Below are 55933 nucleotides of genomic sequence, written 5' to 3' on the forward strand. Positions count from 1 at the left end.
AGCCGACGGGACGATGCTCGACCTGCTGCGCTGGCACGGCGCGGAGGAGGTCGAGCACCGCGCCGTGGCGTTCGACCTGTACGAACACTGCGGCGGCCCGGGCCCGTTGCGCTACGCCCGCCGGATCGGGACGATGTGTGTCACCGTGCCCGTCCTGCTGTGGATGTGGGCGTGGGGCGCCGCGTATCTGATCCGGCACGATCCACGGCTCGCGGGCCGATTGCGCTACTCCCTGCGTGCGCACAACAGGGCCGTCGCGAGAGGCCTGTTGCCGCGATGGGGTGAGCTGGGCGCGGCGATACCCCGCTACTTCCGCCGCTCGTACCACCCCTCACGGGAGGGTTCGTCGGCCATGGCCGACGCATATCTCGCGTCCTCACCGGCGGCGCGTGGAAGCCGGTGCGGTGAACAGGGGCTTCAGGAAAGGCCCTTGGATGCCATCACATCAACCCACAGACAAGGAAGGCATTTTGGGCAAATGACCTGAAAGCACTCAGCACTTGTCCACAGATTCGCCAATTAGCCTGTGGATAAGTCAAGTTGACTGTGGATCAAACCTATGAACCATGACGAGTTGAAAATCCGGTGGCGTCCCTCTGCCACCACCCGGCACGCTGACCGGATGCACAACGCCCCGGACCGACCCGGCCCGCCCCGCGCCCCCGATGAGCGACGCACCGTGAAGGTGTCGAAGTACCTCTCCAAGCACCTGCGCCACCAGCCCGAACGGATCGGACTCACCCTCGACCCCAACGGCTGGGTGACGGTCGACGAGCTGCTCCGCGCGGCCGGCGCCCACGGCTTCCGGATCAGCCGCGCCGAACTCGACCATGTGGTCGCCGTCAACGACAAACGCCGTTTCACCATCGACAGCGGAAGCGGTGGGGACAGCGCCGACCGGATACGGGCCAACCAGGGCCACACGGTCACCGTCGACCTGGAGCTGGCGCCGGCGGAGCCGCCGCCGTACCTCTACCACGGCACCACGCCCCGCGCCCTGGACGCGATACGGGCCGAGGGCCTGCGTCCCATGGCCCGGCACCATGTGCATCTCTCGCCGGACCGCGCGACCGCGACCCGGGTCGGGGCCCGCCGCGGCCGGCCCGTCGTGCTGTCGGTGGACGCGGGGGCGATGCACCGTGCCGGGCTGGTCTTCCACGTCAGCGCGAACGGCGTCTGGCTCACCGACTCCGTACCCCCGCGCTACCTGCGGTTCCCCGGCTGACGCGTCAGGGACGGAGCTGAGCCAACGCCTCCGTGCCGATCCGCTCGAACACCCGCTGGTCGGCGGCGAAGTCCGAGTCGGGGATGGGCGCGTGCACCGCGATCTCGGTGATCCCCAGCTCGAAGTGGCGGCCCGCGAAGTCCACGAACGCGTCCAGCGACTCCATCGGCCCGTTCCCGTCCGGCGTGAAACCGGTCAGCAGGACCTTCTCCACCTCCGACGCCTTCCGCCCGATCTCCTCGCACGCCGCGCCGAGCCGGTCGATCTGCCCGCGGATCGCAGCCCGCGACTCCTCGGGCGTACCCGTCTCGAACAGCTTCGGATCCCCCGTCGTCACCCACGCCTGGCCGTGCCGGGCGGCGAGCTTCAGCCCCCGCGGCCCGGTCGCCGCCACCGCGAACGGCAGCCGGGGCCGCTGCACGCACCCCGGGATGCCCCGGGCCTCGACCGCCGAGTAGAACGTCCCCTCGTACGTCACGGAGTCCTCGGTCAGCAGCCGGTCGAGCAGCGGTACGAACTCGGCGAACCGGTCGGCGCGCTCCCGCGGCGACCACGGCTCCTGGCCCAGCGCCGTGGCGTCGAACCCCGTACCGCCCGCGCCGATCCCCAGCGTGATCCGGCCGTCCGACACGTCGTCGAGCGTGAGCAGTTCCTTGGCGAGCGTCACCGGATGACGGAAGTTCGGCGAGGTCACGAGCGTGCCGAGACGGATCCGCCCGGTCGCGGCGGCAGCGGCCGTCAGGGTCGGGACCGCCCCGAACCACGGGCCGTCCCGGAAGGTCCGCCAGGACAGATGATCGTAGGTGTACGCGGTGTGGAAGCCCAGCTGCTCGGCGCGCAGCCACTCGTCACGGCCACCGTCGTGCCAGCGACGGACGGGAAGAATCACAGTACTCAGACGCATGACCGCGACGATACGGGCCGGGTCCGCCCCGCAGACACCGGGCGGACTCCGGGCGGACTCCCGGGCGGACAACGGCGGACACCGGCGCACGGCTCAAACGTGCGCCCCTCCGCCCGCCCGTGCGCGGCCGTACGTGAGAATGGCCCGGTGACCTCGACCCGTGGATCCGTTCCCGCCCCCGACACCTCGCCGCTCCCCGCCCGGCCCCGGCTGATCGCCACGGATCTGGACGGCACGCTGCTGCACGACGACAAGTCCGTCTCGGACCGTACGATCGCCGCGCTCGAACGCGCCGAGGAGGCCGGCATCGAGGTCTTCTTCGTCACCGGACGGCCGGCCCGCTGGATGGATGTCGTCAGCGCCCATGTGCACGGCCACGGCATGGCGATCTGCGCCAACGGCGCCGCGGTGGTCGATCTGCACTCCGGCGGCAAGCTGCTCACGGCCCGCCCGCTGGACCGGGCGGTCGCCCTGGACGTCGTGGGAGCCCTGCGCGACGCCGCCCCCGGGACGACCTTCGCGGTCGAGCAGACCACCGGCATCAACTACGAGCCGACGTATCCGGCCTTCGTCCAGGACCCGGGCGCGACCATCGCCACCGCCGAGAAGCTCCTGCGCTCCGACGGGACGGACGACGGCGCCCCCGTACTGAAGCTGCTCGCCCACCACCCCGAGCTGACCCCGGACGGCTTCCTCGCTCTCGCCCGTACGGTGGCGGGCGACCGCGCCACCCTCACCCGCTCCAGCCCGACCGCGCTCCTGGAGATCAGCGGCCTGGGCGTGAGCAAGGCGAGCACACTCGCCCTCTGCTGCGCCGAGCGCTCCATCTCCTCCGACGAGGTCGTCGCCTTCGGGGACATGCCCAACGACCTGGAGATGCTGACGTGGGCGGGCACGTCGTACGCGATGGGCAACGCGCACCCGGACGTCCTGGCCGCCGCGTCCGGCCGTACCGTCACCAACAACGAGGACGGCGTCGCGGTCGTCATCGAACAGATCCTGGCCCGCCTGTAGAACCCCACCAACCACACCAACCACACCAACCACACCGGGCGGTCCGCGCTCACAGCGGCACCTCCCAGATCACCGCCGCCCCTCGGGTACCTTCCGCCTCTCCCACCCCTCCTTCCCCGGCGCCGAGTCCCGCCTCGGACCAGCTGGACCCGCCCAGCGCCTCGGCCCGCCTCCGGAGGTTGCGCAGCCCGCTGCGCCGACCCCCGGCCGGGATGCCGATCCCGTCGTCCGCCACGGTCAGCCGCACCGCCCTCCTCCCGTCGGCGAGCCGTACGGTCGCGTCCACCACCACCTCGATACGGGTCGCGCGCGCATGGCGGAAGGCGTTGGACAGGGCCTCCCGGAGCGCGGCGATCAGGTTCTTCCCGTTCGGCTCGCCCACAGCCGCGTCGACCGGGCCGACGAAGCGGTGCGCGGGGGTGAACCCCAGCGGCACCGCCGCCATGTTGATCTCCCGCAGGACCCGCGTCCGTACCCCCGACGGGGCCTCCGCCGGCCCCTGCTGGAGCGCGAAGACGGCCGCCCGGATCTCCTGGATCGTCACGTCCAGCGCCTCGACGGCCTGGTCGATGCCCTGGTGGACCTCGGGCGCGACCGTGCCGCGCTGGGCGCTCTCCAGCATCATCCCGGTGGCGTGCAGGCGCTGGATCACCAGGTCGTGGAGGTCGCGGGCGATCCGGTCGCGGTCCTCCAGGACGGCCAGCCGCTCCCGGTCGTGCTGCGCGCCCGCCATCATCAGCGCCAGCGCGGCCTGCGAGGCGAACTGGCCCGCCAGCGTGCGCTCCCGGTCGCCGAAGGTGCGTGCGCCCCGCTCGCGCGGCATGACGAGCGCCCCGAGCACCCGGCCGTCGGTCCGCAGGGGCAGCAGCATGATCGGGCCGTACAGCGAGGCCATCTCGGTGATCACGCGCGGGTCGGTGCGGGCGTCCTCCACGAGGACGTCCTCGCCCGCGAGCAGAGCCGCGGCGGCGGGGCTCTCGGCCGGGATGAGATAGCCGGTGGTGACGCGGGGGCGGTCGGCGGAGACCGCGACGATCTCCAGTTCGCCGTTGGGCGTACGGAGCATCACCGAGGCCATCGCCGAGCCCGAGAGGCGGCGGGCCTGTTCCGCGACGACGGTGAGCGCGTCCTCGGTGGAGCCCCCGGAGAGGAGCGCGGTGGTGACGGCGACCGAGCCGTCGATCCACCGTTCGCGCTGCCGGGCCGCCTCGTACAGCCGGGCGTTGCCGATGGCGATGCCCGCCTCGGTGGCCAGGACGCGCACCATCTGCAGGTCGTGCTCGCTGAACTCCGCGTCCCCCGCTCCGTCGGGCTCCGCCCCTCCCGAGTGCGTCCCGCCGGTCTTCCGGCCGGTCTTCCCGGCAATCTTCCCGCCGGTCCTCCCGGCGGTCTTTCCTGCGAGATAGAGGTTGCCGAAGATCTCGCCCTGGCCCGGGACCGGGACGCCGAGGAACGTACGCATCGGGGGGTGACCCGGCGGGAATCCGGCCGCGCGCGGGTCGGTCGTCAGATCGGCGAGCCGGATCGGTTCGGGGTGCCGGATCAGCGCGCCGAGGAGTCCGGTGTGCCCGTCGGGCCGGTGGCCGATCCGCCGGGCCGTGTCCTCGTCGACTCCGTACGTGACGAAGTCGGAGAGGCCCTCGCCCTGTTCGTCGACGACACCGATCGCCGCGTACCGGGCACCGACGAGCTCGGCGGCGGTCGCGCAGATCCGGTCGAGCGTGGCGTGCAGCCCGCGCCCCGCGCCGACGGAGCACATCGCCTCCAGGAGCTGGGGGACCCGCGCGGTGGTCTCGGCGGAGAGCCCTTCCAGGCTGCCGGCCGCGAGGGTGGCCGCTTCCAGGGGATCGAGGGGATCCAGCGGGTCCAGGGGTTCGGGCTCGTCCATGAATCCGAGAGTAGTAAGGGCCATTTCACACCGAAAGTCGGATTCAGCGCGTCGCGAGGGCGGCGGCGGGTGCCGTCGCTGCCGCGCCGAGCAGATCGCCGGCCCGTTCCCGCTCCAGCATCCGCCGCAGCGGCCCCTCGGCGGCGGCGAGTTCACCGTAGGGACCGCGCTGTACGGTGCGGCCCTCGTCCAGCACGATCACCTCGTCGACCGTGTCCAGTCCCCGCAGCCGATGGGTGATGAGCAGCGTCGTCCGCCCCTCGGTCGCCGCCAGCAGATCGGCGGTCAGCGCGTCGGCGGTCGCCAGGTCGAGGTGTTCCGCGGGCTCGTCCAGGATCAGCACGGGGAAATCCGCGAGGAGCGCGCGGGCCAGGGCGAGGCGCTGGCGCTGGCCGCCGGAGAGCCGGGCGCCGTGCTCCCCGACCAGGGTGTCGAGCCCGTCGGGCAGCGCGTCGACCCAGTCGAGCAGCCGGGCCCGGCGCAGCGCGTCCCGCAGTTCGTCCTCGTCGGCGTCCGTACGGGCGAGCCGCAGGTTCTCGCGTACGGAGCTGTCGAAGAGGTGGGCGTCCTGGGCGCAGAGCCCGACGAGACGCCGTACGGTGTCGCCGTCGAGCGCGGCCATGTCCGTACCGCTGTCCGTACCGCTGTCCGTACCGTCCTGCGCGCCCCCGTCCGTACCGCCCATGCGGCAGCTTCCCTCGCGGGCGTCCAGGAAGCGCAGCAGCACCTGGGCGAGCGTGGTCTTGCCCGAGCCCGAGGGACCGACGACGGCGACGCGCTTTCCCGCGGTCAGCGTCAGATCGAAGCCCGCGAGCGCGTCCCGGCGCTGCCCCGCGTAGCGCGCGGACAGCCCGCGCACCTCCAGCGGGAACGGCGACGCGGGCGCGGGCGCGGGCCGTTCCGGCTCCTGTACGGGGACGGGCGCGTCCAGCACCTCGCACACCCGCTCGGCGCTGCGGCGGGCCCGCTGCCGGTGGAGCACGGCGAGCGGCAGCCCGGTGACCGCCTCGAACGCGGCGAGCGGGGTCAGCACGATCACGGCCAGTTCGACGCCCGCGAGCCGTCCCGCGTGCACGGCCTGGACACCCAGGAACGCGGCGACGGCCACGGTCGCGCCGCAGATCAGGGCGGTGAGCCCGGCGCCCAGCGCCTGGGCGCCCGCACTGCGCGAGGCGATCGACGTCAGTGTCGCGTCGGCCGCCCGCACCCGGCTCAGCCGGCCGCGCAGCGCGCCCGCGACGGTCAGCTCCGCGGTGCCCCTGAACAGATCGACGATCCGGGTGGCCAGCAGCCCGCGCGCCGGGGCCAGTTGCCGCTCGGCGTGGCGGGCGCACACACCGCTCAGCAGCGGTACGCCCACTCCGGCGGCAAGCAGTCCGACGGCCAGGGCGGCGCCCGCCTCTGGCAGCAGCCAGGCGGTGAAGCCGACGGCGCCCAGGGAGACGAGCAGCGCGGTGCCGGCCGGGAGCAGCCATCGGAGCCAGTAGTCCTGGAGTTCGTCCACGTCCGCGACGAGCCGCGAGAGCAGATCCCCGCGCCGTGTCGTACGCAGCCCGGCGGGCGCGACGCGCTCCAGCCTCCGGTACACGGAGACCCTGAGGTCCGCGAGCATCCTGAGCACCGCGTCGTGCGAGACGAGCCGCTCGGCGTACCGGAACACGGCGCGGCCGATGCCGAAGGCGCGGGTCGCCGTGACCGCGACCATCAGATAGAGCACCGGGGGCTGTTCGGAGGCGCGCGAGATCAGCCAGCCGGAGACGGCCATGAGGCCGACGGCCGAGCCGAGGGCGCAGCTTCCGAGGACCAGCGCCAGGGCGAAGCGTCCGCGCAGCGTTCCGGCGGCCTCCCGCATCCGCGCGAGCGGGCTCCGGGGCGTCGGAACCGCGCCGCTGCCGAGGGTGTCCTCAGGGCTCCCCGCGTCGGGGACGGCGACCAGGGTGGCCATCTCCGCCTCCGCGGGCCCCGCCGTCCCCGTACGTTCCGCCGTTCCCGTACGCTCCAACGCTTCCAGGCGCTCCACCGCATCCGGGCGCCCTCCCGCCGGCCGCTCCGGCCGCTCCGACCGCTCCGACCGCTCCGACCGCTCCGACCGCTCCGACCGCTCCGGAAGCGTGATCACCCGGTCCGCCACCGCGAGCAGCGCCGGCCGGTGGACGACCAGCAGGACCGTACGGCCCGCCGCCAGTCGCCGTACCGCCTCGACGATGCCCGCCTCCGTCTCGCCGTCGAGCGCCGCGGTCGGCTCGTCCAGGAGCAGCAGCGGCCGGTCGGCGAGGAAGGCGCGGGCCAGCGCGAGCCGCTGGCGCTGGCCGGCCGAGAGCCCGGCGCCGTCCTCGCCGAGCGCGGTGTCCGTGCCATGGGGGAGCGCCGTCACGAAGTCGTACGCGCCCGCCTCGCGCAGCGCGGCGTCCAGGGCCGTGTCGTCCGCGTCGGGACGGGCCAGCCGTACGTTCTCGGCGATCGTCCCGGCGAAGAGGTACGGCTGCTGGGGGACCCAGGCGATGGTCTCGTGCCAGCGCTCCGGGTCGAGGGAGGCGAGGTCCCGGCCGTCGACCCGTATCCGCCCCTCGTCCGGTGCGGCGAATCCGAGCACCGTGTGGAGCAGCGTGGTCTTCCCGACGCCGCTCGGGCCGACCAGGGCGACGGTCTCCCCCGGCTCGACCGTCAGGGTGATCGCGTCCAGCAAGGGCTCCGTACGGCCCTGGTGGCGGACCGTCACGCCGTCCAGCTCCAGCCGCGGCGTACCCGGCACCTCCCCCGTACCGCGCGTCGCGGGCTCCGTCTCCAGGACCGCGAAGATCTCCTCGGCGGCGGAGAGACCCTCGGCCGCCGCGTGGTACTGCGCCCCGACCTGCCGGATCGGCAGATACGCCTCGGGCGCCAGCACGAGGATCACCAGCCCGGTGTAGAGATCGAGGTCGCCATGGACGAGGCGCATCCCGATGCCGACGGCGACGAGCGCCACCGACAGCGTCGAGAGCAGTTCCAGCGCGAACGACGACAGGAAGGCGATCCGCAGAGTGCGCAGGGTGGCCTGGCGGTACTCGGAGGTGATCGTACGGATCGACTCGGCCTGGGCCTTGGCCCGGCCGAAGACCTTGAGGGTCGGCAGCCCGGCGACCACGTCCAGGAAGTGACCGGACAGCCGGGACAGCAGCCGCCACTGCCGGTCCATCCGGGACTGGGTGGCCCAGCCGATGAGGATCATGAACATCGGGATGAGCGGCAGGGTCACCACGATCACCGCGGCCGAGATCCAGTCCTCGGTGACGATCCGCGCGAGCACCGCCACGGGCACCACCACCGCGAGCCCGAGCTGCGGCAGATAACGGGCGAAGTAGTCGTCCAGCGCGTCGATCCCCCGGGTGGCCAGCGCCACCAGCGAACCGGTGCGCCGGCCACCGAGCCAGCCGGGCCCCAGCTCGGCCGCCCGCTCCAGCAGCCGCCCGCGCAGCTCTGACTTGACCGCCGCGCTCGCCCGGTGGGCGGCCAGCTCGGTCAGCCAGGAGACCAGGGCGCGTCCGACGGCGACAGCGGCGAGCAGCAGCAGGGGAGTACGCAGGTCGGAGCCGTCGTACCCACGCTGGAAGGCACCGACCACCACCTCGGCGATCAGCATCGCCTGGGCGATCACCAGCGCAGCTCCCGCCACCCCGAGCACCACCACGGCCACCAGGAAGAGACGGGTGGCACGGGCGTACCGGAGCAGACGCGGATCGATTGGTTTCACGTGAAACACCCCTTTACTGCCGCTACGGCCTACGACCACTGCTGCGTCCGGACCCGCTACGCGATGTGCTGAGTCCCGATCCGCTTGCGGAACACCCAGTACGTCCAGCCCTGGTAGAGCAGCACGACAGGGGTCGCGATCCCCGCGCACCAGGTCATGATCGTCAAGGTGTACGGGGTGGAGGAGGCGTTCGTCACCGTCAGGTTCCACGCTTCGTTCAGCGAGGACGGCATGACGTTCGGGAACAGCGTCAGGAAGAGCATCGCGACCACCGCGACGACGGTCACCCCGGAGAAGACGAACGACCAGCCCTCGCGCCCCACCGCGACGGCCCCGATCGCGATCACCAGCGCGACCACGGCGACGATCGCCGCGACCAGGCTCGCCCCGTCGCCGCTGTCCGCCTGGGTCCAGGCCAGGAAGCCGAGCGCCAGCACGGCGGTGACGGCTCCCAGGCCCAGCGCCAGCTTCCGGGCCCTGGCCCGGATGTCCCCCACCGTCTTGAGCGCGGCGAACACCGTGCCGTGGAAGGTGAAGAGGGCCAGCGTCACCAGCGCGCCGAGCAGTGCGTACGGGTTCAGCAGATCCGCGAGGCTGCCCGCGTACTCCATGTCCGCGTCGATCTTCACGCCGTGCACGAGGTTGCCGAAGACGAAGCCCCACATGAGGGAGGGGATCAGGGAGGTCCAGAAGATGGTGTGCTCCCAGTTGCGCTGCCACCTCTCCTCGGGCCGCTTGGACCGGTACTCGAAGGCGACGCCGCGCAGGATCAGACAGACCAGGACGAGCAGGAACGGCAGGTAGAAGCCGGAGAAGAGGGTGGCGTACCAGTCGGGGAAGGCCGCGAAGGTGGCTCCGGCGGCGCTCAGCAGCCAGACCTCGTTGCCGTCCCAGACGGGTCCGATGGTGTTGATGAGGACCCGGCGCTCCTTGCGGTCGCGGGCCAGCAGCTTGGTCAGGACCCCGATGCCGAAGTCGAACCCTTCGAGGAAGAAGTAGCCGGTCCAGAGGACGGCGATCAGCACGAACCAGACGTCGTGAAGGTGCATAGCTCCTCAACTCCTCAGTACGAGAAGGCCATCGGCCGGTCGGCGTCCGTGTGGTCGCCGCCGATCTTGGTGGGCGGGTTGAGGTCGTCCTCGGTGAGCTCCGGCGGTCCGGCCTTCACGTACTTCACGAGCAGCTTGACCTCGACGACCGCGAGGACCGCGTACAGCAGGGTGAAGACGGTCATCGAGGCGATCACCTCGCCCTGGGAGACACCGGGGGAGACGGCGTCGGCGGTGCGCAGCACTCCGTACACCACCCAGGGCTGGCGGCCCGTCTCGGTGAAGATCCAGCCCCAGGAGTTGGCGATCAGCGGGAAGAGCAGCGTCCAGAGGGCGGTGATCCAGTACCACCTGGCGAACTTGGGGCTGAGCGCCTTGTTGCGGAAGAGGACGAGGTGGGGGACTTCGTCCTCGCCGGTCCGCAGGGCGGGTGGCAGCAGGAACTTCCTGCGGGTGAGCCAGAGTCCGAGCAGGCCGATACCGAAGGACGCCATGCCGAAGCCGATCATCCAGCGGAAGGCCCAGTAGGCGACGGGGATGTTGGGCCGGTAGTCGCCGGGGCCGTACTTCTCCTGTTCGGCCTTGTTCACGTCGTTGATGCCGGGGACGTGCGAGGTGAAGTCGTTGTTGGCGAGGAAGGAGAGGAGTCCGGGGATCTCGATGGCGACGTCGTTGTGGCCCTTGTCGACGTCCCCGTAGGCGAACACGGAGAACGGTGCGGGCCCCTCGCCGTCCCACAGGGCCTCGGCGGCGGCCATCTTCATCGGCTGCTGCTTGAACATGACCTTGCCGAGGGTGTCGCCGCTGACGGCGGTGAGCAGGCCCGCGACGACGACGGTGATCAGGCCGAGGCGCAGCGAGGTGCGCATCACGGGGATGTGCTTCCTGCGCAGGAGGTGGAAGGCCGCGATGCCGACCATGAAGGCGCCACCGACGAGGAAGGCGGCGGTCAGGGTGTGGAAGAACTGGGTGACCGCGGTGTCCTGGGTGAGAACCCGCCAGAAGTCGGTGAGCTCGGCCCGTCCCGCTTCCTTGTTGATCCGGTAGCCGACCGGGTGCTGCATCCAGGAATTGGCCGCCAGGATGAAGTACGTGGAGAGGATCGTGCCGATCGAGACCATCCAGATGCAGGCCAGATGGATCCTCTTCGGCAGCTTGTCCCAGCCGAAGATCCACAGCCCGATGAAGGTGGACTCGAAGAAGAAGGCGATCAGCGCCTCGAAGGCGAGCGGAGCGCCGAAGACATCACCGACGAAGCGCGAGTAGTCGGACCAGTTCATGCCGAACTGGAACTCCTGCACGATGCCGGTGACCACACCCATCGCGATGTTGATCAGAAAAAGCTTGCCCCAGAACTTGGTGGCCCTGAGGTACTTCGGGTTCTCCGTGCGGACCCACGCGGTCTGCAACCCGGCGGTGAGCGCGGCGAGCGAGATCGTCAGGGGGACGAAGAGGAAGTGGTAGACGGTCGTGATGCCGAACTGCCAGCGCGCCAGGGTCTCCGGCGCCAGAGCGAGATCCACGTCTTCTCTCCTTACATCAAGCCTGTCCCTGCGGCGGGGGCGGAACGCCTGGTTTGACCGGGGCGTACCACCTGGAACCGGACTAGCTTGTGAACGCGTTCACATTCACAAGCATTATGTCGCACAAGCCATCCGGATCTTCGCGGGGGGGGTCCCTCAACGGCGCTCCCCCGCAGCCGGGCCACGACGCGGGGCCCGGGAGGGGGCCCGGGCGGGGACCCAGGAGGGGGCCCGGTACGCGTCAGGGGTGGCCCCGCGAGGCCACCCCTGAAACATGTGTACGCACCGAGCGCGAGCCCCGGGAACCCCGGGAGCCCTACGACTCCCTGGAGCCCGTCACAGCCCCTGGGTCCCTGAGTTCCCTACAGCTCCTTGCGGAACGCCGCCGCGGCCTGGAGGAAGACGTCGTTGGCCTCGTCCTCACCGATCGTGACCCGTACCCCGTCGCCCGCGAAGGGCCGTACGACCACGCCCGCCGCCTCGCACGCCGCCGCGAAGTCCAGCGTGCGCTCCCCGAGCCGCAGCCAGACGAAGTTGGCCTGCGTCACGGGCACGGTCCACCCCTGGTCGACCAGGCCCCCGTACACCCGCTCGCGCTCGGCGACCAGCGAGCCGACGCGCCCCATCAGCTCGTCCTCGGCGCGCAGCGAGGCGATCGCCGCCTCCTGCGCGATCTGGCTCACACCGAAGGGGACCGCCGTCTTCCGCAGCGCGGCGGCGACGGGCTCGTGCGCGACGGCGAACCCGATCCGCAGCCCGGCCAGCCCGTACGCCTTGGAGAAAGTGCGCAGCACGGCCACGTTCGGGCGGTCGCGGTAGAGCTCCACGCCGTCCGGCACCGACGCGTCCCGGTTGAACTCGCGGTACGCCTCGTCCAGCACCACCAGCACATCGCTCGGCACCCGGTCGAGGAATCGTTCCAGCTCGGCCCCGCGCACCACCGTGCCGGTCGGGTTGTTCGGGTTGCAGACGAAGATCAGCCGGGTCCGGTCGGTGATCGCGTCCGCCATCGCGTCCAGATCGTGCACATCACCCGGCGTCAGCGGCACCGGGACGGATGTCGCGCCCGAGATCTGTGTGATGATCGGGTATGCCTCGAAGGAGCGCCAGGCATAGATGACCTCGTCGCCGGGGCCCGCGGTGGCCTGAAGGAGCTGCTGGGCGACGCCCACGGAACCGGTGCCGGTCGCCAGGTGCGAGACCGGTACCCCGAACCGGTCGGCCAGCTCGTTCATCAGCCCGGTGCAGGCCATGTCGGGGTAGCGGTTGAAGACGCCGGCCGCCGAGACCGCCTGCTCCATCACCCCGGGCAGCGGGGGGTAGGGGTTCTCGTTGGAGGACAGCTTGTACGCGACGGGCCCGCCCGCAGCGGCCGGCCTGCCCGGCTTGTACGTCGGAATGCCGTCCAGCTCGGCGCGCAGCTTGGGGCTCGTCTCGCTCACCGCGGGTCCTCCTCGGCCGTTCGTCGGTCGGTCGCTCGGTCCGGCACCGTCCGTACCGTCCCCGCTCCGTCAATCCTGCTCACCCTATGAGGATGGACGGCCGCCGCGTACTCCGGGCGCCGTGAAAAAAAGGGGGGAGCACTTCCGTACCTGGCGTGCGCCGGTGGCTCGCGCCGTGGCGCGCATCCCTCGTAGAGGTGAGTTGAGACCTCTTCGAAACATGGGCCTCTCAACAGGTCCAGACCGCTCCTTGCATAGGAGACCATGGCAGTAACGATTAACTCCCTCTGCTTCCATGGAGGTTGACCCTGATCTGTCTTGCAGAAACGTGCCTGCTGCCGGGTGCATATGCGACCGGCCCCACCGCCCGCCCGCGCCCTACTATCGGCTCGCCATGACAGCAGCAGGGAAACACCAGGTGAGCCGGACGGACACAACCCGCCGGGGAAGCCGGCAGAGTCGGGCGGGCATCCGGGACGTCGCCGCCGCAGCCGGTGTCTCCATCACGACTGTCTCGGACGCCCTCAACGGCAAGGGCCGGTTACCCGACGCCACCAGAAGCCATGTCCGAGAAGTAGCGGAGCGCCTCGGCTACCGGCCGTCCGCCGCCGCCCGAACCCTCCGTACCGGCAAGTCAGGGCTCATCGGCCTGACCGTGACCACGTACGGGGATGAACCTTTCACCTTCACCGAGTTCGCCTACTTCGCCGAGATGGCCAGGGCCGCGACCTCCGCCGCGCTCGCCCGCGGCTACGCCCTCGTCATCCTTCCCGCCACCTCCCGCCACGACGTCTGGGCGAACGTCGCCCTCGACGGCACCGTGGTCATCGACCCCTCCGACCACGATCCCGTCGTCGCCGAACTCGTCCGCCAGGGCCTTCCCGTCGTCTCCGACGGCCGGCCCGCGGGCACCCTTCCCGTCACCGCCTGGGTCGACAACGACCACGAGGCGGCCGTCCTCGACCTGCTCGACCATCTCGCCGACGCCGGAGCCCGCCGTATCGGGCTGCTCACCGGCACCACCACGGACACGTACACCCGGCTCTCCACCACGGCGTATCTGCGCTGGTGCGAGCGCGTCGGCCAGGATCCGGTCTACGAGTCCTACCCCGCCCACGACCCGTGTGCGGGGGCCGTCGCCGCCGACCGGCTGCTGGCCCGTCCGGACCGCCCGGACGCCGTCTACGGCCTCTTCGACCCCAACGGCACCGATCTGCTCGCCGCCGCCCGGCGGTACGGGCTGCGGGTCCCGGAGGACCTGCTGATCGTCTGCTGCAGCGAGTCCACGGTGTACGCCTCCACCGAGCCGCCCGTCACCACGCTCTCGCTGAAGCCGCGCCGTATCGGCACCGCCGTCATCCAGCTCCTCATCGACGCCATCGAGGGGATCGAGACCGACCGGCCGGTCGAGCAGGTGATACCGACCGAGCTGATCATCCGGACCTCCTCGCAGCGGCGCCCGCCGCGCACCACGGTCAGCCCCCCGCGCTCCCCGGCGGGCGACTGACCGGCGCCGAACGCGACGGCAGGTTCCGTACGCCCGCGCACCGGCGCCGTACAGAACCTGCGGGTCGGCCGCTGCCGCCCTCCGTACCGCCTCCGTACCAGCGCCGTGCGGAACCGGTACGGAGGCGGTACGAAAGCGGGACGCGACCGCCGACGCAACCGCGTTCGCGGCCGTACGACACCACGCGACCCGCGGATCCCGGCAACCTGCCGAACGGCCGGGCCTTCCGCATTTCGGGCGATCAGCGAGAAAACAGCCGCCGAACCGGCGGTACGATCGGATTCACCACCCCTGGTGCGTCACAGAGGCCCGAGGTCATTCCTATGATGGGCGCACGACACCATGGACCTTCCCTTTTTCCGCCGACGGGCTCGCCCCGTCCGGCGGCGCGGTGGGGCCGAGAGGTGTACGGCGGCACGACGGTGGTGGAGGGGTCGATGACACAGGGGGCCGGTCAGGGACCCGTGGTGCGGACGGCGACGTTGCGCGACTTCCGCGTACCGCCGTACGCGCAGGTTCCCGTGCAGTCCGGAGAGCCGGGACGGCCCGCACCGGCCGCTCCCGCACCGGGGGACCCTTCGGGTCCCACCGGTGGCGCACCGGAGCAGCCGGCCGCCGTACGGGAGCAGCCGCCCGCCGTACGGGACCGGTCGGACGCCGTACGGGACCAGCCGCCCGCCGCCCCCGGGCAGGGGACCGCCGGCCCGGCCCCCCTCGCCGCCACCGCGGAACACCCGCCAGGCGCGCCCGAGCGCCCCGCGGCGGATGTCTCGGGCCAACCGGACGTCTCGGGTCACCCCGGCGACGCGGTCCCCGCCGACGAACTTCCGGAGGGGTACACGCCGACCGAGCGCGACCTCCCGGTCATCACGAGGGTCAACCGGGGCGACACCGTGCAGGCCGTCGTCGACCCCGCCGAGGAGGCCGAGACCGACGGACCGGGACCGCTCTTCGTCGTCGGTGACGTGCACGGCTACCTCGACGAACTCGTCGCCGCCCTCGGCGAACAGGGCCTCATCGACGGCGAAGGCCGCTGGTCGGCCGGGAACGCCCGCCTCTGGTTCCTCGGCGACTTCACCGACCGTGGCCCCGACGGCATCGGCGTCATCGACCTCGTCATGCGGCTCTCCGCGGAGGCCGCGGCGGCCGGCGGCTACTGCAAGGCCCTGATGGGCAATCACGAACTGCTCCTCATCGGCGCCAAGCGGTTCGGCGACACGCCCGTCAACTCCGGTGCGGGCACCGCCACCTTCCAGGCCGCCTGGATCCTCAACGGCGGCCAGCGCACCGACATGGAGCGCCTCCAGGACGTCCATCTCCAGTGGATGTCCCGGCTCGACGCGGTCGTCGAGGAGGACGGGCATCTGCTGATGCACTCCGACACCACGGCCTATCTCGACTACGGTTCGTCCATCGACGACGTCAACGACACGGTCCACCAGATCCTCACGCGCAATGACGCCGACGAATGCTGGGACCTCTTCCGCAAACTCACCAAACGCTTCGCGTTCCGTGACGAAGGCGGCCCGCAGGCCGTCCAGGAACTCCTCTCCCAGTACGGCGGAGGACGTGTCGTCCACGGCCACAGCCCGATTCCCTATCTGCTCGGCGAAGTCGGCACAGAAGACGCGTCCGACGACGAAGACGACACCGGACCGGTGGTGGAAGGGCCACACGTATATGCCGACGGTCTGGCCATCGCCATGGACGGCGGAGTGACGATGGCGGGAAAACTGCTGGTCGTACGGCTTCCTTTGGCCAACTGAATCAATGCAGGACAGGTGTTTTCCGCAAACCCCCTGTCACGCCACGCCAAAACCGCTCTACCATCGGCTTATCCGTAGCAGGCTCTCCTCCGTTTCCGCCGACTGCGGCTCGTTCCACACGGGCGCAACGGCCCTACGGAGTATCGGGGGATGCACATGAAAAGCGCTCCGCACCTGCTGAGCGAGGATCGCGCGGATTTCGAGCGGATCCTTGGCGATGTGCTGCGCAATGCGCACGAACGTCCGGACCTCGCCACGGTCGGGCAGCGGCTCAACGCGGAGCAGTTGCGCACCATGGCGCTGAACGCGACGGAACGGATCACCGCGTCCGCCGCGGCCGAGTACGAGCACTACGCCAAGATCCGCGGGGAGTTCCGCTCGCCGGGCACCGCCGCGTCGGTCCGCGACTCGGTCCTGGAGCCCGCGGAGGACGACGCGACGGACTCCGGTGCCGGGCTCGCGGCCGTCATCACGGTCCTGGTCCCGCTCCTCGGCGGCACCGCCGCGGCGATCTTCCTGCTGGTCGGCTTTCTCCTCAAGGCGCTCGACCCGGCGCCCGCGTTCGCGGACAGCATGCTCGCCGTGGGCTGGTTCTTCGCCGCCGTCACCGCGCTCGGCATCCTCGCCGCCGCGGTAGGGCTGCTGGTCACGGCCCTGCGCAACAGCTCGACGCAGCTTCCCGCCGACGAGACGGCGGGCGGAGAGCTGCCCGACGAGGTCGCCCGCGCACGCGAGGCCTGGCGCCACGCCCTGCTGGAGCGCGGCATCCTGCCCTTCCTGCGGGCGGCCCTCGCCGACCCGAGCGCGGACCCGGCGGCGCCGAGCCCGCCCCGTACGGTCAAGCAGCTCCCCAAGATCGGCTACAGCAGGCCGGACTTCAGCAGCCCCGACGAGGGTTCCACCGCCGGACGGCGGCCGAACTTCAGCAGCCCGGACTACAGCGGCCCGGACTTCACCAGCCCCGACTTCGGCGGCCCGGAGCACCGGCCGGATTAACCCCGCCGGGTGCCCCGGGCCTCGGACCGGCTTGCTTCGGCCCCCGGGCCTCGGACCGGACCGGCGCCGGAACGGTCAGTCGACCAGTGGCAGATAGACCCGGTTGCCGGATGCGGCGAACTCCTTGGACTTCTCCGCCATGCCCGCCTCGATCTCGTCCGCCGGCACCCCGGCCCCGTCCGCGCCGCCCGTTCCCGCGCCGCCCGCCATCTCGCCGCCCGCCATCTCGCCGCCGTGCCTGCGCCGGATGTCCTGCGAGATCTTCATCGAGCAGAATATAAACAGAGCTCACACAAGCTAATGTCGTCTCACCAAGCCAGTTCCATGGACGAGGGGGCCACTGTGGGCAAGCGTGAGGAGACCATCAGCAAGTTGCGGGGAGCACCCGAGAGCTTGCCGTCCGTCGAGGAAGTCCGGGCCATGCTGGCCGCCGATCCCAACCTGAAGTGCGTTGTCTCCTACGCGCGCATCTCGTTCGACGGCCGGGTGAAGGACGCCCACGGCATCGAGGACCAGCACCGCGACATGACCGACGACGCCCGCCGTCTGGGATGGGTGATCGTCTACCGCTACACCGACAACGACAAGAGCGCCAGCAAAGAGACCGTGATCCGGGACGACTTCGAGCAGCTGATCGCCGATCTTGCCGCTGGTGCCACCCCCGAGGGATACCCGATTCACGGTGTCATGGCGGTGAACGACGATCGTCTCTACCGCCGCCCCAGCGACTGGGAGCGCTACCTCAAGGCGTTCACGTCGAAGGAGGAACGCGTCTATCACGACTCCAACGGCGTGCAGGATCTCTACGCCGAGGGGTTCGAGATCAAGGGGCTGGTGGGCGTGGCCATGTCTCTCAGTGAGACACGCAAGAAGCAGCGCCGCAGCCGGAACAGCCATCGCAGCCGAGCCGTCCGAGGCCAGTCCACGTCCGCGTGGCGCCCCTTCGGCTGGGATGACGACAAGGTCACCCTCCGGCCGAAGGAAGCCGACGCGGTCAAGAAGGCCGTGCACGACGTGATCGCGGGGGCTTCAGTCTCGGAGATCACCTTGCGCTGGAAGGAGGCCGAGTTCATCACGAGCCGGGGCAACCTCTTCCAGTACGCGACCGTCAAGCAGGTACTCACCAACGCCCGGCTCTGCGGCTACCGCGAGATCAAGGGGGAGTTGGTCCGTGACGGCGACGACCAGCCGATCGTGGGCGAATGGGAGCCGATCATCACTCCCAAGCAGTGGTACGCCATCACCGCCACGATCAAGGAACGCGGTCGAGGGACAGGTGTGCCGCGCGGTGGCCTGGTCCACAAGTACCTACTGACCGGCATCCTGCGCTGCGGCAACGTGCTGGACGACGGCACCATCTGCAACAACAAAATGATCGGGATCAAGGCCAACAGCTGGCTCAGATACCAGCACGCGTACATGTGCAAGAAGACCGTGGACGGCGGCTGCAACAAGACATACAAGCGCGGCGACAAGACGGACGAGATCGTGGAGAAGCTGGTAGTGGCCAAGCTGGAGGCCGACGCGGTGAATGCAGCCCGCGATGTGCCCGACTGGGACAAGGCCGAAGCTCTGGAGCGCGCTCTCACCAGCCGTAAGGAGCTGGAACGCCGTTGGCACGACGACAGGGACACGGACATCGACGACGAAGCGTTCTTCCGTAACCTCCCGGCCCTCGAACGCCGGATCAAGGAACTCCGCGCCGACCAGGCCAAGCACACGGCGCTCAAGGCGGAGGCCGAAGCGGCAGAGGAGGACGTGGCCAAGTCATGGGAGTCACGGACCCTCGCCCAGAAGCGAGAAGCGATCAAGCGCGTACTCAGTGCTGTGATCGCGGTTTCCGGCGGCAAGGGCAACAAGGCTTTTGACCCTGACCTCCTCAAGCCGGTGTGGCGACGAGCTGACGACCGGCGAGCGCATCCGCATCGCTCGTGAACGACGCGGCATGTCCCGTCCCGTGCTGGCTGGATTGGTCGGCCGCTCCGCCGACTGGCTCAAGAAGAACGAGAACGGCGACCGTGACATCCGCTCACTTCCGATGCTGGTCCGCCTCGCTCAGGCAATGCGTCTGAGTGATCTCGCCGTACTCACCGGGATGGGGACCGCGCTCCCCGTCTCCGACTGGGGCAAGCTCTCACACCCGGCGGTGCCCGCGCTGCGTGACGCCGTACACGCGTCGATCTTCCGCCGCGCCGCGTACGAGACGGCCAACATCGATCAACTCTCAGGACGCGTCCGGGCGGCATGGGTCACCTGGCACACATCACGGCATCAACGCAGCGAAGTCGGTTCCGTACTACCGGATTTGCTCCTGTCGTGCCAGGCCACTGCCAAGTCCGCAGAGGGAGCCGAACGGCGCCACGCGTACGCCGTAATGGCCGAGGCGTACGCACTCGCCCAGCAGTACGCGGCCCACACCACCGAGCCCGAGCTGTACTGGCTCACTGTGGACCGTGCTCGCATGGCGGCTGAAGAGTCCGACGACCCCACGCTGTTGGCCGCAGCCGCCTGGATCGCCGGCAACGGGCTGCGCGGGAACGGGCACACCGAGGAAGCTCTCCGACCTGTCTCGGAGGCCGCCGCCACACTGCGCCCCCGACTGGAGGACGGTCCCGACATGCTCCGGGGCACCTTCGGCGCGCTCTGCCTCCACGCCGCCATTACGTGTGCCAAAGAAGGGCGTGACGGAGACGCTTGGCGTTGGTGGGACGAAGCCGATGCCACCGCGCGTCAGATGCCCGGATACGCGCACCCCTGGACGATGTTCGGTGCTGGCAACGTCGCCGTGCACGCTGTCACCATCGGCGTAGATCTACGCACTCCCGGCGCGGCACTTCGTCGCGCCTCTGAGACCGTGCCCGAGTCCATCCCTTCCGTCGGAGCGCCGGTCGCGCCCCTTCTTCGACGCAGCCCGATCCGAGCACGCCCGTAAAGAGCACGCTGGATCACTGCACTACCTACGCCGCGCCTTCGACGTCTCGCCCGAGGCCGTGCGCTACGTACCGACCGCGCGGGCGCTGGCAGCCGATCTCACCCGCACCGTGCCCGGCCCGCTCCGGACCGAGGCGGTCGAACTCGCCGAAGCCGTCGGAGTGGCCGCGTAAACCAAGGAGGCAGGGGGACATTTTGTCCCCTCAGTCCAGTTCGAAGCGCCCTACCGTCCCGGCATGACAAGCACCAGGCACACTACGAACGACGCCCTCAGAGATGGAAGGAAGGCCGCCGACGACCTGGCCGCAGCACTCAAGGAGGCCGGTTTCACCCTGCCCTCCCTGCGAGGCGGCTTTCCCGTCAACAACCTCGGCTACGTCGAACTCGGGGGAGCCGGAGCTGACTTGACCGGCCGCCTCGTCGTGTGGATCAGAGCACGCGTATGAGCATCATGGTCACGCGCCGGATGACCTTACGCGTCTATCGGGTACGTGCCGACGGCAGCAGGATCACAGAACTCTCGATGACCACGATTCGCGCCAAGGACAAGCTCGATCCGTTGACAGGCTCAGCCTGGCCACCATGCACGTGCGCACGTTGTAGGGCTGCTGCCCGAAACGCCGGGTAGCGCCTTCCAGGGAAACGAGTGCCCCGGCCCATCGGACCGGGGCACTCCCATGTCGAGTCAGTCGGCCAAGGGGAGGTACACGCGGTTGCCACTCGCCGCGAACTCCTTGGACTTCTCCAGCATCCCTGCCTCCACTTCCTCGGCCGAAGCAGAAGTTGCCAGGTCAGGAGCGAATTGCTCTGTGATGCTTCTACTGATTTTCATCGAGCAGAACTTGGGGCCGCACATCGAGCAGAAGTGCGCCGTCTTCGCCGGCTCCGCCGGCAGCGTCTCGTCATGGAACTCCCGTGCCGTGTCCGGGTCGAGCGCCAGATTGAACTGGTCCTCCCAGCGGAACTCGAACCGGGCGTCCGACAGCGCGTCGTCCCACTCCTGCGCCCCTGGATGCCCCTTGGCGAGATCCGCCGCGTGAGCCGCGATCTTGTACGTGATGACGCCCGTCTTCACGTCGTCGCGGTCAGGCAGGCCGAGATGTTCCTTGGGCGTGACGTAGCAGAGCATCGCCGTACCCCACCAGGCGATCATCGCCGCGCCGATCCCGGAGGTGATGTGGTCGTACGCCGGGGCCACATCGGTGGTCAGCGGGCCGAGGGTGTAGAACGGCGCCTCCTCGCAGATCTCCTGCTGGAGGTCGATGTTCTCCTTGATCTTGTGCATCGGGACATGGCCCGGGCCCTCGATCATCGTCTGTACGTGGTGGCTCTTGGCGATCGAGTTCAGCTCGCCCAGCGTGCGCAACTCGGCGAACTGCGCCTCGTCGTTGGCGTCCGCGATGGAGCCCGGCCGCAGCCCGTCGCCGAGGGAGTACGTCACGTCGTACGCGGCGAGGATGTCGCACAGCTCGTCGAAGTTCTCGTACAGGAACGACTCCTTGTGGTGCGCGAGGCACCAGGCGGCCATGATCGAGCCGCCGCGCGAGACGATGCCGGTCTTGCGGCGGGCCGTGAGCGGCACGTACCGCAGCAGGACACCGGCGTGGACCGTCATGTAGTCGACGCCCTGCTCGGCCTGTTCGATCACCGTGTCCTTGTAGATCTCCCAGGTCAGCTCCTCGGCCTTGCCGTCGACCTTTTCGAGCGCCTGGTAGAGCGGCACGGTGCCGATGGGCACGGGCGAGTTGCGCAGCACCCACTCGCGGGTGGTGTGGATGTTGCGGCCGGTGGAGAGGTCCATGACCGTGTCCGCGCCCCAGCGGGTCGCCCACGTCATCTTCTCCACCTCCTCCTCGATGGAGGAGGTGACCGCGGAGTTGCCGATGTTGGCGTTGACCTTCACCAGGAACCGCTTGCCGATGATCATCGGCTCGATCTCCGGGTGGTTGACATTGGCCGGCAGTACGGCGCGGCCTGCGGCGATCTCCTCGCGGACGACCTCCGGGGAGACGTTCTCCCGGATCGCGACGTACTCCATCTCCGGAGTGATCTCCCCCCGGCGGGCGTACGCGAGCTGGGTGACCGCCCGGCCCGGGCGGCCCCGGCGCGGCTGGCGTGGCCGCCCGGGGAAGACCGCGTCGAGCCCCCGCAGATCGGTCGTTCCGCTCCGGAGCAGTCCCCCGCGTGGGGAGGTGTGCTTGAGCCCGTCGTCCTCGGGGCGGGGCGGCCGGCCCGCGTACTCCTCGGTGTCGCCGCGGCCGATGATCCAGTTCTCCCGCAGCGGCGCGAGACCGCGGCGTACGTCGGTGTCGACGGTGGGGTCGGTGTACGGCCCCGAGGTGTCGTACAGCGTGACATCCGTGCCGTTGGTGAGGTGGACCTGGCGGACCGGCACCCGGAGATCGGGGCGGGAGCCCTCGATGTATCCCTTGTGCCAGCCGATGGACCGTCCGCCCGCGGTCCCGCCCGAGGGGGCCGGGTCCGCGCTGGTGTCCTCCGAGCCGGAGGCAGGCGTGTGTGCGTCCTGAATGGTCATGAGACCTACTCCCTACGCCGGCATTACCCGGTAACAGGTTCAGCGGTCGGCGCAGCGCAGGTGTCCGGGGAACCGTCCCCGGGACTACACGTCAGCGCCCTCTCAGCCCGGTGCTCCGAGCTCCCGCGTGTGCAAAGGTGCCTCCACGCTAGCGTCATATCGGGCGCGCTGAACAGAGGGCCCCACGCTTGCTCCACCTTCTTGCGATGATCGGTCGGTGACCCCACCCACCCAGTCTCACGAATCGCACGGCCACTCGCACAGTCATGGCCCCGCCGTGCCGGTCTCCCGGCACCTCCGCAAGGTGATCGCGGCGGTGCTGATTCCGTTCGCGGCCGCCGTGGTGGTCGGACTCGCCGTGCTCTGGCCGGGCGGTGCGCCCGCGCACGAGCGGACCGGTGTGGGTTTCGACCGGCAGACCTTCGAGGGCCAGGTGGTCCAGCTCGAACGGGTCGCCTGCAAGGACGTGAACGCCTCCCAGGTCCCGTCGACCGGTGACACCTCGACGCCCCAGGGCCGCGAGGCGGTGCAGGAAGAGACCGGCGAGTGCAAGAAGGCAACGGTCGAGCTGAAGAGCGGCAAGGAGAAGGGTCACACCTTCATCGAGATCGTCCAGCCGGACGCGCCGCGGCAGTTTCACGTGAAACAGGGCGTTGTGGTCGCCTATGCGCCGGACGCTCCCCGGGATCTCCAGTACTCGGTGTCCGATGTGGACCGCCAGTTCCCGTTGACGCTGCTGGCCGGGATCTTCGCGATCGCGGTGATCGTGGTGGGGCGGATGCGGGGGGTCATGGCGCTGGTCGCGCTCGTGGTCTCGTTCGCGATCCTGACGCTGTTCATCCTGCCGGCGATCCTCCAGGGCTCGAATCCGCTGGTGGTGGCGGTGGTGGGGGCGAGCGCGATCATGCTGGTGGCGCTGTATCTGTGCCACGGCCTGACGGCCCGTACCTCGGTGGCGGTGCTCGGCACTCTGATCTCGCTGCTGCTGATCGGCCTGCTGGGGTCGCTCTTCATCGGCTGGGCGAGCCTGACCGGTAACACCGATGACAACACGGGGCTGATCCACGGCCTCTACCCGGAGATCGACATGAGCGGCCTCCTGCTGGCCGGGGTGATCATCGGTTCGCTCGGTGTGCTTGACGATGTGACCGTGACGCAGACCTCGGCGGTGTGGGAGCTGCGCCAGGCCGACCCGACGATGGGGCCGCGGGCGCTGTACCGGGCGGGGATCCGGATCGGCCGGGACCACATCGCGTCGGTGGTCAATACGCTCGTGCTGGCTTACGCGGGTGCCGCGCTGCCGCTGCTGCTGCTCTTCTCGATCGCGCAGTCGAGCGTGGGGACGGTCGCCAACAGTGAGCTGGTGGCGGAGGAGATCGTACGGACGCTGGTGGGGTCGATCGGTCTGGTCGCGTCGGTGCCGGTGACGACGGCGCTGGCGGCGCTGGTGGTCTCCGCCGACCGGTCCGCCCCGGAGAGCCCTGCGGCCCTGTCCTCGCCGCCTGCCCCGGACGCGCCGGGGGCGGGCCCCGGGGCCGAGGCGGGCTGGGAGCCCCAGGAGGCCCCGGGGGTCCTGGTACCGACCCCGCCGGTGCGCGGACCGGGCGGCCGGGGCCGCCGCCGCAAGAAGTAGGCCGGGAGGAGCCGCCCGGGACACCAGAATCACCCGGACGGCCCTCTCCACGGACTGTCAGCCGGCGTTCTCCTCGGCGAGGATGCGGCCCAGCTCCTCCTCAAGGCTGCCTTCGAAGTCACTGAGCGTGCGCTCCTGGCCCAGCGGGACCAACCGGTCCGTACGGTCCAGGAAGGCCACCAGCGGCGCGGCACTGACACGGAAGAGCGCGTGGTCGTCGCCGACCTGGAGCCGCATATGGACGTCCGAGAGGTCCTCGGGCGTCGTCGGCGAGATGTGCACGTCACCGTCCCCGCTGGGTGTGTTGATGCCGTCAAGGAGCAGTTCGCGACCGAAAGTCCAGGTCACAGGCGCATCGCCGGGCAGATGGAATGTCATCCGAACCGCGTAGGGATCAGCCACCTTGTAGTGGAGTTCCACCGGGATACGGAACGACAGCTCCTCGGAGACGAGGAAGCTCATCAGGACCTCGGCCTGGACCGACTCGCGCATCGTTGTACTCCGGAGTAGATGGAACAGTGGCTGGGAATGATCCCCGTTGACCCTCTTGACGCCATCGTCCTGTAAGCGCTAGCAGATCACAAGGAGTAATTTTTCAGATACTGATAGAGAGGATTTGCGAGGTCAGCAGGGATCCGATCTCTCTGCGTAACCGTTCGACCGCCGGAAGCAGTCGTTCCTGTTGACAGACCGGTATAGAAATGGCCACGGCAGCGGCCGTGGAACCGACCGTGACGGGTACGGCGGCACAGACCGTGCCGAGCCGGTACTCCTGCCGGGAGACGACCGGCTCCATCCGCCCCAGCGAGGCGAGGCGCTCCAGCAGGGTGCTCCGGTCCGTCACCGAGTACGGCGTGAGCGGGCGGACGGGGTAGCGGTCCAGATGGTCGCGGCGGGACGCTTCGTCGAGCTGGCTCAGCAGACACTGGCCGATCGCGTGGGCATGGGCCGTCGCGCGGAAGTCGGCCCGTGCGACGACCGCGGGGCACGCGGGGCTGTCGGCCACGGAGACGAGGTCCATCTCGCCCTCGTCGTAGACCGCGAAGTACACGGGGACACCCATCGCGTCACGGAGCCGGGCGAGGACCTCGGTGAGGGTGGAGCGGCGGCTGCGGACGGCTCCGGCGTGCACCAGCCGCTGGGCGGCGTCCCCGAGGACGAAGACGCCCCTCTCGCGGCGGAGATAGCCCTCGTAGGTGAGGGTGCGCAGCAGGTGATAGGCCGTGGGAAGAGCGAGCCCCGTCTCGCGGGCGAGCTGCTTCGCGGTGGCCCCATCAGGATGGGACCCCACCGATTCCAGCAACCGCAGCGCCCGCCGCACCGAGCCGATCAGCGTGGGAGCCGCGGCGGATGTAGCTGTGACCAAAGATCACCCCCAGGCGTGCGGACGGGCCGGAGCCCGCCGGGTGCGGCAGAGGTGAGTCACTTTAGGGGCAGGTCACAGCCGGGGTTGGTTTCCCCTTCACCTTTCCCCCTGGCGGGCTAACAGACCTATGGACTGACAGCCCTACCAGTCACCCCGCGAGGACGACGAGGACGCCGTGAACTTCCGCACGACGTAGATCAGTCCGCCGACGAGGGCGACGAATATCAGTACCTTGAACAGCACGCCGATCACGAACGCGAGCAGGCTCATGATCAGTCCGCCGAAGACCACGACGGCGATCACGGGCACCGCGATCCACTTCACCCACCACGGCATTCCCGTGAAAATCTCCCGAACCGCCATCGTCCTTACCTCGCTTCACCGAGTTCCTGATGTGACCGTCGTACGCCTTCGATGCTAGAGGCGCGGCAGCCTCCGTGGCGGCCCCGCGGCCCCCGCTCTCCCCTGATCCGACCCTGAGACGCGCCTGAGGGTCACCCCTCGGGCGGCGCGAACACGACCATCACCCGCAGATCCTCCGTGATGTGGTGGAACTTGTGCGCGGCCCCGGCCGGTACGTAGACCACACTGCCGCGGCCGACCTGTGTCGTCTCCGTCCCGACCGTGATCGACGCCCGGCCGCTCACGACGAAGTACACCTCGTCCTGCCGGTGCGGCTGCTGCGGGTCGCTCGCGCCCGCGTCCAGCGCGTACAGACCCACCGACATGGTGCGTTCCCGTACAAACTGCAGATACGCGCCGTCGTTGGCGGCACGCTCCGCCTCCAGCTCATCCAGTCGGAATGCCTTCATGCCACGATCAGACCATGAAGAATTTCCTAGTCAAGACGATCGCCAACGCGGCGGCCCTGGCGGTGGCGATCTGGCTGCTCCAGAACATCACCTTGACCGGTGAGAACACCGGCAAGAAGGCGCTGACACTGGTCCTGGTGGCGCTGCTCTTCGGGCTGGTCAACTTCCTTGTCAAGCCGGTGCTGAAGCTGCTGACCCTGCCGTTGTTCATCCTCACCCTGGGGCTGTTCACCCTGGTGGTCAACGCCCTGATGCTGCTGCTGACCTCCTGGCTCGCGGACAAGCTGAGTCTGAGCTTCCAGGTCGAGGGGTTCTGGACGGCTGTGCTCGGCGGCCTGGTCATCTCCGTCGTGTCGTGGGCGCTGAACGTCGCGCTCCCCGACGACAACGACTGAGGCCGGCCATGAACGACCCCGTGAACCACTCCATGGACATCGGTGACGGCACACGAGCCGTGCGGGCCGGGCTTCCCGAGCCGGTCAAGCACGAACCGACCCTCCCCGGGCCGGTCTTCGCCGCCCACTTCCACCTGCCGGGCGACCCGACCGGACCGTACACCTACGGCCGGGACGAGAACCCGACCTGGACCCGTCTCGAACAGGCCATCAGCGAGCTGGAAGCGCCCGGCAGACCCGTCGAGACCGTCGCCTTCGCCTCCGGGATGGCCGCGATCTCCGCGGTGGCCTTCTCCCAGCTCCGGGCCGGCGACGCGGTCGTCCTGCCCGACGACGGCTACCAGGCCCTTCCGCTGCTGCGCGAGCGTCTGGAGGCGTACGGCGTGGAGGTGCGCACCGCGCCGACCGGCGGCGACGCCCAGCTCCGCGTCCTGGCCGGCGCCCGCCTCCTGTGGATCGAGTCGCCGTCCAACCCCGGACTCGACGTCTGCGACATTCGCCGGCTCGTGCGCGAGGCGCACGCCGGCGGCACCCTCGTCGCCGTCGACAACACCCTCGCCACCCCGCTCGGCCAGCGCCCGCTGGAACTCGGCGCGGACTTCTCCGTGGCCAGCGACACCAAGGGCATGACCGGCCACGGCGACCTCCTCCTCGGCCATGTGACCAGCGGCGACCCGGAACTCGCCGCGGGCGTACGGCGCTGGCGCAAGGTCGTCGGGGCGATCCCCGGGCCGATGGAGGCCTGGCTCGCACACCGCTCGCTGGCCACCCTCCACCTGCGCGTCGAGCGCCAGTGCGCCAACGCGCTGGTCCTCGCCCGCGCGCTGGCGGAACGCGACGACGTGAGCGCAGTGCGCCACCCCGGGCTGCCCGAGGACCCCTCGCACGCCGTGGCCGCCCGCCAGATGCGCCGCTTCGGCTCCGTGGTCTCCTTCGTCCTGCCCGACCGCGACAAGGCGGAACGTTTCCTCCGAGAGCTGCGGTTCGTGGAGGAAGCGACCAGCTTCGGCGGCGTACGGTCCACCGCCGAGCGGCGCGGACGCTGGGGCGGCGACGCCGTACCGGAAGGCTTCATCCGCTTCTCCGTCGGCGCCGAGGACTCCGAGGACCTGCTCACCGACGTCCTGCACGCCCTCGACACGGTGCGCTGACACCCGCCGGCGGCCGGCCCGTCAACAGCCCGTCAGCGGCCCGGCCACCGACGGGCTCCGTATACGAAAGAGACGGTCCGAGCCTCCCCCCTCATGGCTCGGACCGTCCCAGGTTCCACGCCGTTCCACGCGCGGAGAACCATTTAACCAAGGCTAGTTGACTCTGCGTCAGTGTCCAATCACAGTAGCGACAGCGGCCTATCGACTTATTTATAGTTGGCGTAGCGGGGGTGCCGCGGGGGCGAGGCCCTGTCGGGACAGGGCGCGGGCGCGGTTCAAGACGGGAGAGCGGGACATGGACCTGGCTCTGCTGCGCACCTTCGTCACCGTGCACCGCGCCGGTTCCTTCACCCGCGCCGCCGCCCTCCTCGGCCTCTCCCAACCCGCCGTGACCGGCCAGATCAGAACCCTGGAACGGCAGCTCGGACGCCCCCTCTTCCTCCGCCAGGCCCGCGGCGTCACCCCCACCACCATCGGCGACGAACTCGCGCACCGCGCCGCGCCCCACCTCGACGCGCTGGTCGAGATCGCCGAGACCGGACTCGACGAGGAATCCGGCGTACGGACCCTCCATCTCGCCGGGCCCCCCGAATTCACCTCCCTGCGCGCCCTGCCCGCACTCACCCCGCTCACCGCCCAGGGACTCGCACTGCGCACCTCGTTCTTCGGAAACTCCGAGGAAACCCTGGAAGGCCTGGCCGCCGGACATCATGATCTGGCCATCACCACCGCCCGGCCACGCGGCGGACTCCTCACCGCGACTCCGCTCTGCGACGAGGAACACGTCCTGATCGCGGCCCCCCGCTGGGCGGCCCGCCTCGGCCACGAGGTGCTGCGCGAGGGCGTCGTGCTGCTCGAACAGCTCCCGGTGGTCGAGGTCCACGAGTCCCTGCCCTTCGTCTCCCGCTACTGGGCCACCGTGTTCGAGACCCGGCCCGCGGCGGCCGGCACCGTGATCGCCCCCGACCTGCGGGCCGTCCTGGAGTGCACGGCGGCGGGCGCCGGACTCGCCGTCCTGCCCCGCTACCTCTGCGAGGCGGCCCTGGAGCGCGGCGAGGTCGTCGCTCTCCTCGACCCGCCCGTACCCCCGCTGCGCACCTACTTCCTGGCCGTACGCACCGGCACACTCGCCCTGCCGCCGGTCGCGCGGGCGCACGAGTGGCTGCTACGGGCCGCCGTGGAGTGGTGACCGGCGGAGACCAACCGGCGGACAGCCGGGGCGACGGGCCCGCGATCCGATGGGCCGCCGGGAGTTTCAGAAGGGGTGGGACGGGCGAACCTCTTCCCATGACCGAACGGCCCGTGGTCAAGCGCACCGCACGCGCCATCCTGCTGGACGGCGACGACCTGATCCTGATCAAACGGACCAAGCCAGGGGTGGACCCGTACTGGCTCACCCCCGGTGGCGGCGTCGAGAGAACGGACGCCACCGTCGTCGACGCCCTCCACCGCGAAGTGGACGAGGAACTCGGCGCGAAGATCATCGATGTGGTGCCGTGCTTCGTCGACACCGTGGAGCACATCGCCGACGGCGGCGTCACCGGCGTGAAGGTGCAGCACTTCTTCGTCTGCCGGCTGGACTCGATGGACACCTCACTGCGCCACGGCCCCGAGATCGACGAACCGTCCGGGGAGTACGAGATCGTCCGGGTGCCGTTCAGCCGCGTCGGCATCGCCGCCGTCCATCTCGTCCCTCTGTCCCTGCGCCACTACCTGGACGGCAACATCGAGGGCGTACGCGCGATGCACGCCCCCGACCTGGGCTGACCGGCGGAGCACCGGCCGCCCGGCCGGTGCATCCGGCCGCCCCTACATGGCCGCGACCAGCTCGTCCAGCGAGTCGTGGCGGATCCGCTCCGAGGGGATCCCGGAGCCCCGCAACGCGTCCAGGCTGCTGCGGATCATCCCGGGCGGCCCCGACAGAAACGCGTCGAACTCATGCCACGGACCGTGGTCGCGCACCGCCTCGGGAAGCCGCCCCGTCAGCCCCGCCGTGGGGCCCTCCGCGACCACCGGACGCACCGACAGCCACGGGTGGGCGCTCTCCAGCTCCAGCATCCTCTCCATGTCGTACAGGTCATGATCGCTGCGCGCGCCGTAGAACACCTCCACCGGACGCCGGTGCCCGTGCTCGGCGACATCCTCGATGAGCGCCTTGATCGGCGCGATACCGGTACCCCCGCCCAGACAGAGCAGACCGTTGTCCCTGCTGTGGTCGACGGTCATCGAACCGGCCGGCGGCCCCAGCCGCAGGACGTCACCGGGACGGGCGTGGTGGACCAGCGCGTTGGACACCCAGCCGGCCGGGACCGCCTTGACGTGGAAGGACAGCAGACCGTCCGGGCGGGGCGCCGACGCGAAGGAGTAGTGCCGCCAGACCCGCGGCCACCACGGCGTCTCCAGGCTCGTGTACTGCCCGGCGAGGAAGGGGTACGGCTGGTCGGGACGGACCGTGACCACGGCGATGTCGGAGGTCCGCGACTCGTGCGAGACCACCTCGGCCTGCCACCACGCCGGAGCGTGCTGCTCGTTCTCGGCCGCCGCGTCGATCATGATCTGGGAGATGGTCGTGTACGTCCGCACCCAGGCACCCTCGGTGTCCTCGTCCCAACTGGCCGAGGCATAACGCGCCAGCGCCCCCATGAGGGCCTCACCGACAGCCGGGTAATGCGCGGACCGGGTGCCGTACTTGCGGTGCCCGCGGCCGAGCTGCCGCAGATAGTCCGTGAGAACGGCGGGCGAGTCCATGTGCTCGGCGGCCGTCAGCAGCGCCTTGAGCAGCCGATCGCGCTGCGCGTCCATCGCCACGGGGAACAGCCCGCGCAGATCCGGATGGCGCACGAAGAGCAGCGAGTAGAAGTACGAGGTGACCTGATCGGACACCGGAGCGATCTCGGCCAGCGTACGGCGGACGAGGATCGCGTCCGGCGAGGCGTTCGGATCGGGCGCCGCGGGAGGGGGCGGCACGACGGACGGCTGCCCCGCGGGGGCCGCCGAGGCGGCAGGGGCCGCAGAGGCGGCGACCGGCGCCTCGGGCGGCAGCGCGGCCGACACCGGCGCCTGCGGCGGCAGAGGGGCACCCTCCGCACCCTCCGCGGGCTGCTCAGCACCGGACCACTCCGTGACCTGCTCCGCCGGGGCGGGCGGCCCGTCGGCGCCCTGCGCGCCCGGGGGCCGCTCGTACTCCGGCTGAACGGGATGGTGCCGTACGGCGTCCACCGAGTCCGGCGGTACGGGACCGGGGCGCGCGGCGGCCGACCGTACGGCCGCCTCCGCGGCTGCGGCGGAAACGGGCCCGCCGACCCCGCCTCCCGTCGTCCCGGGGCCCTCGGAGACCTGCGGATGGGCCGCGGGGCCCTCGTCCGCGCGTGCCCCCTTGGCGCGCGGCCGGAACGCGTCGGGAACCCCGTCGTCCGCGGGCGGCGGCACGGGAGCCGGCTGCTCCGCGCCCGGTTCCCGGTCCGGGGCCGCGGTTCCCTCACGCGGTGGCGGCGCTGTACGGGTCCCGCCGGAACCCACCGGGCGTATCGAGGCGAAGGTGCGGCCCTGGGCGGGTATTCGGTCCCGGCCCGCCGCCTCCCCGGCACCGCCCGGAGCCGCCGGGTCCGGCCGGCCCTGGCCGGCCGGCGCCCGGCGAGGGGCGAACCAGCCGCCGCCCGTGCGCTCCCCGGAGCCGCCGCTGTCCCCGGAAGTGCCGTTGTCAGCGGACGTGGTGGTCGGAGCGTCCATGATGTGCCTCGCCTCGAACATCTTTCGGTCGGTCTGCGCACTTCCGCTGGTCCGGAATACGCAAGCAATTCCCCGTTCTGACTCGGACTGTCAACAGCCCGCCCCGAACCCCGCCACAGCCCCTGCGGGACACGAGGCACAGGAATACGACATAGCGCGCACCACCCGTCGTCGCAGCATGGCAGGCCATGTCACCACAGCGGACAAAGAGCGCGAAGTTCGGGCATCCACGCTGGATTTACCGTTAGGGTGCATCGCTCCCGCGCTCAATCGCCGGCTCCCCGCCGCGTTTCCACGGCACCTCCGGGTCAGAGTATTACTGCTGGAGGCGGACCAGTTCATAGACCTCACGCAGATCGCCTCCCGAGTACGTGTGCGTGGCGAGCCCCGCCAGGTGATGATCAGCGTTCACGGCCACGGCACAGGGCACCACCGTGAAGATCTCCGCATCGGACATCGAATCACCATAGGCAACACAGCGGTCCAGCCCCACCCCGAACTCCGCACACAGCCGGTTCGCGATCTTCACCTTCGCGGCCGGATCGAGGATGCCCGACCGGTCCACCGGCTCGACAAAAGGCAGAGCCGGCCACCGTGAACCATGAGTGGCGTGCGCACCCCACTCCAGCAGCCGCGAAACAAAGAAATCAGGCGAGAGGGAGATAACAGCGCAGTAATCACCCCTCTTCCGGATGTCCGCCCAGACCTCACGGATTCCCGAAAGCCACGGAGCACCCTCGAAAGCAGCCGTCACCTGCTCCACCGTCAGCTCGGCCCACAACTCCCGCGCCCGTACAGCGAACTCGTCCGGCGCCAGCCCCCGCGAGAGGAAACCGCGCTCCAGCTCCGCGATCTCACGGCCCAGCCCCAACTGCCGGGAGATCTCCACCGCGTCGGCCGAACCACGGATCAGCGTGCCGTCGAGGTCGAAGAGATGAAGCCTGCGTCCGCTCACCGTGCTCCCCATACTCAGCATGTACGCCGAGGTTAGTACCCGCGGTTACTCCCGCGGGCAGACGCCCACCGGCCGCCCCGGCGAGCACTGTGTTTCACGTGAAACAACTCAAGCCGCCCACGCGCCGGCCCGTTCTCGTCCGCCACGTCGCCGTCTCCCGTGAGCCGGCTTCCCGCCTTCGCCGACGCCTCCGAGCTCTCGCCACTTCCCGTAAAACGGTGGACGAACGATCACCGGCTCCGCCAGCCTGATCCTCATGCCGACACCGCTCTCCGCACTGCCCATCCGACGCCTGACCATGAGAGACCTCACGGCCTGCGCGGACCTCGCAGAAGACCGCGACTGGGCACGCGAAGAGCACCGATGGGGCCTGCTCCTGTCGGCGAGCACCGGATACGGCATCGACGACCCGGACGGCAAGGGCCTGGCCGGCGTCTGCGTCGTCACCTCGTACGGCAGAGAACTCGCCGCCGTCGGCATGCTCCTCGTCGCCGGCCGGCACGCCCGCCAGGGGCTCGGGCAGCGGCTGATGCGGCACGTCCTGCACGAGGCCGGCACCACCCCGCTCGTCCTCCACGCCACACCCCACGGCAAACCGCTCTACGAACGGCTCGGGTTCACCGCCATCGGCTCCACGGAGACCGTCCTCGGCCGCCTGCGGACCCCCGGCCCCACCGTGTCCCCCGTGGCCACCCGGACCGCCACCGCCGCCGACCTGCCCGCCATCGTCCGCCTCGACCACGAAGTCTTCGGAGCGGACCGCACCCACCTCCTCGCCCGGCTCCCCGCCTTCGCCGACCGCCTCCAGGTCGCCGAGGAAGCCTCCACGATCACCGGCTACGCGGCAGCCTGGCCCACCGCGGCATCCGACGTCATCGGCCCCGTCGTGGCCCGGGACACCGACACCGCGAAGGCCCTGATCACCGCCCTCGCCCCCGGCCCGGACCGGCCGCTGCGCACCTCCGTCGACGTACGCCACGGGGAACTGCTGAGCTGGCTCAAGGAGCACGGTCCGGAACGGACCGCCCTGACCACACTCATGACCTACGGCATCCCCGACCTGCCGGGCGACCGAGCCCGGCGGTTCGCCCCGCTGAATCTGGCCACAGGCTGACCCGTCGCCCGTGCGGCGTACCCTGCCGACCATGAACGACCTGGAGATACGGCCCGCGGTCCCCGACGACATCCCCGCCATCGTGGCCCTGCTGGCGGACGACGCGCTCGGCGCACAGCGCGAGTCCCCCGACGACCTCACCCCCTACACCGCGGCCTTCGAACGCCTGGCCGCCGACCCGAACCAGCACCTCGCCGTGGCCGTACGCGACCACCGCGTGGTCGGAACACTCCAGCTCACCATCGTTCCCGGGCTCTCCCGCCGCGGCGCCACCCGCTCCCTCGTCGAAGCCGTACGGGTCCACTCCGACGAACGCGGCAGCGGCCTCGGCACCCAGCTCATCGAATGGGCGATCGACGCATCACGCCGCGAAGGCTGCCAACTGGTCCAACTGACCTCCGACACCACCCGCACCGACGCCCACCGCTTCTACGAACGGCTCGGCTTCACCGCCTCCCACGTCGGATTCAAACTGAGTATCTGAAAACCGCATCCTTATCCGATCCGGCTCGTTGCCCCCGGCAAGGGGGCGGGACATATGTCCATCGGGATTCCGCCCCTCCGACGGGCCGCACGGTCCAGGAGGAGACGGATCAGATGCTCGACGAGATAGTTCTGCTGGAGTCCAGCTCCCTGCGCGCACGCGTCGCAGAACGCGACGAAGTCCTCGACAGGGTCAAAGAACTGGCCCTGTCACCCGACGGCCTCCACGCCACGACCAAGGATGTCGCCGCCTACTTCGAGGTCGGCGAGACCGTCATCTGGGCTGTCATCCACGACCACCGGAGCGAACTCCAGTCCAACGGATACCGCGTTCTCAGCGGCGAGGAACTGACGTGCTTCAAGCAAGTCTGTGGAATCAAGTCCCGCAGCCGCTCCGTCGGGATCTTCTCCCGACGCGCCGTCCTGTGCACCGCGATGCTGCTCCGTGACAGCATCGTCGCACGTCAGGTGCGTACGCACCTGCTCGACAGCGAGCGGAATCAGCCCGTCGAGCCTGTGGACAACTTCATCCACAGGCTCCAGGAATGGATCGACACCCGCATCACCGACGCCCTCACTCAGCACCCCGGCGCACCCGCCGACGTGGACACCGCGCGCATCGCCGAGGACATCGTCCGCACCACCATCGGCACGGCCGTGGTCCCGGTCCTCAATACCGCCATCCGGAACGACGGCGACCAGCGCGCCCGGATCGAGGCCCTCGAAGACGAGGTGACCCGCCTCAAACGCATCCTGCGCGAGCGTGAGGCCGCCGGTTCGATGGGCGCACTCGACGCCATGAACGCACGCCAGTTCGAGCAACATATCGCCTGGCTCTGCCGCCGTGACGGATGCGATCCGGTCACGGTGACCGGCGGCCACGGCGACACCGGAGCCGACATCGTCGCCTACACCCCCGACGGGCGCCGCGTCGTCGTCCAGTGCAAGGCCCGCACCCCTGCGGCAACCATCACCAGCGGCGACGTACAGCAGTTCATCGGCATGGCCAAGCTCGACTACAAGGCCGACATCGCCCTGCTCGTCGCCACCTGCCCCTTCACCCGGGACGCCCTGCTGCTCGCCGCGCGACACGACATGACGGCGGTCCACCGCGGGCTGCTGGAGGCATGGAACGGGGGCGTGAAACTCCGGGCGTTCCGCCACTGATCCACCCCAACGACCGGTCCACCCCAACAGCCGGGCCCGAAGCCGCAATTCACGCTTGCGGCTTCGGGCCCGGTCGCACTCTACCGCCCGTCGGTCGCTCTGCCCGGTTTCACGTGAAACATCACCACCGGTCCTACGCCCCGAGCCCGCGCCAGCCCGCCTCGTCCACCCCGCCGGGAACCGCGTCACCCGGCTCGTACGGCGCCCGGGTGAAGACGAACGAGCCGAGGTCGAGGTGGCTCACGGATCCGTCCGGTCGCCGCACCACTCGCAAGGTCTCCCCGGCGTAGTAACCGTCGAGCCCCGTCCAGCCGCCGTCGGCCGCCGCGACAAAGACCGAGCCCCGCCCACCGCCGCGCAACGGGCGCAGCTCCAGCCCGCCGTCCGCCGTCAGCTTCAGCCCGACGGGCTGTGTTCCCCAGTACCACGGTCCGGTGAGCGCCAGCAGTTCCTGGTCCACCTCGGTCAGCGGCTTCCAGGGAGCCGGGATCCGCGGTTCCGCGTCCGCCACGATCCCCACCACCTCCGCCGCGAGCGATCCGGCCGCCAGCCCCGACGTGGAATTGGCCAGCGCCACCGCGGCCACCCCGTCCTCCACGCTCACCCACAGGCCGGCGACAAAGCCGGGCAGTGACCCCGTATGCCCCACGAGCGTCCGGCCACCCTGGCGGATCACCTGTGTTCCGAAGCCGTAGAGGCCGTCCCACTCCCCTGTCTCCGGCGCCGCCGCCGGTGTCCTCAACTCCGCCACGGACGCCGCGCTCAGGACCTTCTCGTCACCTTCCGCGAGGAAACCCGCGAACCGGCAGAGGTCGGCGGCGGTCGACCAGAGCTGCCCCGCCGGTGCCATCAGCCCCAGGTCCACGGCCGGCTCCGGCAGCATCACATCCGCCCACGGGTGCACGGCCCAGCCATCGGCAGCCGGCGCGACCGGCCGCGCCGTCGTGCGGTCCATGGACAGCGGCTCAAGGACCTCGCGCCGCAGCGCTTCCTCCCAGGACGCGCCACGTACCGCCTCGATCAGCGAACCCAGCAGCGTGAACCCCGGGTTGGAGTAGTGGTGCCGCCTTCCGGTGGGGTGCAGCACCGGCCGCTCTCCTAGTACGTCCACCAGCTCCGGGCGCAGCGCACCCGGTGTCCGCTCCCACCACGGCGCGGGGCTCTCCGCGGCGAGCCCCGCGCTGTGGGCGAGAAGCTGCGCGACGGTGACCTCACCGACGCCCGTCCCCGGAAGGTGCTTCTCCAGCGGATCCGAGAGATCGAGCAGCCCCTCGTCGCGCAGCCGCAACACCAGTACGGCGGTGAAGGTCTTCGTGATCGACCCGATCCGGTACTGCGTATCGGCATCGGGGGCGTGCCCGTCCACGCAACTCCGGGCCCCCGACCACACCATCCGCCCCTCACGTGCCACCGCCGCGACCACCGAGGGCACCCGTGCCTCCGCCTGCGCGACAGCAATACGATGCAACAGGGCCCGTCGTGTACCGGGCAACAACTCTTCCCAAGGTGTGGTCATGAACCACATCTACCCACGCGGCACCGCCACGTCGACCGCATTTCGGGCTGTGCCGAAACCCCCGCCCCCCACGCGCCGCCAGGAACCGGACACCGCGCGTCAAAACTCGATGGACAGCTCCGCCAGCAGTCACCACAGTGACCCGCATGACCTCTCTCGTACGCCACATATCGATCGACTGCGCCGACACCTACGCCCTGGGCACCTTCTGGGCCAAGGTCCTCGGTGCCTCCCTCGCCGACGACGACCTGCCCGGAGACTCGGAAGCCCTCCTCGAAGCCCGGGGCGTCACGCTGCTGTTCATCGCCGTCCCCGAGGACAAGACCACCAAGAACAGGGTCCATTTCGATCTCCAGCCCCAGGAGCACACCCGCGACGAGGAGGTCGAACGCGTCCTCGCCCTGGGCGCCACCCTCGTGGCCGACCACCGCCGCCCCGACGGCTTGGGCTGGGTGACCCTCGCGGACCCCGAGGGCAACGAATTCTGCGTGGAGCGCAGCGCTGCCGAACGAGCGGCCAGGCCCGGCTCACCGACGTGACACCTCTTCGGCGGAAGGCGCGGCGGCCCATGCCGACGGTGTGGTGGTGTGGGGCGCCGGACTACCGCAGGCGCCGCGCCCGCAGGACGGTGTCGCGGGTGTGGTGGGTACCGGCGGGGGCAGGAGCGGCTCGCGGACGGGTCTCGTTGATCAGAACGGTCCAGTTGTCACCGAGGATCTCGGTGACGAGCACTCCGTTGGGCGCGCCGCTGAAGACCTGGTCGCGGCTGCGATACATCTCGTCCCAGGACTGGGTGTCCATGGTTCCCGCCTGTCCTTGCCTTGGGTGGTGGGGTCAGATGCCGTGGCGCCGGTTGCCCATGGCCAGTTCACACAGACGGGCTTCCGACACGGCCGAGAAGGGCTCGTGCAGGGCCTCCCGCGCGGCACGGCGCGTGTCCTCGGCGACAGGTTCGACAGTGACCGCTCCTGCGGCTCCTGAGCCCGAGGCTGCGTCCGCGAGCACGTCCGTGGCCGGCTCGGCGGGGCTGCCCGTATTCCGGTCATCAGTGCCGAGTTGGGGTCGTTGGGTCATCGTGACCACCTCCGCCGGCAATGTCCCCCATCCGTGACGGGCTGACAATGTTCTTTGCGGAAAGCGCAAGACCCGATACCCATGCACACGAGGGGTACCACCGGCGAGGCCGTCCCTGAGCAGCCCTCATGGGCGCTCCGTCGCGTCGGGAAGCAGGGGAAACAGCCGGGTGATGAGGGCCACCGGCCGCGCGCCATACGGCCTGGCCAAGGGGCGCTGTTCGCGGTCCTGGTAGGGCGCGAGCGCCCGTCGGATCGTGTCCGCGACCCGGCTCATCTCCTCAGGCGTCAGATAGGCGACGGCACTGAAGGCTTCGTCGTGACGCCACTCGGCCGGCGCCTGGTCACGCTGGTTCAGCCACCGCTGCCAGCTCTCGTCCTCCAGCCCTCGGGCCAGGTCGCCGAACGGCTCCACCGACGGCGCGTCGGCAGCGCAGTGCCGCTGCCGCAGACGCCAGGGGCGTGCGCGGCCCCCGCTGTGGGGGGCTTCCTCGACGTAACCGTGGCGTGCGAGCTGCCGCAGGTGAAAGGAGCACAGACCGGAGCTGTGCCCCAGCCGGGAGGCGGCCTCGGTCGCCGTGACGGTGCCCACGTCGGCGAGCAGGTCCAGCAGGGCTGTGCGGACCTCGTGCTCACGCAGTGCGCCGCCGGCGTCGCGTGCCCGGTCGCGGGAGGTGTTGACGTCATCTTCAGTCACTTTGCAAACTCTGCTACTTTGCAAAGAACTTGGCAAGCGGTCCTCGATCGAAGGCACCGGGCCACGGTGACGTCCGCGGCATCCGTCGCGTGCGCGGAAGAGGAGACAGTGATGTCTGTTCGTCACGAGGGGCCCCGGCCCCTCGACCGGCGAGTCCAGGTACAGGGCCGCCCCGTCGACTCCTATCCGGCCCGGTCACCGGAGGCGGAACGGGGTTCGGTGCGCCGCGTCACCGTGGTGGGTGAGGAGATTCTGAGCCGCCCGTGCCAGAAGGTGACCGAGTTCGGCTCCCCCGAACTGTCGGCGCTGATCGACGACATGTTCGTGACGATGTACGTGGCCGACGGTGCCGGCCTGGCCGCCAACCAGGTGGGCGTCGGCCTCCGGCTGTTCGTGTACGACTGCCCGGACGACCACGGGGTCCGGCATGTCGGCCACATCGTCAACCCTGTTCTGGAACTCCCCGATCCGGGCAATCGCCGGCTCCTGGACGACTTCGAGGGCTGCCTGTCCGTGCCCGGCGCCACCATGGAGGTCCCTCGTACGGATCACGCCGTCGTGCGCGGGCTCGACAAGGACGGGGACCCCCTCGTCATCGAAGGAACGGGCTACTTCGCACGCTGCCTGCAGCACGAGACCGACCACCTCCTCGGCCACACGTATCTCGACCGGCTCTCCAGGCGGGACCGCAAGGACGCGCTGCGGACCATGGCGGAGCGCCGTGAGGATGTCCTCGCCCAGCGCGCCGTCAAAGCCGCCGACCTGGGCCGATGAGACAAACGCACGACCTCGCGTCCGGGGCGGAGCCCAACGGGACCCGCTAGGACCGGGCCTGTCCCACCCGACAACCCCGGGGTGCGACCGCGGTGGCTCCCTTCGGGTGGTGACGGCGCAGGTTGGCGGCGAGGACGCGGTCGAGCGTACGGTCGGACAGCATCGGGCCCAGGCGCATGATCAGGGCGGCATCCCGGCCCGCGGTGTAGCGGGTGCGTGGCCTGCGGGTCGTCACCGCCTTCGCGATGACCCGGGCGGCGATCTCCGTACGGACGCCGCCGGGCACGACCACGACCACCTGGACGCCCAGCGGCGCGACCTCCCGGCGGAGCGAGTCGCTGACCGCTTCCAGGGCGAACTTCGCACCGGCGTACGCACCGTACGTGGCCATGGCGTACTTGCCGCCGATCGAGCTGATGTTGACCACGCGGCCCTTGCCGCGCAGCAGCGCGGGCAGGAGCGCCTGGGTGACGGCGATGTGGCCGAACAGGTTGACCTCGAACACCCGCCGCCACTCCGCCATCGGCAGGGCTTCGACCGGGGCGTTCACCTGGACACCGGCGTTGTTGACGAGCGCGTGCAGTGCGCACGGGTCGTCGGTGACCCGCGCGGAGAGTGCCTCCACATGCTCGGGCTCGGTGATGTCGAGGATGACCGGCTCGATACCGGTCGATCGGATGGCGTCGGCGTCACGGTCGCGTCGCACGCCGGCCAGGACATGGAACCCCCGGCGAGCCAATTCGCGGGCGGCCGACGCGCCCATGCCCCTGGAGGCCCCGGTCACGACGATCAGCTTCCGAGTTTCAGATGACGTTGTCACCTTAACTGCGCTACCAGTTCGGATGACACCGTCAACTGCATGATGGACATCATGGTCACCCGCGCGGAATCCGCCGCCATCACCCGCCGCGCACTCCTCGACGCAGCCGCCGAACTCCTCGACCTCGGCGGCCCCGAAGCCGTCACCCTGCGCGAGGTGGGCGCGCGAGCAGGCGTGTCACGAGGCGCGCCCTACCGGCACTTCACCGGCAAGGACAGCCTGCGGACCGACCCGGCCCTCGCGGCCTCCGAGTAGCTGCACGGCGCTCTCCACACCCTCATCACCGTCGCCCGGGACCAACCGCACCTCTACCAGATGCTGTTCAGGCGCTCCGGACACCGCCCCGAAGACCTCACCGAAGGACTCGACCGCGTCCGGCGCCAGCTCTGCGGACCCACGGACGACCCGACCGCAGACCGCATCCGCGCGGCCGGACACTTCCAGGACGAGTTCCTGGCCATCGTCACCGACCTCGCCGGTGAACGGAACACACGGCACTACGGCGCCCTGCTGCTCACCAGCACCCACGGCATCGCGGACATGGAACTCAGCGGCCACTTGGACACGGACAGACTGCGCACCACCGCCGACGAGCTCATCGACACCCTCGTCCGCGTGGCCGCCGACGCCGGGAGAACGACATAGCAACGCCCACACCCCGCCGACGCGAACTCCATCGGCGGCACCGGCGAACCTACGACCAGAGGCTCAGGTCTGCGCCATGTCCACGAAACGCGAGTAGTGCCCCTGGAACGCCACCGTGATCGTCGCCGTCGGACCGTTACGGTGCTTCGCCACGATGAGGTCCGCCTCGCCCGCGCGCGGCGACTCCTTCTCGTACGCGTCCTCACGATGCAGCAGGATCACCATGTCCGCGTCCTGCTCGATCGACCCCGACTCACGCAGGTCGGAGACCATCGGCTTCTTGTCCGTACGCTGCTCAGGGCCACGGTTGAGCTGCGACAGCGCGATCACCGGCAGCTCCAACTCCTTGGCCAGCAGCTTCAGGTTTCGCGACATGTCCGAGACCTCCTGCTGGCGGCTCTCGGCCCGCTTCGAACCACCCGACTGCATGAGCTGCAGATAGTCGATGACCACCAGCCGGATGTCATTGCGCTGCTTGAGACGACGGCACTTCGCCCGGATCTCCATCATCGACAGGTTCGGCGAGTCGTCGATGTACAGCGGCGCCTGCGAGATGTCCGGCATCCGGCGGGCCAGCCGCGTCCAGTCCTCGTCCGTCATCGTGCCCGACCGCATATGGTGCAGCGCCACCCGCGCCTCCGCCGACAGCAGACGCATCGCGATCTCGTTCCGCCCCATCTCCAGGGAGAAGATCACGCTCGGCAGATTGTTCTTGATGGACGCCGCCCGCGCGAAGTCCAGCGCCAGCGTGGACTTACCCATGGCCGGACGGGCCGCGATGACAATCATCTGGCCCGGGTGAAGACCATTCGTGAGCGAGTCGAAGTCCGTGAATCCGGTCGGCACACCGGTCATCTCACCGCTGCGCGAACCGATCGCCTCGATCTCGTCGAGCGCACCCTCCATGATGTCGCCCAGCGGCAGATAGTCCTCGCTCGTCCGCTGCTCCGTGACGGCGTAGATCTCGGCCTGCGCGGAGTTGACGATCTCATCGACATCCCCGTCGGCGGCGTACCCCATCTGTGTGATCTTCGTACCCGCTTCCACGAGCCGGCGCAGCACCGCCTGCTCGTGCACGATCTCCGCGTAGTACGACGCGTTCGCCGCCGTGGGCACCGACTGGACAAGGGTGTGCACATACGAGGCCCCGCCGACCTTGCCGATCTCGCCACGCTTGACCAACTCGGCGGCCACCGTGATCGGGTCGGCCGGCTCGCCTTTGGCGTAGAGGTCGAGAATCGCCTGGAAGATCGTCTCGTGGGCCGGCCGGTAGAAGTCATGGCCCTTGATGATCTCCACGACATCGGCGATCGCGTCCTTCGACAGCAGCATGCCGCCGAGCACCGACTGCTCCGCGTCGAGATCCTGCGGAGGCACCCGCTCGAACCCGCCGGAACCGCCCCAGGGCCCGCTCTCGCTGCCCCGCTCGTGCTGCTCCTCACGGCCGCCCCGGCCCTCGCCACGGCGCTGCCGGGAGACAGGCAGACGGTCGCTGGGACCGGTATCGGTCCAGGGGTCGTCCAACGGCTCGGGAATGCTCACCGGCCACCTCCTCATGTCCGCTCAGCGGACCTCGCCGTGCCACTCTTTGTACGGCACGACACTGACAAAACGAGAGGCCTGACTCCGGTTCCGGCGCGTCGGACGCCGGTCCACGGTAGGCCCGCCGGCGACGTCAGCCAATCTTGTTATCCACAGGCCATGTGGACGAGAGACCAGATGCTGTGGAGAACATGGGCGAACCTGTGCACGGACCGGGGGACAGCGCTGTGGACAAAGTCATACCGCCCTTACCGCACCATCTTTGACCTGGTCTTTTTCCGTCCACCGGCTGTGGGGGAGAAAAACTTTCCCGACTGGACCAAGATCAGTGGAACCGGCGCACAACCGATCCTTCAACGGAGCCAAAAGTAAGGATCACGAGCCCCTTGCGTCACTTACCTGTGGAAGATTAGGTTGACCGCATGACACCGGCCCCTTCGGCATCCAGGACAGGACGGCGACAGCACGATCGTGAGATCGTCGCGCTCGCAGTTCCGGCCTTCGGGGCCCTCGTGGCCGAGCCGCTCTTCGTGATGTTCGACAGCGCGATCGTCGGCCATCTCGGCACCCCGCAACTCGCCGGACTGGGCATCGCGGCGGCCCTGCTGACGACCGCCGTCTCCGTATTCGTCTTTCTCGCCTACGCCACCACCGCGGCCGTCGCCCGGCGGGTCGGCTCGGGCGATCTGCCGGCCGCCATCCGTCAGGGTATGGACGGCATCTGGCTGGCCATCCTGCTCGGCGCCGTCGTCGTCGTGGTGGCCCTGCCCGCCGCGCCATGGCTCATCGGGCTCTTCGGCGCCTCGGACACCGCCGCACCGTACGCCGTCACCTATCTGCGGATCTCCAGCCTCGGCATCCCGGCCATGCTGGTGGTGCTGGCCGCCACCGGCGTGCTGCGCGGACTCCAGGACACGCGTACGCCGCTGTACGTCGCCATCGGCGGGTTCGGCGCCAACGCGGCGCTCAATGTCGCGCTCGTCTACGGCGCCGGCCTCGGCATCGCCGGCTCCGCCTGGGGCACGGTGACCGCCCAGTGCGCCATGGCCGCCGTCTATCTGGTCGTCGTCGTACGAGGAGCGCGCCGGCACGGCGCGTCGCTGCGGCCCGACGCGACGGGGATACGGGCCAGCGCGCAGGCCGGGGCCCCGCTGCTGGTCCGTACGCTCTCGCTGCGGGCGGTTCTGATGATCGCCACGGCGGTGGCGGCGCGGCTAGGGGACGCGGACATCGCCGCCCATCAGATTCTTCTGTCGCTGTGGAGTCTGATGGCTTTCGCGCTCGATGCGATCGCCATCGCGGGGCAGGCCATCATCGGCCGCTATCTCGGGGCGGGGGACACCAAGGGCGCCCGGGAGGTGTGCCGTCGCATGGTGCAGTGGGGGATCGCGTCGGGTGTGCTGCTGGGTGTTCTGATCGTCGCCGCACGCCCGTTGTTCATTCCGCTGTTCACCGGGGACCCCGCGGTGCGGGAGACACTGCTGCCGGCTCTGCTGGTGGTGGCGGTGACGCAGCCGCTCGCGGGGATCGTGTTCGTACTGGACGGTGTGCTGATGGGCGCGGGGGACGGTCCGTATCTCGCCGGGGCCATGGTGGTGACGCTGGCGGTCTTCGCGCCGGTCGCTCTGCTCGTACCGGCTCTGGGGGGCGGACTGACGGCTCTCTGGTGGGCGATGGGGCTGATGATGGCGGTCCGCATGCTGACGCTCTGGCTGCGGAGCCGTTCGGGCCGGTGGCTGGTCACGGGCGCTACGCGCTGACGTACACGTTCTGATCCGCCGTTTCACGTGAAACACCCGGTGTGCCCGTTTCACGTGAAACATGGCTGCGGAGAAGGAGCCGTGGCGAGAGAGCCGTAGTTGACAGAGCCGTAGGGACAGAGAAGAGGGCCGTATCCCGGTGGGGATACGGCCCTCTTCCTGCTTGCTCTGCCGAGCGTGTCGCTTAGGCGGAGACGACCTCGATGCCGAGCTTCGCGGCGACCTCGGGGTGCAGACGCACGGACACCTGGTGCGAGCCCAGGGTCTTGATCGGCGAGCCGAGTTCGATGCGACGCTTGTCGACGTCCGGGCCACCGGCGGACTTGATCGCCGAGGCGAGGTCAGCCGGGGTGACGGAGCCGAAGAGGCGGCCGGCGTCGCCGGAGCGAACGGCCAGACGCACCTTCACGCCTTCGAGGCGGGCCTTGATCTCGTTGGCCTGCTCGATGGTCGCGATCTCGTGGATCTTGCGGGCGCGGCGGATCTGCGCCACGTCCTTCTCGCCACCCTTGGTCCAGCGGATCGCGAAACCACGCGGGACCAGGTAGTTGCGAGCGTAGCCGTCCTTGACGTCGACGACGTCGCCGGCGGCGCCGAGGCCGGAGACCTCGTGAGTGAGGATGATCTTCATGATTCGGTCACCCTCCCTTTATCGCGCGGTGGACGTGTAGGGCAGCAGCGCCATCTCACGGCTGTTCTTGACGGCCGTGGCGACGTCACGCTGGTGCTGCGTGCAGTTGCCGGTGACGCGGCGGGCACGGATCTTGCCACGGTCGGAAATGAACTTCCGCAGCATGTTCGTGTCCTTGTAGTCCACGTACTGGGTCTTGTCCTTGCAGAATGCGCAGACCTTCTTCTTAGGCTTGCGCACAGGCGGCTTCGCCATGGTGTTTCTCCTGTGTGATCAAGAAGTGGGGTACGAGCCCGCCCTTAGAAGGGCGGCTCGTCCGAGTAGCCGCCGCCGGAGCTTCCGCCCCAGCTGCCTCCATTGCCCCCGCCGCTCTGCGGCTGCTGGCCGCCGCCGGCCGGCGCGCTGGTGGCCCACGGGTCGTCGGCGGGAGCACCGCCGCCGCTCTGCTGGCCACCACCACCGGAGCCGCCGCCCCAGTTTCCGCCGCCGCCCTGCTGGCCGCCGCCGTAACCACCCTGGCCACCGCGACCGGTGGTCTTGGTGACCTTGGCCGTGGCGTTCTTCAGGCTGGGGCCGACTTCTTCGACATCCAGCTCGTAGACCGTGCGCTTGACGCCCTCGCGGTCCTCGTAGGACCGTTGCTTCAGCCGGCCCTGCACGACGACGCGCATGCCTCGCTGGAGCGATTCGGCGACGTTCTCCGCCGCCTGCCGCCAGACCGAGCAGGTGAGGAACAGGCTTTCGCCGTCCTTCCACTCATTGGTCTGCCGGTCGAAGGTGCGGGGAGTGGACGCGACGCGGAACTTCGCGACCGCCGCACCGGACGGGGTGAAGCGCAGCTCGGGGTCGTCGACGAGATTGCCGACGACCGTGATGACGGTCTCGCCTGCCATGGGTGAACCTCTCGGCGGGGATTGCTTCTGGCTGCTTGCTGCTACTCGGACCCGATGACGCTGAGCTGGAGGCTCAGTGGGTCTCGGGGCGGAGGACCTTGGTCCGGAGGACCGACTCGTTCAGGTTCATCTGTCGGTCGAGCTCCTTGACGACCGCAGGCTCGGCCTGGAGGTCGATGACCGAGTAGATGCCCTCGGGCTTCTTCTTGATCTCGTAAGAGAGACGACGACGGCCCCAGGTGTCGACCTTCTCGACCTTTCCGTTGCCCTCACGGACGACGGAGAGGAAGTTCTCGATCAGCGGGGAGACAGCGCGCTCCTCGAGATCGGGGTCGAGGATGACCATCACCTCGTAGTGACGCATGTGGAACCCACCTCCTTTGGACTCAGCGGCCACGGTCGTTCCGTGGCAGGAGGGTCGTGATGCGTGAGCAACGGTATCGGCCGCCACTGACAATCCGGCTCGTCGGACGAGAGGATCGTGTTCTGGCCAGGGCAGACACCGGTGCAGACCGTACAGACTACCCGCACGGTGGCTTCCTGTTGAAATCCTGCTGCCTGCGGGCGCAATCTGTACACATCGGGTGTGCGCGGCGCTACGATGCGCCGCCTCCGGCAAGGCCAGGAGGTGCCAGATGGCACAGGCAATGCGACCGAACCCCTCCACGTCCCTTTTCTCGACGGACGGGAAGTCCCATCCGCTTCAGGACACCCTGATCGTGGTGACGCTGGCGCTGGGTCTCCTCGCGTTCGTCACGGCGTTCTTCCACCAGTTGCATCTGATCAGCTCGTGGGCGGGGCTGGTGGGGATCCTGACGGGTGCGTACGGGCAGTTCATCTCCGTGACGACACGCGAGCGGTTCCTGCTCATCATCGGGCTGGGCGCCTCGGCGGTCGGCTTCTTCCTCGGCATGGCGCACGGCGGTCTGTTCGGCGGGGTGATCGGTTAGGGGCTCCCGTTCGGATCCGGCGCGGACCGCGTGATCCGCGTGATCCGAACGAGGGGCCCTGGGGGCCTGTCCCGCGGGGCGGGCCCCCAGAACATCTCCGTCGGCTCGGCCGACGGCCAGACGGGGCGCTCCATCGGCGCAGTAGGCTTCGGCGCGAGAGCCGGAGCCCCTGTATCGATGGGGACACACCTGCCGAGGAGCGCCCCGTATGAGTCTGACCCTGAGGACCATCAGTCGTGAGCAGCATCTGGCGTATATCCAGAGTCTGCCCGCGGCGAGTCATTGCCAGGTCCCGGCGTGGGCTGATGTGAAGACGGAGTGGCGCTCCGAGAATCTGGGCTGGTTCGACAAGAACGGTGAGCTGGTCGGTGCGGGGCTGGTGCTGTACCGGCAGTTGCCGAAGATCAAGCGGTATCTGGCGTATCTGCCCGAGGGTCCGGTGCTGAATTGGTATGCGCCGAATCTGGACGAGTGGCTTCAGCCGATGCTGGCTCATCTGAAGCATCAGGGTGCTTTCTCGGTGAAGATGGGGCCTCCGGTGGTGATCCGGCGGTGGAATGCGGCGGCGATCAAGTCGGGTATTCAGGATCCGGATGTGAAGCGGCTGCGTGATGTGGAGGCTTCGCACATCGAGCCGCGTGCTTTCGAGGTGTCGGACCGGCTGCGCAAGATGGGGTGGCAGCAGGGGGAGGACGGGGGCGCGGGCTTCGGTGACGTCCAGCCGCGTTATGTCTTCCAGGTGCCTTTGGCCAATCGTTCGCTGGATGATGTGCTGAAGGGTTTCAATCAGCTCTGGCGGCGCAACATCAAGAAGGCCGAGAAGGCCGGTGTCGATGTGGTGCAGGGGAGTTACGAGGATCTCGGTGAGTGGCAGCGGTTGTACGAGATCACGGCGGAGCGGGATCATTTCCGGCCGCGGCCGTTGTCGTACTTCGAGCGTATGTGGAGTGTGCTGAACGCCGAGGATCCGAATCGGATGCGGTTGTATTTCGCGCGTCATGAGGGTGAGAACGTGGCGGCGGCGACGATGTTGATCGTCGGTGGTCATGTCTGGTATTCGTACGGTGCTTCGGCGAATCACAAGCGTGAGGTGCGGCCTTCGAACGCGATGCAGTGGCGGATGCTGCGGGACGCGTATGCGATGGGTGCGACCGTGTACGACCTGCGGGGTATTTCCGATTCGCTCGACGAGACCGATCACCTTTTCGGTCTGATTCAGTTCAAGGTGGGTACGGGCGGCGAGGCGGTCGAGTACATCGGCGAGTGGGATTTCCCGCTGAACAAGCTGCTCCACAAGGCGCTCGACATGTACATGTCGCGCCGCTGACCGGTTGATGTGCCGCCGGAGGTTTCCGGCGGCGGTCCGGGGCGGATCCTTCTGGTAGGGCTGGTAGGGCCGCCCCGACCCGTAAGACGATTCCCGTAAGACTTTTCATATTCTTATCCACCGCAGCACTCTGATCACCGCAGCCGAGAGAAAGGTTCCGGACCGGCAATGGCGCTCTCCCTCTACGTCGACACCGCGCGCTGGCGGGCGCACCAGAAGTCGGTCATCGAGCAGTTCCCGGGGCTCGTCCCGGTCTGCAAGGGCAATGGCTACGGCTTCAGTCATGAACGGCTCTCCGACGAGACCACGCGTTTCGGGTCCGACACGCTGGCTGTGGGCACGATTTATGAGGCCGCGCGCATAAAGGACTGGTTCAGCGGCGATCTGCTGGTGCTCACGCCGTTCCGGCGGGGTGAGGAGCCGGTGCCGCTGCCGGACCGGGTGGTGCGCTCGGTCTCGTCCGTGGACGGCGTGTACGCCCTGGTGGGCGCCCGTGTGGTCATCGAGTGCATGAGCTCGATGAAGCGCCACGGGGTGAAGGAGGAGGAGCTGGGTCAGCTCCACGCCGCCATAGAGGACGTACGGCTGGAGGGCTTCGCCCTGCATCTTCCGCTGGACCGTACGGACGGCTCCGACGCGGTCGAGGAAGTCATAGCGTGGATGGACCGGCTGCGGGCGGCGCGCCTTCCGCTGCACACGATGTTCGTGAGCCATCTCGCGGCGTCCGAGCTGGCGCGGCTCCAGCAGCAGTTCCCGCAGACGCGTTTCCGGGCGCGGATCGGCACGCGGCTGTGGCTGGGTGACCACGAGGCGACCGAGTACCGGGGTTCGGTGCTGGACGTGACGCGGGTCGCCAAGGGCGACCGGTTCGGTTACCGGCAGCAGAAGGCCGCGTCCGACGGCTGGCTGGTGGTCGTGGCGGGGGGTACGTCGCACGGTGTGGGGCTGGAGGCCCCGAAGGCGCTGCACGGGGTGATGCCGCGGGCGAAGGGGGTCGCGCGGGCGGGTCTGGCGACGGTGAACAGGAATCTGTCGCCGTTCGTCTGGGACGGGAAGCAGCGCTGGTTCGCGGAGCCGCCGCACATGCAGGTGTCGATCCTGTTCGTGCCGTCGGACGCGCAGGAGCCGAGGGTCGGGGACGAGCTGGTGGCGCATCTGCGCCATACGACGACGCAGTTCGACCGGCTCGTGGACCGCTGACCGCCGACACCCGCCCTCGCCCCCGCGCCGGCACCCGTAACGCCGAAGGCTCCCCCCGCGTCCACGCGTGAGGGGAGCCTTCAGCCGTTTCCCGACTTCCTGCGCTCCTGAGTTCCCGAGGTGATCAGCCGAAGTCGGGTGATCGCTCCTGGGCGGGTGGCAGGCTCTTGCGGACCCCCCATTCGAGCTTCACCCCGCCGAAGTGGGTGGCGGGCGTACCGGCGGGCTCCGGTGCGGCCCTGCCGAGTACGAAGCGGTCCTCCGCGCCGTCCAGGACGCCTCCGGAGGGGTCGTCCGTGCCGTCGGTGCGTACGCCGTCCCGTTCGGGCAGGAGGATGTCCCGTACGACCAGGGCGCACAGGTAGAGCGTGCCGAGCAGGTGCAGGGCGATGGCGAGCTGGTACCCCTCGGTGGGCAGTCCCTTGTGGGCGTCGCCGCTGGTCGTGTACGCGAGGTACATCCAGATGCCGAGGTAGTACATGACCTCGCACGCCTGCCAGATGAGGAAGTCGCGCCAGCGGGGGCGGGCCAGGGCGGCGAGCGGGATGAGCCAGAGGACGTACTGCGGCGAGTAGACCTTGTTGGTGAGGATGAACGCGGCGACGACGAGGAAGGCGAGCTGGGCGAAGCGTGGCCGGCGGGGCGCGGTGAGGGCGAGGGCGCCGATGCCCGCACAGGCCAGCACCATGAGGACCATGGCGTACGTGTTGACGGTGCTGACGTCGATGGACCGGCTGGTGCGCTGGGTGATGATCAGCCAGAAGGAGCCGAAGTCGATCTGCCGTTCCTGGCTGAAGGTGTAGAACTTCTTCCACCCCTCGGGGGCGAGCAGCATCACGGGCAGGTTCACCGCCAGCCAGGCGGTGGCGGCTCCCATGAGGGCGGTGCCGTACGCGCGGTAACGGCCCGCTCGCCAGCACAGGACGAGCAGGGGCCCCAGGACGAGTGCGGGGTAGAGCTTGGCGGCGGTGGCGAGCCCGATGAGGATGCCGAAGGCCAGGGTGCGGCCGCGGGACCACATCAGCATGGCGGCGGCGGTGAGGGCGACGGCCAGCAGGTCCCAATTGATGGTGGCGGTGAGCGCGAAGGCGGGCGCCAGGGCGACCAGGAGGGCGTCCCAGGGGCGGCGGCGGTGGGTGCGGGCGACGCAGACGGCGATGACGGCGGCGCAGATCATGAGCATGCCCGCGTTGACCATCCAGTACATCTGCTCGCGGTACTGGAGGGAGCCGCCGGGGGTGAGCCAGGAGGCGACCTCCATGAAGAGGCCGGTCAGGACGGGGTACTCCAGGTACTGCATGTCGCCGCTGAGCCGGTCGAAGTACGGCACGAGGTTGTCGGCGAAGCCGCGCCCGATGAAGAGGTGCGGGATGTCCGAGTAGCAGGCGTGGGTGTACTGGGAGCTGGCTCCGCGGAACCAGGCCCAGTTGTAGCAGGGCATCTTCTGCACCATGCCGAGTGCGAACATGCCGATCGCCACCAGTGCGACGGCGCGTACGGGGGAGAGCCGGCCACTGCCCGGCCAGGCCCAGCGTCCGGCGGGGCCGCCGATCAGTTCGCTGCCGGCCGCGGCGATCTCGTCCCGCCGGGTGGGCGCCACGTCCGGCCGGTCCTGGTGCACGGTTGTCTCTTCTGCGCTCGGCATGGCGTCCATCCTGCCGTATGCCGCTGTGGGCGGGGCGGGCCTGTGGACGGCGCGAGGGCCGCCGCACCGTACGTACGGGTATCTGTACGTATCCGGTGCGACGGCCCTCGTGGGTGTCGCGGGTGGTCCTCGGCCTGTGGAGGCGGCCTGTGCGCCGGCTTCGGCGGCCTGAAGGGGCCCGGGGGCGTCCGGCGTGTCAGCCGAAGATGCCTCCGCCTCCTTCGTCCTCGGACTGCTCACTGGATGGTGAGGGCGAGGTGCTCTCCCCGTTGTCACCGCCAGGTCCGCCGTTGCCGTTGCCTTGGTTGTTGTTGCCTTGGTTGTTGTTGCCCTGGTTGTTGTTGCCCTGGTTGGCGCATCCGAAGATGTTGTTGCAGGTCTCCGTGTCGCCGGAGGGGCTCGGCGGCGTCGTCTGCTCGCTCTCGCTCTCCGTCGGGGACGCGGACGGGCTCTCGGTGTCGGTCGGCGACGGGCTGTCGGTCACGGTCGGGGACGGGGACGTTGCGCCGCCTCCGTAGACCGCCTCGCCGATGGGCTCGGGCTTGGGGAACTTCTCGACGGGCTTCCCCTTGAGCGCCTGCGCCATGTAGTCCTGCCAGATGTCGGCCGGGAACGACGCGCCGTGGATCTTGTCCTGACCGCCGGTACCGAACATCTCCTCGAACTGACGCTTCGTGTTCTTCGCGTCGTCGTCCATCCGGTACATGTCGATGGCGGTGGAGAGCTGCGGGGTGTAGCCCACGAACCAGGCCGACTTGTTGCCGTCGGTGGTACCGGTCTTACCGGCGACCTCACGGCCGGGGAGCTGTGCGCTGCTTCCCGTACCGCCGTCCTTCACGACGTCCGTCAGCACGTCGGTGACGTTGTCCGCGACATTGGAGGGGAAGGCGTTCGTCGCCGTCGCCTTGTGCTGGTAGATGACCTGGCCCTCCTTCAGCACCCTGTCGACGGAGTACGGGTCGCGCTGCTTGCCGCTGGCGGCGAAGGTGGCGTAGGAACTGGCCATCCGGATGGCACTCGGGTCGGAGATGCCGAGCGAGAACGAGGGAACATTGGACTTGCTGAGGGAGTCGGGGAGCAGACCCGCGTTGATGGCCGCCTGGCGCACCTGGTCAATCCCGACGTCCATGCCGAGCTGGACGAAGGGCGAGTTGGCGGACCGCTTCATGGCCTTACGCAGGTTGATCTCGCCGAAGTCCTCGCCTCCGTCGTTGGTCTGGAGCCACTCCTTGCCCTCTTCGTTGGTCCAGATCGACCCGTCGTATTTCTTGATCTTCAGTTTGTTGTCGCCGTTGTAGACGGCCTTGTCGGGCGAGACCTGGGTGCGCTGTTCGTCGGTCTGCTGCTCGGGGAGTTCCGGGTCGCGCTTGCCGTGTTCCATGGCCGCGGCGAGGACGAACGGCTTGAAGGTCGATCCGACCTGGGCGCCGGTCTGGTCGGCGTTGTTGGTGAAGTGCTTGGTGGCGTCCTCGCCGCCGTAGATGGCGACGATCTTTCCGCTGGCGGGCTCGACCGAGGCGCCGCCGAACTGGACGTGGGTGTCGGTCTCCGGACGCTCCTTGGGGTCGATGTTGGCGTCGTAGACCTTCTTGACCGACTTCTCCAGCTCTTCGACCTTCTTCTTGTTGAAGGTCGTGTGGATCTCGTAGCCGCCCGCGGTGAGGTCGTCGGCCGTGATGCCCCGGTCGTTGTTGTTGACGAAGTTCGCCTTGGCGAGGTCGACCAGGTACCCGATCTGGCCGCCGAGGTCGCCGGACTTCTTCGGCGGGTCCGGCATCGGGAACTCGGTGTACTTGGCGCGTTCGGTCGCGTCGAGGAGCTTGTCCTCCACCATTCCGTCGAGGATCGACTTCCAGCGGATCTCGGCCCGCTTCCTGTTGGCCTCGGGAGTGGCGTTCCTGTTGAGCTCGGGGGCGCCGGCCGGGTCGTAGAGGGTCGCGCCCTTGAGCAGCGAGGCGAGGAAGGCGCACTCGCTCGCGTTGAGCTTGTCGGCGTTCTTGCCGTAGTACGTACGGGCCGCGGCCTGGATGCCCCAGGAGTTGCGTCCGTAGTACGACGTGTTCAGGTACCCCTCCATGATCTTTCCCTTGTTCATGTCCGCGCCGACCCGCATGGAGATGAAGAGTTCCTTGAACTTACGGCTGAAGGTCTGGCTCTGGTCACCCAGCCGGGCGTTCTTGACGTACTGCTGGGTGATGGTGGAGCCACCCTGCGTGTCGCCGCCCATGGCCATGTTGAACACGGCGCGGCCCATGCCCTTGAAGTCGACGCCGGGGTCGTCCCAGAAGGTCTTGTTCTCGGCGGAGACCACCGCGTTCTGCATGTTCTTGGGGATCTGGCTGATGTTGATGATCTGCCGGTTGACCGCGCCGTCGGCGGCGGCCATCTGGGTGTCGTCGTCCCAGTAGTAGACGTTCTTCTGGGCCTCCGACGCCTTCTGGACGTCGGGGACCTCGACCATGGCGTACGCGACGGTCCCGGCGGCCAGGATGGACCCGACGAAGGCGATGCCGAGCCCGGTGGTCTGCTTCCAGGACGGCACCCAGCGGCGCCAGCCGTACTTGTTGTACCGCGGGTAGTCGATGAACCGCTTCTTGCGCGGTTCCTCGTCCCCGGCTCCGCCGCCGCGCCGGCCGCCGCCTCCGCCGTGGCCCGCGCCACCGCCCTCGGCCCCGCGGCGGCGTCCGCCGCGCTGGGCGGCACGTCTGGCCTCGGCACGCCCGCCGTAGGCGGGCTCCTCCTCGTACCCCTCGGCGTGGGAGACCGTGGTCTCTCGCGAAGGGGCTGCACGGCGACCGGACGGCTGCTGGGCCGCACGCCTGGACGTGGCACGGCCGCCACCTGGTGGCTGCGGCGTTTTGCGACGGTGCTCGCTCATCGAACGACTACTCCTCGGGCAGGCGTGTACGCCTGGAAGCGGCAGTTGGGTTCCGGTCCCCCGAAATGAATACGGACCGGCCCGGCATAGGGCTCATCCGACATGCATCCGGTGAACCGACAGTCTTGACGTCCGTGGACGTCGCTGGGTTCCCGGTGGTCTGCATGCCGCACAGACTACGCACGGTCAAAACCCTCCGAGAGCTGAAGTTCACCCTAAATCAGGCAAGTTGCATCATGAGAATCCGGGATGTGACGCCGTTCACTAAAGCCCCCCTTGTTCCCACCGTCTCTCCGATCTATCGTCGGGATGTATCGAGTCGATACATCGGTTCGGCATAAGAGTCCGGAACGGTGTCCTGGACCGTGGAGGAGGCGAGGGTGAGCAGACGCTCGGGCATTCTTGAGTTCGCTGTCCTCGGCCTGCTCCGCGAGTCCCCCATGCACGGCTATGAGCTGCGGAAACGGCTCAACACCTCGCTGGGGATCTTCCGCGCCTTCAGTTACGGAACGCTCTACCCCTGCCTCAAGACGCTGGTTGCCAACGGCTGGTTGATCGAGGAACCGGGCAGCGCCCCGGAGGACGCGCTCGCCGCCTCCCTCGCGGGGCGCCGGGCCAAGATCGTTTATCGGCTCACGGCCGACGGCAAGGAGCACTTCGAGGAGCTGCTGTCGCACACCGGCCCCGACGCCTGGGAGGACGAGCACTTCGCTGCTCGGTTCGCCTTCTTCGGGCAGACGGAGCGCGATGTGCGCATGCGGGTGCTGGAGGGCCGCCGGAGCAGGCTGGAGGAGCGCCTCGAAAAGATGCGCGCCTCGCTGGCCCGTACCCGTGAACGGCTCGACGACTACACGCTTGAGCTGCAGCGCCACGGCATGGAGTCCGTGGAGCGCGAGGTGCGCTGGCTGAACGAGCTGATCGAGAGTGAGCGGGCGGGGCGGGATCAGATGCGGTCCGGCCCCGAGGAGCCCGTCGAGCAGGAAGCCGGAGAAGCGGACGGCCTGCCCCGGCACCGGGACGCCGCGTCTTCCGGGGGTACGCCCCCGGGACGTCCAGGACCGCCGGATCCGTCCGTGGACCCCACCAAGTGAGGCCTTGCACCTCCGCAGGGTTTCATCACGAACGCTGAGATCACACAGGGAGCAACCGCAATGGGTTCGGTTCGCGTAGCCATCGTCGGTGTGGGCAACTGCGCCGCCTCGCTGGTGCAGGGTGTCGAGTACTACAAGGACGCCGACCCGGCGGGCAAGGTACCGGGTCTGATGCACGTCCAGTTCGGCGAGTACCACGTACGGGACATCGAGTTCGTGGCCGCGTTCGACGTGGACGCGAAGAAGGTCGGTCTCGACCTCTCGGACGCCATCGGTGCCAGCGAGAACAACACCATCAAGATCTGTGACGTGCCCTCCACGGGCATCACGGTCCAGCGCGGCCACACCCTCGACGGTCTGGGCAAGTACTACCGCCAGACGATCGAGGAGTCCCCCGAGGCCCCCGCGGACATCGTCCGGACCCTCAAGGACCAGCAGGTCGACGTCCTGGTCTGCTACCTGCCCGTGGGCTCCGACGACGCCGCGAAGTACTACGCGCAGTGCGCCATCGACGCCAAGGTCGCCTTCGTCAACGCCCTCCCGGTCTTCATCGCCGGCACGAAGGAGTGGGCGGACAAGTTCACCGAGGCCGGCGTCCCGATCGTCGGTGACGACATCAAGTCGCAGGTCGGCGCCACGATCACGCACCGCGTCATGGCGAAGCTCTTCGAGGACCGGGGCGTCGTCCTGGACCGCACGATGCAGCTCAACGTCGGCGGCAACATGGACTTCAAGAACATGCTGGAGCGCGAGCGCCTGGAGTCCAAGAAGATCTCCAAGACGCAGGCCGTCACCTCCCAGATCCCCGACCGCGACCTGGGCGCCGACAACGTGCACATCGGCCCGTCGGACTACGTGGCCTGGCTCGACGACCGCAAGTGGGCCTACGTCCGCCTTGAGGGCCGCGCCTTCGGCGACGTCCCGCTGAACCTGGAGTACAAGCTGGAGGTCTGGGACTCCCCGAACTCCGCGGGCGTCATCATCGACGCCGTGCGCGCCGCCAAGATCGCCAAGGACCGCGGCATCGGCGGCCCGATCCTCTCCGCGTCGTCGTACTTCATGAAGTCGCCGCCCGTGCAGTACTTCGACGACCAGGCGCGTGAGAACGTCGAGAAGTTCATCGCTGGCGAGGTCGAGCGCTAACACGCAGCGCACCCCGCACCGGTCACACTGGC

51 protein-coding genes, 2 pseudogenes and 1 riboswitch (1 of these 54 running past the window's edge) are annotated in these 55933 nt (G+C 69.3%); of the genes and pseudogenes, 27 read left to right on the forward strand and 26 right to left on the reverse strand.

Annotation, left to right across the window (positions count from 1 at the left end; genetic code table 11):
* Together ACIBJC_RS25215 and ACIBJC_RS25220 are read left to right on the forward strand one after the other, a co-directional pair.
* Nucleotides 1–487 carry the 3' portion of a metal-dependent hydrolase gene (locus tag ACIBJC_RS25215; protein ID WP_399296781.1) on the forward strand. 455 nt of this gene lie to the left of the window's left edge, so only the last 487 of its 942 coding nucleotides appear in the window; its start codon lies off the left edge, out of view; its stop codon occupies nt 485–487.
* A gap of 135 nt (nt 488–622) precedes the next feature.
* Complete coding sequence (locus ACIBJC_RS25220) at nt 623–1225, forward strand: RNA 2'-phosphotransferase (protein ID WP_399296144.1); 603 nt, start codon at nt 623–625, stop codon at nt 1223–1225.
* A 4-nt stretch (nt 1226–1229) separates the two neighbouring features.
* On the opposite strand, the gene ACIBJC_RS25225 is transcribed toward ACIBJC_RS25220, so the two are convergent.
* Nucleotides 1230–2129, reverse strand: coding sequence for an LLM class flavin-dependent oxidoreductase (locus ACIBJC_RS25225; protein ID WP_399296146.1), 900 nt, complete (start codon nt 2127–2129; stop codon nt 1230–1232).
* A gap of 147 nt (nt 2130–2276) precedes the next feature.
* Here ACIBJC_RS25225 and ACIBJC_RS25230 point away from each other — a divergent pair, with 147 nt between their 5' ends.
* Nucleotides 2277–3143, forward strand: a complete 867-nt coding sequence (locus ACIBJC_RS25230) for a Cof-type HAD-IIB family hydrolase (RefSeq protein ID WP_399296148.1) — start codon at nt 2277–2279, stop codon at nt 3141–3143.
* A 49-nt stretch (nt 3144–3192) separates the two neighbouring features.
* Here ACIBJC_RS25230 and ACIBJC_RS25235 read toward each other — a convergent pair whose 3' ends face one another.
* The 5 genes from ACIBJC_RS25235 to hisC form a co-directional block, all read right to left on the reverse strand.
* Nucleotides 3193–5031, reverse strand: coding sequence for a GAF domain-containing sensor histidine kinase (locus tag ACIBJC_RS25235; protein WP_399296150.1), 1839 nt, complete (start codon nt 5029–5031; stop codon nt 3193–3195).
* A gap of 43 nt (nt 5032–5074) precedes the next feature.
* Nucleotides 5075–8761 (reverse strand): thiol reductant ABC exporter subunit CydD, encoded by a 3687-nt coding sequence (cydD, locus tag ACIBJC_RS25240; protein WP_399296152.1) that lies wholly within the window; start codon nt 8759–8761, stop codon nt 5075–5077.
* A 56-nt stretch (nt 8762–8817) separates the two neighbouring features.
* Complete coding sequence (gene cydB, locus ACIBJC_RS25245; protein WP_399296154.1) at nt 8818–9810, reverse strand: cytochrome d ubiquinol oxidase subunit II; 993 nt, start codon at nt 9808–9810, stop codon at nt 8818–8820.
* A gap of 14 nt (nt 9811–9824) precedes the next feature.
* The gene (locus ACIBJC_RS25250) at nt 9825–11333 is read right to left on the reverse strand and encodes a cytochrome ubiquinol oxidase subunit I (protein WP_399296156.1); all 1509 of its coding nucleotides are present in this window, start codon (nt 11331–11333) and stop codon (nt 9825–9827) included.
* 362 nt (nt 11334–11695) lie between these two features.
* A complete protein-coding gene (gene hisC / locus ACIBJC_RS25255; RefSeq protein WP_399296158.1) occupies nt 11696–12775 on the reverse strand; it encodes a histidinol-phosphate transaminase in 1080 nt (359 codons plus the stop codon).
* A 394-nt stretch (nt 12776–13169) separates the two neighbouring features.
* On the opposite strand from hisC, the gene ACIBJC_RS25260 reads away from it, so the two are divergent.
* The 3 genes from ACIBJC_RS25260 to ACIBJC_RS25270 all read left to right on the forward strand — a co-directional run bounded on the left by ACIBJC_RS25260 (nt 13170) and on the right by ACIBJC_RS25270 (nt 17044).
* Nucleotides 13170–14282 carry a LacI family DNA-binding transcriptional regulator gene (locus ACIBJC_RS25260; RefSeq protein WP_399296160.1) on the forward strand — a complete coding sequence of 371 codons (1113 nt, stop codon included), beginning with the start codon at nt 13170–13172 and terminating at the stop codon, nt 14280–14282.
* 437 nt (nt 14283–14719) lie between these two features.
* The gene (locus tag ACIBJC_RS25265; RefSeq protein WP_399296162.1) at nt 14720–16048 is read left to right on the forward strand and encodes a metallophosphoesterase; all 1329 of its coding nucleotides are present in this window, start codon (nt 14720–14722) and stop codon (nt 16046–16048) included.
* Between the two features lie 150 nt (nt 16049–16198).
* On the forward strand, nt 16199–17044 hold the full coding sequence (locus ACIBJC_RS25270; protein ID WP_399296164.1) for a hypothetical protein: 846 nt from the start codon (nt 16199–16201) through the stop codon (nt 17042–17044).
* 75 nt (nt 17045–17119) lie between these two features.
* Here the strand turns inward: ACIBJC_RS25270 and ACIBJC_RS25275 are convergent, their stop codons facing one another.
* Complete coding sequence (locus ACIBJC_RS25275) at nt 17120–17311, reverse strand: thiamine biosynthesis protein ThiC (RefSeq protein WP_399296830.1); 192 nt, start codon at nt 17309–17311, stop codon at nt 17120–17122.
* A 75-nt stretch (nt 17312–17386) separates the two neighbouring features.
* On the opposite strand from ACIBJC_RS25275, the gene ACIBJC_RS25280 reads away from it, so the two are divergent.
* The 3 genes from ACIBJC_RS25280 (at nt 17387) to ACIBJC_RS25290 (ending at nt 20421) form a co-directional block, all read left to right on the forward strand.
* Nucleotides 17387–18979 carry a recombinase family protein gene (locus ACIBJC_RS25280; RefSeq protein WP_399296166.1) on the forward strand — a complete coding sequence of 531 codons (1593 nt, stop codon included), beginning with the start codon at nt 17387–17389 and terminating at the stop codon, nt 18977–18979.
* On the forward strand, nt 18909–19976 hold the full coding sequence (locus ACIBJC_RS25285) for a helix-turn-helix domain-containing protein (protein WP_399296168.1): 1068 nt from the start codon (nt 18909–18911) through the stop codon (nt 19974–19976). Before ACIBJC_RS25280 ends, ACIBJC_RS25285 begins: the two co-directional genes overlap by 71 nt.
* Nucleotides 19977–20211: 235 nt before the next feature.
* A complete protein-coding gene (locus tag ACIBJC_RS25290) occupies nt 20212–20421 on the forward strand; it encodes a hypothetical protein (RefSeq protein WP_399296170.1) in 210 nt (69 codons plus the stop codon).
* 239 nt (nt 20422–20660) lie between these two features.
* On the opposite strand, the gene thiC is transcribed toward ACIBJC_RS25290, so the two are convergent.
* On the reverse strand, nt 20661–22511 hold the full coding sequence (thiC, locus tag ACIBJC_RS25295; RefSeq protein WP_399296173.1) for a phosphomethylpyrimidine synthase ThiC: 1851 nt from the start codon (nt 22509–22511) through the stop codon (nt 20661–20663).
* A riboswitch (TPP riboswitch) is annotated at nt 22504–22648 on the reverse strand. (Overlaps the previous gene by 8 nt.)
* Before the next feature lie 80 nt (nt 22649–22728).
* Here thiC and ACIBJC_RS25300 point away from each other — a divergent pair.
* A complete protein-coding gene (locus tag ACIBJC_RS25300) occupies nt 22729–24144 on the forward strand; it encodes a YibE/F family protein (protein WP_399296175.1) in 1416 nt (471 codons plus the stop codon).
* A 57-nt stretch (nt 24145–24201) separates the two neighbouring features.
* On the opposite strand, the gene ACIBJC_RS25305 is transcribed toward ACIBJC_RS25300, so the two are convergent.
* From ACIBJC_RS25305 to ACIBJC_RS25320, 4 genes are all read right to left on the reverse strand, one after another.
* Entirely contained in the window at nt 24202–24636 is a 435-nt protein-coding gene (locus tag ACIBJC_RS25305; protein WP_329822853.1) for an SsgA family sporulation/cell division regulator, read from the reverse strand.
* A gap of 103 nt (nt 24637–24739) precedes the next feature.
* Nucleotides 24740–25510, reverse strand: coding sequence for an IclR family transcriptional regulator (locus ACIBJC_RS25310; protein ID WP_399296177.1), 771 nt, complete (start codon nt 25508–25510; stop codon nt 24740–24742).
* Nucleotides 25511–25651: 141 nt separating this feature from the next.
* Nucleotides 25652–25873 carry a DUF5326 family protein gene (locus ACIBJC_RS25315; protein WP_329822851.1) on the reverse strand — a complete coding sequence of 74 codons (222 nt, stop codon included), beginning with the start codon at nt 25871–25873 and terminating at the stop codon, nt 25652–25654.
* 131 nt (nt 25874–26004) lie between these two features.
* Complete coding sequence (locus ACIBJC_RS25320) at nt 26005–26322, reverse strand: cupin domain-containing protein (protein WP_329822850.1); 318 nt, start codon at nt 26320–26322, stop codon at nt 26005–26007.
* Between the two features lie 14 nt (nt 26323–26336).
* Here ACIBJC_RS25320 and ACIBJC_RS25325 point away from each other — a divergent pair, with 14 nt between their 5' ends.
* The 4 genes from ACIBJC_RS25325 (at nt 26337) to ACIBJC_RS25340 (ending at nt 29635) form a co-directional block, all read left to right on the forward strand.
* Nucleotides 26337–26717 carry a phage holin family protein gene (locus ACIBJC_RS25325; RefSeq protein WP_399296180.1) on the forward strand — a complete coding sequence of 127 codons (381 nt, stop codon included), beginning with the start codon at nt 26337–26339 and terminating at the stop codon, nt 26715–26717.
* An 8-nt stretch (nt 26718–26725) separates the two neighbouring features.
* A complete protein-coding gene (locus ACIBJC_RS25330) occupies nt 26726–27868 on the forward strand; it encodes a cystathionine gamma-lyase (RefSeq protein ID WP_399296182.1) in 1143 nt (380 codons plus the stop codon).
* Nucleotides 27869–28163: 295 nt separating this feature from the next.
* The gene (locus tag ACIBJC_RS25335; protein ID WP_399296184.1) at nt 28164–29057 is read left to right on the forward strand and encodes a LysR family transcriptional regulator; all 894 of its coding nucleotides are present in this window, start codon (nt 28164–28166) and stop codon (nt 29055–29057) included.
* 98 nt (nt 29058–29155) lie between these two features.
* Nucleotides 29156–29635 (forward strand): NUDIX domain-containing protein, encoded by a 480-nt coding sequence (locus tag ACIBJC_RS25340; protein WP_384913418.1) that lies wholly within the window; start codon nt 29156–29158, stop codon nt 29633–29635.
* Between the two features lie 42 nt (nt 29636–29677).
* On the opposite strand, the gene ACIBJC_RS25345 is transcribed toward ACIBJC_RS25340, so the two are convergent.
* Together ACIBJC_RS25345 and ACIBJC_RS25350 are read right to left on the reverse strand one after the other, a co-directional pair.
* On the reverse strand, nt 29678–31597 hold the full coding sequence (locus tag ACIBJC_RS25345) for a globin domain-containing protein (RefSeq protein WP_399296187.1): 1920 nt from the start codon (nt 31595–31597) through the stop codon (nt 29678–29680).
* A gap of 316 nt (nt 31598–31913) precedes the next feature.
* The gene (locus ACIBJC_RS25350; protein WP_399296783.1) at nt 31914–32564 is read right to left on the reverse strand and encodes an HAD family hydrolase; all 651 of its coding nucleotides are present in this window, start codon (nt 32562–32564) and stop codon (nt 31914–31916) included.
* Between the two features lie 244 nt (nt 32565–32808).
* Between ACIBJC_RS25350 and ACIBJC_RS25355 the strand changes: the two genes are divergently transcribed.
* From ACIBJC_RS25355 to ACIBJC_RS25365, 3 genes are all read left to right on the forward strand, one after another.
* Nucleotides 32809–33666, forward strand: coding sequence for a GNAT family N-acetyltransferase (locus ACIBJC_RS25355; protein WP_399296189.1), 858 nt, complete (start codon nt 32809–32811; stop codon nt 33664–33666).
* Nucleotides 33667–33697: 31 nt separating this feature from the next.
* Nucleotides 33698–34150, forward strand: coding sequence for a GNAT family N-acetyltransferase (locus tag ACIBJC_RS25360; protein WP_399296191.1), 453 nt, complete (start codon nt 33698–33700; stop codon nt 34148–34150).
* Nucleotides 34151–34263: 113 nt separating this feature from the next.
* Nucleotides 34264–35316 carry a restriction endonuclease gene (locus ACIBJC_RS25365; RefSeq protein WP_399296193.1) on the forward strand — a complete coding sequence of 351 codons (1053 nt, stop codon included), beginning with the start codon at nt 34264–34266 and terminating at the stop codon, nt 35314–35316.
* Nucleotides 35317–35449: 133 nt separating this feature from the next.
* Here ACIBJC_RS25365 and ACIBJC_RS25370 read toward each other — a convergent pair whose 3' ends face one another.
* Entirely contained in the window at nt 35450–36832 is a 1383-nt protein-coding gene (locus tag ACIBJC_RS25370) for a serine hydrolase domain-containing protein (RefSeq protein ID WP_399296195.1), read from the reverse strand.
* Nucleotides 36833–36978: 146 nt separating this feature from the next.
* Here ACIBJC_RS25370 and ACIBJC_RS25375 point away from each other — a divergent pair.
* A pseudogene (locus ACIBJC_RS25375) lies at nt 36979–37362 on the forward strand (VOC family protein); the annotation flags it as partial.
* Between the two features lie 70 nt (nt 37363–37432).
* On the opposite strand, the pseudogene ACIBJC_RS25380 reads toward ACIBJC_RS25375, so the two are convergent.
* The 3 genes and pseudogenes from ACIBJC_RS25380 to ACIBJC_RS25390 form a co-directional block, all read right to left on the reverse strand.
* Nucleotides 37433–37558: pseudogene (locus ACIBJC_RS25380) on the reverse strand (SAM-dependent methyltransferase); the annotation flags it as partial.
* Nucleotides 37559–37666: 108 nt separating this feature from the next.
* Nucleotides 37667–37906 (reverse strand): hypothetical protein, encoded by a 240-nt coding sequence (locus tag ACIBJC_RS25385; RefSeq protein ID WP_399296197.1) that lies wholly within the window; start codon nt 37904–37906, stop codon nt 37667–37669.
* A 126-nt stretch (nt 37907–38032) separates the two neighbouring features.
* The gene (locus ACIBJC_RS25390) at nt 38033–38602 is read right to left on the reverse strand and encodes a winged helix-turn-helix domain-containing protein (RefSeq protein ID WP_399296199.1); all 570 of its coding nucleotides are present in this window, start codon (nt 38600–38602) and stop codon (nt 38033–38035) included.
* Nucleotides 38603–38713: 111 nt separating this feature from the next.
* Here ACIBJC_RS25390 and def point away from each other — a divergent pair, with 111 nt between their 5' ends.
* The gene (gene def / locus ACIBJC_RS25395; protein ID WP_399296201.1) at nt 38714–39376 is read left to right on the forward strand and encodes a peptide deformylase; all 663 of its coding nucleotides are present in this window, start codon (nt 38714–38716) and stop codon (nt 39374–39376) included.
* A 46-nt stretch (nt 39377–39422) separates the two neighbouring features.
* On the opposite strand, the gene ACIBJC_RS25400 is transcribed toward def, so the two are convergent.
* A complete protein-coding gene (locus ACIBJC_RS25400) occupies nt 39423–40196 on the reverse strand; it encodes an SDR family NAD(P)-dependent oxidoreductase (RefSeq protein WP_399296203.1) in 774 nt (257 codons plus the stop codon).
* 39 nt (nt 40197–40235) lie between these two features.
* Here ACIBJC_RS25400 and ACIBJC_RS25405 point away from each other — a divergent pair, with 39 nt between their 5' ends.
* Together ACIBJC_RS25405 and ACIBJC_RS25410 are read left to right on the forward strand one after the other, a co-directional pair.
* Complete coding sequence (locus ACIBJC_RS25405; RefSeq protein ID WP_399296204.1) at nt 40236–40451, forward strand: helix-turn-helix domain-containing protein; 216 nt, start codon at nt 40236–40238, stop codon at nt 40449–40451.
* Nucleotides 40452–40841, forward strand: a complete 390-nt coding sequence (locus ACIBJC_RS25410; protein ID WP_399296785.1) for a WHG domain-containing protein — start codon at nt 40452–40454, stop codon at nt 40839–40841.
* 63 nt (nt 40842–40904) lie between these two features.
* Here ACIBJC_RS25410 and dnaB read toward each other — a convergent pair whose 3' ends face one another.
* Nucleotides 40905–42383, reverse strand: a complete 1479-nt coding sequence (gene dnaB, locus ACIBJC_RS25415) for a replicative DNA helicase (protein WP_399296206.1) — start codon at nt 42381–42383, stop codon at nt 40905–40907.
* A gap of 422 nt (nt 42384–42805) precedes the next feature.
* Between dnaB and ACIBJC_RS25420 the strand changes: the two genes are divergently transcribed.
* Nucleotides 42806–44143 (forward strand): MATE family efflux transporter, encoded by a 1338-nt coding sequence (locus ACIBJC_RS25420; RefSeq protein ID WP_399296208.1) that lies wholly within the window; start codon nt 42806–42808, stop codon nt 44141–44143.
* Nucleotides 44144–44327: 184 nt separating this feature from the next.
* Here the strand turns inward: ACIBJC_RS25420 and rplI are convergent, their stop codons facing one another.
* The 4 genes from rplI to rpsF form a co-directional block, all read right to left on the reverse strand.
* Entirely contained in the window at nt 44328–44774 is a 447-nt protein-coding gene (gene rplI / locus ACIBJC_RS25425; RefSeq protein ID WP_329822833.1) for a 50S ribosomal protein L9, read from the reverse strand.
* An 18-nt stretch (nt 44775–44792) separates the two neighbouring features.
* Complete coding sequence (gene rpsR, locus ACIBJC_RS25430; RefSeq protein WP_003967857.1) at nt 44793–45029, reverse strand: 30S ribosomal protein S18; 237 nt, start codon at nt 45027–45029, stop codon at nt 44793–44795.
* 44 nt (nt 45030–45073) lie between these two features.
* Nucleotides 45074–45667 carry a single-stranded DNA-binding protein gene (locus ACIBJC_RS25435; RefSeq protein ID WP_399296210.1) on the reverse strand — a complete coding sequence of 198 codons (594 nt, stop codon included), beginning with the start codon at nt 45665–45667 and terminating at the stop codon, nt 45074–45076.
* Between the two features lie 73 nt (nt 45668–45740).
* Complete coding sequence (gene rpsF / locus ACIBJC_RS25440; RefSeq protein WP_006604399.1) at nt 45741–46031, reverse strand: 30S ribosomal protein S6; 291 nt, start codon at nt 46029–46031, stop codon at nt 45741–45743.
* Between the two features lie 271 nt (nt 46032–46302).
* Here rpsF and ACIBJC_RS25445 point away from each other — a divergent pair, with 271 nt between their 5' ends.
* The 3 genes from ACIBJC_RS25445 (at nt 46303) to ACIBJC_RS25455 (ending at nt 49144) form a co-directional block, all read left to right on the forward strand.
* Nucleotides 46303–46617, forward strand: coding sequence for a hypothetical protein (locus tag ACIBJC_RS25445; RefSeq protein WP_399296212.1), 315 nt, complete (start codon nt 46303–46305; stop codon nt 46615–46617).
* A gap of 208 nt (nt 46618–46825) precedes the next feature.
* On the forward strand, nt 46826–47944 hold the full coding sequence (locus ACIBJC_RS25450) for a peptidoglycan bridge formation glycyltransferase FemA/FemB family protein (RefSeq protein WP_329822830.1): 1119 nt from the start codon (nt 46826–46828) through the stop codon (nt 47942–47944).
* A gap of 168 nt (nt 47945–48112) precedes the next feature.
* Nucleotides 48113–49144 carry an alanine racemase gene (locus ACIBJC_RS25455; RefSeq protein WP_329822829.1) on the forward strand — a complete coding sequence of 344 codons (1032 nt, stop codon included), beginning with the start codon at nt 48113–48115 and terminating at the stop codon, nt 49142–49144.
* A gap of 124 nt (nt 49145–49268) precedes the next feature.
* Here the strand turns inward: ACIBJC_RS25455 and ACIBJC_RS25460 are convergent, their stop codons facing one another.
* Both ACIBJC_RS25460 and ACIBJC_RS25465 read right to left on the reverse strand, forming a co-directional pair.
* A complete protein-coding gene (locus ACIBJC_RS25460) occupies nt 49269–50789 on the reverse strand; it encodes a glycosyltransferase family 87 protein (protein WP_399296215.1) in 1521 nt (506 codons plus the stop codon).
* 196 nt (nt 50790–50985) lie between these two features.
* Nucleotides 50986–53667, reverse strand: coding sequence for a transglycosylase domain-containing protein (locus tag ACIBJC_RS25465; protein ID WP_399296217.1), 2682 nt, complete (start codon nt 53665–53667; stop codon nt 50986–50988).
* A gap of 380 nt (nt 53668–54047) precedes the next feature.
* Here ACIBJC_RS25465 and ACIBJC_RS25470 point away from each other — a divergent pair, with 380 nt between their 5' ends.
* Nucleotides 54048–54758, forward strand: a complete 711-nt coding sequence (locus tag ACIBJC_RS25470; protein ID WP_399296219.1) for a helix-turn-helix transcriptional regulator — start codon at nt 54048–54050, stop codon at nt 54756–54758.
* Nucleotides 54759–54818: 60 nt separating this feature from the next.
* Entirely contained in the window at nt 54819–55901 is a 1083-nt protein-coding gene (locus ACIBJC_RS25475; RefSeq protein ID WP_399296221.1) for an inositol-3-phosphate synthase, read from the forward strand.
* Nucleotides 55902–55933: the final 32 nt, after the last annotated feature.

The sequence above is a fragment of the Streptomyces sp. NPDC050509 genome, assembly GCF_044457965.1.
GTDB lineage: Bacteria > Actinomycetota > Actinomycetes > Streptomycetales > Streptomycetaceae > Streptomyces.

What these genes read in the sequence shown, in the direction of transcription:
- ACIBJC_RS25365 (WP_399296193.1), top strand. Translation starts at nt 34,264, where the DNA reads ATGCTCGACGAGATAGTTCTGCTGGAGTCCAGCTCCCTGCGCGCACGC.
- cydB (WP_399296154.1), bottom strand. Translation starts at nt 9,810, where the DNA reads ATGCACCTTCACGACGTCTGGTTCGTGCTGATCGCCGTCCTCTGGACC.
- ACIBJC_RS25235 (WP_399296150.1), bottom strand. Translation starts at nt 5,031, where the DNA reads ATGGACGAGCCCGAACCCCTGGACCCGCTGGATCCCCTCGATCCCCTG.
- ACIBJC_RS25435 (WP_399296210.1), bottom strand. Translation starts at nt 45,667, where the DNA reads ATGGCAGGCGAGACCGTCATCACGGTCGTCGGCAATCTCGTCGACGAC.
- ACIBJC_RS25465 (WP_399296217.1), bottom strand. Translation starts at nt 53,667, where the DNA reads ATGAGCGAGCACCGTCGCAAAACGCCGCAGCCACCAGGTGGCGGCCGT.
- ACIBJC_RS25350 (WP_399296783.1), bottom strand. Translation starts at nt 32,564, where the DNA reads ATGGGGAGCACGGTGAGCGGACGCAGGCTTCATCTCTTCGACCTCGAC.
- ACIBJC_RS25330 (WP_399296182.1), top strand. Translation starts at nt 26,726, where the DNA reads ATGAACGACCCCGTGAACCACTCCATGGACATCGGTGACGGCACACGA.
- ACIBJC_RS25385 (WP_399296197.1), bottom strand. Translation starts at nt 37,906, where the DNA reads ATGACCCAACGACCCCAACTCGGCACTGATGACCGGAATACGGGCAGC.
- ACIBJC_RS25325 (WP_399296180.1), top strand. Translation starts at nt 26,337, where the DNA reads ATGAAGAATTTCCTAGTCAAGACGATCGCCAACGCGGCGGCCCTGGCG.
- ACIBJC_RS25335 (WP_399296184.1), top strand. Translation starts at nt 28,164, where the DNA reads ATGGACCTGGCTCTGCTGCGCACCTTCGTCACCGTGCACCGCGCCGGT.
- ACIBJC_RS25340 (WP_384913418.1), top strand. Translation starts at nt 29,156, where the DNA reads ATGACCGAACGGCCCGTGGTCAAGCGCACCGCACGCGCCATCCTGCTG.
- ACIBJC_RS25460 (WP_399296215.1), bottom strand. Translation starts at nt 50,789, where the DNA reads ATGCCGAGCGCAGAAGAGACAACCGTGCACCAGGACCGGCCGGACGTG.
- ACIBJC_RS25225 (WP_399296146.1), bottom strand. Translation starts at nt 2,129, where the DNA reads ATGCGTCTGAGTACTGTGATTCTTCCCGTCCGTCGCTGGCACGACGGT.
- ACIBJC_RS25450 (WP_329822830.1), top strand. Translation starts at nt 46,826, where the DNA reads ATGAGTCTGACCCTGAGGACCATCAGTCGTGAGCAGCATCTGGCGTAT.
- ACIBJC_RS25315 (WP_329822851.1), bottom strand. Translation starts at nt 25,873, where the DNA reads ATGGCGGTTCGGGAGATTTTCACGGGAATGCCGTGGTGGGTGAAGTGG.
- ACIBJC_RS25275 (WP_399296830.1), bottom strand. Translation starts at nt 17,311, where the DNA reads ATGAAGATCTCGCAGGACATCCGGCGCAGGCACGGCGGCGAGATGGCG.
- ACIBJC_RS25475 (WP_399296221.1), top strand. Translation starts at nt 54,819, where the DNA reads ATGGGTTCGGTTCGCGTAGCCATCGTCGGTGTGGGCAACTGCGCCGCC.
- ACIBJC_RS25370 (WP_399296195.1), bottom strand. Translation starts at nt 36,832, where the DNA reads ATGACCACACCTTGGGAAGAGTTGTTGCCCGGTACACGACGGGCCCTG.
- ACIBJC_RS25270 (WP_399296164.1), top strand. Translation starts at nt 16,199, where the DNA reads ATGCACATGAAAAGCGCTCCGCACCTGCTGAGCGAGGATCGCGCGGAT.
- rpsF (WP_006604399.1), bottom strand. Translation starts at nt 46,031, where the DNA reads ATGCGTCACTACGAGGTGATGGTCATCCTCGACCCCGATCTCGAGGAG.
- ACIBJC_RS25220 (WP_399296144.1), top strand. Translation starts at nt 623, where the DNA reads ATGCACAACGCCCCGGACCGACCCGGCCCGCCCCGCGCCCCCGATGAG.
- ACIBJC_RS25290 (WP_399296170.1), top strand. Translation starts at nt 20,212, where the DNA reads ATGACAAGCACCAGGCACACTACGAACGACGCCCTCAGAGATGGAAGG.
- rpsR (WP_003967857.1), bottom strand. Translation starts at nt 45,029, where the DNA reads ATGGCGAAGCCGCCTGTGCGCAAGCCTAAGAAGAAGGTCTGCGCATTC.
- ACIBJC_RS25445 (WP_399296212.1), top strand. Translation starts at nt 46,303, where the DNA reads ATGGCACAGGCAATGCGACCGAACCCCTCCACGTCCCTTTTCTCGACG.
- ACIBJC_RS25265 (WP_399296162.1), top strand. Translation starts at nt 14,720, where the DNA reads ATGACACAGGGGGCCGGTCAGGGACCCGTGGTGCGGACGGCGACGTTG.
- thiC (WP_399296173.1), bottom strand. Translation starts at nt 22,511, where the DNA reads ATGACCATTCAGGACGCACACACGCCTGCCTCCGGCTCGGAGGACACC.
- ACIBJC_RS25345 (WP_399296187.1), bottom strand. Translation starts at nt 31,597, where the DNA reads ATGGACGCTCCGACCACCACGTCCGCTGACAACGGCACTTCCGGGGAC.
- ACIBJC_RS25320 (WP_329822850.1), bottom strand. Translation starts at nt 26,322, where the DNA reads ATGAAGGCATTCCGACTGGATGAGCTGGAGGCGGAGCGTGCCGCCAAC.
- ACIBJC_RS25360 (WP_399296191.1), top strand. Translation starts at nt 33,698, where the DNA reads ATGAACGACCTGGAGATACGGCCCGCGGTCCCCGACGACATCCCCGCC.
- ACIBJC_RS25305 (WP_329822853.1), bottom strand. Translation starts at nt 24,636, where the DNA reads ATGCGCGAGTCGGTCCAGGCCGAGGTCCTGATGAGCTTCCTCGTCTCC.
- ACIBJC_RS25405 (WP_399296204.1), top strand. Translation starts at nt 40,236, where the DNA reads ATGATGGACATCATGGTCACCCGCGCGGAATCCGCCGCCATCACCCGC.
- ACIBJC_RS25420 (WP_399296208.1), top strand. Translation starts at nt 42,806, where the DNA reads ATGACACCGGCCCCTTCGGCATCCAGGACAGGACGGCGACAGCACGAT.
- def (WP_399296201.1), top strand. Translation starts at nt 38,714, where the DNA reads ATGTCTGTTCGTCACGAGGGGCCCCGGCCCCTCGACCGGCGAGTCCAG.
- ACIBJC_RS25355 (WP_399296189.1), top strand. Translation starts at nt 32,809, where the DNA reads ATGCCGACACCGCTCTCCGCACTGCCCATCCGACGCCTGACCATGAGA.
- ACIBJC_RS25260 (WP_399296160.1), top strand. Translation starts at nt 13,170, where the DNA reads ATGACAGCAGCAGGGAAACACCAGGTGAGCCGGACGGACACAACCCGC.
- rplI (WP_329822833.1), bottom strand. Translation starts at nt 44,774, where the DNA reads ATGAAGATCATCCTCACTCACGAGGTCTCCGGCCTCGGCGCCGCCGGC.
- ACIBJC_RS25455 (WP_329822829.1), top strand. Translation starts at nt 48,113, where the DNA reads ATGGCGCTCTCCCTCTACGTCGACACCGCGCGCTGGCGGGCGCACCAG.